General features: G+C 36.5%; 44 protein-coding genes, 1 tRNA gene and 4 pseudogenes (2 of these 49 cut by a window edge). 27 read left to right on the forward strand and 22 right to left on the reverse strand.

The annotated features are described in order from the left end of the window. The 5 genes from AA637_RS09540 to AA637_RS09560 all read left to right on the forward strand — a co-directional run. Window positions 1-2,141, forward strand: the 3' portion of a protein-coding gene (locus AA637_RS09540) for a glycosyltransferase (RefSeq protein WP_446682570.1). Its footprint begins 175 nt before the window's first position; only the last 2,141 of its 2,316 coding nucleotides appear in the window; the start codon falls outside the window, past its left edge; the stop codon is at window positions 2,139-2,141. A 349-nt stretch (window positions 2,142-2,490) separates the two neighbouring features. Continuing rightward, on the forward strand, window positions 2,491-2,937 hold the full coding sequence (locus AA637_RS09545; RefSeq protein WP_446682571.1) for an ABA4-like family protein: 447 nt from the start codon (window positions 2,491-2,493) through the stop codon (window positions 2,935-2,937). A gap of 187 nt (window positions 2,938-3,124) precedes the next feature. Beyond that, window positions 3,125-4,495, forward strand: coding sequence for a diguanylate cyclase domain-containing protein (locus tag AA637_RS09550; RefSeq protein ID WP_446682572.1), 1,371 nt, complete (start codon window positions 3,125-3,127; stop codon window positions 4,493-4,495). 99 nt (window positions 4,496-4,594) lie between these two features. Beyond that, window positions 4,595-5,863, forward strand: coding sequence for a glucosylglycerol 3-phosphatase (gene stpA / locus AA637_RS09555; protein WP_446682573.1), 1,269 nt, complete (start codon window positions 4,595-4,597; stop codon window positions 5,861-5,863). Window positions 5,864-5,983: 120 nt separating this feature from the next. Further along, complete coding sequence (locus tag AA637_RS09560; RefSeq protein ID WP_446682574.1) at window positions 5,984-7,840, forward strand: phosphodiester glycosidase family protein; 1,857 nt, start codon at window positions 5,984-5,986, stop codon at window positions 7,838-7,840. 53 nt (window positions 7,841-7,893) lie between these two features. Here the strand turns inward: AA637_RS09560 and hemL are convergent, their stop codons facing one another. From hemL to AA637_RS09575, 3 genes are all read right to left on the reverse strand, one after another. Then, a complete protein-coding gene (hemL, locus tag AA637_RS09565; RefSeq protein ID WP_446682575.1) occupies window positions 7,894-9,195 on the reverse strand; it encodes a glutamate-1-semialdehyde 2,1-aminomutase in 1,302 nt (433 codons plus the stop codon). An 85-nt stretch (window positions 9,196-9,280) separates the two neighbouring features. Further along, window positions 9,281-11,128, reverse strand: coding sequence for an ABC transporter ATP-binding protein (locus tag AA637_RS09570; protein ID WP_446682576.1), 1,848 nt, complete (start codon window positions 11,126-11,128; stop codon window positions 9,281-9,283). Between the two features lie 41 nt (window positions 11,129-11,169). Further along, window positions 11,170-12,366, reverse strand: coding sequence for a glycosyltransferase family 4 protein (locus AA637_RS09575; RefSeq protein ID WP_446682577.1), 1,197 nt, complete (start codon window positions 12,364-12,366; stop codon window positions 11,170-11,172). 101 nt (window positions 12,367-12,467) lie between these two features. Between AA637_RS09575 and gloB the strand changes: the two genes are divergently transcribed. The 3 genes from gloB to rsmD all read left to right on the forward strand — a co-directional run bounded on the left by gloB (window position 12,468) and on the right by rsmD (window position 15,453). Beyond that, complete coding sequence (gloB, locus tag AA637_RS09580; protein ID WP_446682578.1) at window positions 12,468-13,241, forward strand: hydroxyacylglutathione hydrolase; 774 nt, start codon at window positions 12,468-12,470, stop codon at window positions 13,239-13,241. Between the two features lie 159 nt (window positions 13,242-13,400). Continuing rightward, window positions 13,401-14,849 carry an LCP family protein gene (locus AA637_RS09585; RefSeq protein ID WP_446682579.1) on the forward strand — a complete coding sequence of 483 codons (1,449 nt, stop codon included), beginning with the start codon at window positions 13,401-13,403 and terminating at the stop codon, window positions 14,847-14,849. Between the two features lie 64 nt (window positions 14,850-14,913). Beyond that, a complete protein-coding gene (rsmD, locus tag AA637_RS09590) occupies window positions 14,914-15,453 on the forward strand; it encodes a 16S rRNA (guanine(966)-N(2))-methyltransferase RsmD (protein ID WP_446682580.1) in 540 nt (179 codons plus the stop codon). Here rsmD and AA637_RS09595 read toward each other — a convergent pair. The 3 genes from AA637_RS09595 to glgA all read right to left on the reverse strand — a co-directional run bounded on the left by AA637_RS09595 (window position 15,450) and on the right by glgA (window position 18,477). Then, window positions 15,450-16,154, reverse strand: coding sequence for a pirin family protein (locus tag AA637_RS09595; protein WP_446682581.1), 705 nt, complete (start codon window positions 16,152-16,154; stop codon window positions 15,450-15,452). The genes rsmD and AA637_RS09595 overlap by 4 nt on opposite strands. Before the next feature lie 319 nt (window positions 16,155-16,473). Further along, the gene (locus AA637_RS09600; protein ID WP_069789600.1) at window positions 16,474-16,734 is read right to left on the reverse strand and encodes a hypothetical protein; all 261 of its coding nucleotides are present in this window, start codon (window positions 16,732-16,734) and stop codon (window positions 16,474-16,476) included. 267 nt (window positions 16,735-17,001) lie between these two features. Beyond that, entirely contained in the window at window positions 17,002-18,477 is a 1,476-nt protein-coding gene (gene glgA, locus AA637_RS09605; RefSeq protein ID WP_446682582.1) for a glycogen synthase GlgA, read from the reverse strand. Window positions 18,478-18,747: 270 nt separating this feature from the next. Here glgA and AA637_RS09610 point away from each other — a divergent pair, with 270 nt between their 5' ends. Beyond that, window positions 18,748-19,086: a P-II family nitrogen regulator gene (locus tag AA637_RS09610; protein ID WP_069789602.1), complete on the forward strand. Its 339-nt coding sequence runs from the start codon at window positions 18,748-18,750 to the stop codon at window positions 19,084-19,086. Between the two features lie 48 nt (window positions 19,087-19,134). Here AA637_RS09610 and AA637_RS09615 read toward each other — a convergent pair whose 3' ends face one another. Together AA637_RS09615 and AA637_RS09620 are read right to left on the reverse strand one after the other, a co-directional pair. Beyond that, a complete protein-coding gene (locus tag AA637_RS09615) occupies window positions 19,135-19,608 on the reverse strand; it encodes a Mini-ribonuclease 3 (RefSeq protein ID WP_446682583.1) in 474 nt (157 codons plus the stop codon). A gap of 22 nt (window positions 19,609-19,630) precedes the next feature. Beyond that, window positions 19,631-19,969 carry an STAS domain-containing protein gene (locus AA637_RS09620; protein WP_069789603.1) on the reverse strand — a complete coding sequence of 113 codons (339 nt, stop codon included), beginning with the start codon at window positions 19,967-19,969 and terminating at the stop codon, window positions 19,631-19,633. A gap of 273 nt (window positions 19,970-20,242) precedes the next feature. Here AA637_RS09620 and AA637_RS09625 point away from each other — a divergent pair, with 273 nt between their 5' ends. From AA637_RS09625 to AA637_RS09635, 3 genes are all read left to right on the forward strand, one after another. Continuing rightward, entirely contained in the window at window positions 20,243-20,566 is a 324-nt protein-coding gene (locus AA637_RS09625) for a hypothetical protein (protein ID WP_446682584.1), read from the forward strand. A 320-nt stretch (window positions 20,567-20,886) separates the two neighbouring features. Continuing rightward, on the forward strand, window positions 20,887-22,227 hold the full coding sequence (locus AA637_RS09630; protein WP_446682585.1) for a hypothetical protein: 1,341 nt from the start codon (window positions 20,887-20,889) through the stop codon (window positions 22,225-22,227). A gap of 147 nt (window positions 22,228-22,374) precedes the next feature. Continuing rightward, on the forward strand, window positions 22,375-23,805 hold the full coding sequence (locus tag AA637_RS09635) for an ammonium transporter (protein WP_446684565.1): 1,431 nt from the start codon (window positions 22,375-22,377) through the stop codon (window positions 23,803-23,805). Window positions 23,806-24,095: 290 nt separating this feature from the next. Here the strand turns inward: AA637_RS09635 and AA637_RS09640 are convergent, their stop codons facing one another. The 4 genes from AA637_RS09640 to AA637_RS09655 form a co-directional block, all read right to left on the reverse strand. Next, window positions 24,096-24,545, reverse strand: a complete 450-nt coding sequence (locus AA637_RS09640) for a response regulator (RefSeq protein ID WP_446682586.1) — start codon at window positions 24,543-24,545, stop codon at window positions 24,096-24,098. A gap of 16 nt (window positions 24,546-24,561) precedes the next feature. Next, window positions 24,562-25,707 carry a sensor histidine kinase gene (locus AA637_RS09645; protein ID WP_446682587.1) on the reverse strand — a complete coding sequence of 382 codons (1,146 nt, stop codon included), beginning with the start codon at window positions 25,705-25,707 and terminating at the stop codon, window positions 24,562-24,564. 484 nt (window positions 25,708-26,191) lie between these two features. Continuing rightward, window positions 26,192-27,877: a dihydroxy-acid dehydratase gene (gene ilvD, locus AA637_RS09650; protein ID WP_446682588.1), complete on the reverse strand. Its 1,686-nt coding sequence runs from the start codon at window positions 27,875-27,877 to the stop codon at window positions 26,192-26,194. A 79-nt stretch (window positions 27,878-27,956) separates the two neighbouring features. Then, entirely contained in the window at window positions 27,957-28,625 is a 669-nt protein-coding gene (locus tag AA637_RS09655; RefSeq protein WP_446682589.1) for a tetratricopeptide repeat protein, read from the reverse strand. A 273-nt stretch (window positions 28,626-28,898) separates the two neighbouring features. Here AA637_RS09655 and murC point away from each other — a divergent pair, with 273 nt between their 5' ends. Continuing rightward, window positions 28,899-30,320, forward strand: a complete 1,422-nt coding sequence (gene murC, locus AA637_RS09660; protein WP_446682590.1) for a UDP-N-acetylmuramate--L-alanine ligase — start codon at window positions 28,899-28,901, stop codon at window positions 30,318-30,320. A 71-nt stretch (window positions 30,321-30,391) separates the two neighbouring features. After that, on the forward strand, window positions 30,392-31,333 hold the full coding sequence (gene murB, locus AA637_RS09665) for a UDP-N-acetylmuramate dehydrogenase (RefSeq protein WP_446682591.1): 942 nt from the start codon (window positions 30,392-30,394) through the stop codon (window positions 31,331-31,333). An 18-nt stretch (window positions 31,334-31,351) separates the two neighbouring features. Here the strand turns inward: murB and recN are convergent, their stop codons facing one another. Beyond that, on the reverse strand, window positions 31,352-33,085 hold the full coding sequence (gene recN / locus AA637_RS09670; RefSeq protein WP_446682592.1) for a DNA repair protein RecN: 1,734 nt from the start codon (window positions 33,083-33,085) through the stop codon (window positions 31,352-31,354). A gap of 145 nt (window positions 33,086-33,230) precedes the next feature. Here recN and AA637_RS09675 point away from each other — a divergent pair, with 145 nt between their 5' ends. Further along, entirely contained in the window at window positions 33,231-34,229 is a 999-nt protein-coding gene (locus AA637_RS09675; protein ID WP_446682593.1) for an adenosine kinase, read from the forward strand. A 62-nt stretch (window positions 34,230-34,291) separates the two neighbouring features. Here the strand turns inward: AA637_RS09675 and AA637_RS09680 are convergent, their stop codons facing one another. After that, entirely contained in the window at window positions 34,292-34,846 is a 555-nt protein-coding gene (locus AA637_RS09680) for a pentapeptide repeat-containing protein (RefSeq protein ID WP_446682594.1), read from the reverse strand. 208 nt (window positions 34,847-35,054) lie between these two features. After that, window positions 35,055-35,693, reverse strand: a complete 639-nt coding sequence (locus AA637_RS09685) for a hypothetical protein (protein WP_446682595.1) — start codon at window positions 35,691-35,693, stop codon at window positions 35,055-35,057. Between the two features lie 270 nt (window positions 35,694-35,963). On the opposite strand from AA637_RS09685, the gene AA637_RS09690 reads away from it, so the two are divergent. Further along, window positions 35,964-37,643 carry a transglutaminase domain-containing protein gene (locus AA637_RS09690; RefSeq protein WP_446682596.1) on the forward strand — a complete coding sequence of 560 codons (1,680 nt, stop codon included), beginning with the start codon at window positions 35,964-35,966 and terminating at the stop codon, window positions 37,641-37,643. Here AA637_RS09690 and AA637_RS09695 read toward each other — a convergent pair. Continuing rightward, window positions 37,640-38,923, reverse strand: a complete 1,284-nt coding sequence (locus AA637_RS09695) for a lipid-A-disaccharide synthase-related protein (protein ID WP_446682597.1) — start codon at window positions 38,921-38,923, stop codon at window positions 37,640-37,642. The genes AA637_RS09690 and AA637_RS09695 overlap by 4 nt on opposite strands. 49 nt (window positions 38,924-38,972) lie before the next feature. After that, window positions 38,973-40,082 carry a glutamate 5-kinase gene (proB, locus tag AA637_RS09700; RefSeq protein ID WP_446682598.1) on the reverse strand — a complete coding sequence of 370 codons (1,110 nt, stop codon included), beginning with the start codon at window positions 40,080-40,082 and terminating at the stop codon, window positions 38,973-38,975. A gap of 201 nt (window positions 40,083-40,283) precedes the next feature. On the opposite strand from proB, the pseudogene AA637_RS09705 reads away from it, so the two are divergent. Continuing rightward, window positions 40,284-40,616: pseudogene (locus tag AA637_RS09705) on the forward strand (transposase); the annotation flags it as partial. Window positions 40,617-40,830: 214 nt separating this feature from the next. Here AA637_RS09705 and AA637_RS09710 read toward each other — a convergent pair. Further along, window positions 40,831-42,882 (reverse strand): ATP-binding protein, encoded by a 2,052-nt coding sequence (locus AA637_RS09710; protein WP_446682599.1) that lies wholly within the window; start codon window positions 42,880-42,882, stop codon window positions 40,831-40,833. A 287-nt stretch (window positions 42,883-43,169) separates the two neighbouring features. Between AA637_RS09710 and AA637_RS09715 the strand changes: the two genes are divergently transcribed. The 5 genes and pseudogenes from AA637_RS09715 (at window position 43,170) to AA637_RS09735 (ending at window position 50,127) form a co-directional block, all read left to right on the forward strand. Beyond that, window positions 43,170-46,196: an AAA family ATPase gene (locus tag AA637_RS09715; RefSeq protein ID WP_446682600.1), complete on the forward strand. Its 3,027-nt coding sequence runs from the start codon at window positions 43,170-43,172 to the stop codon at window positions 46,194-46,196. A gap of 81 nt (window positions 46,197-46,277) precedes the next feature. After that, window positions 46,278-47,222, forward strand: coding sequence for an NAD-dependent epimerase/dehydratase family protein (locus AA637_RS09720; RefSeq protein ID WP_446682601.1), 945 nt, complete (start codon window positions 46,278-46,280; stop codon window positions 47,220-47,222). Between the two features lie 463 nt (window positions 47,223-47,685). Beyond that, window positions 47,686-48,540 (forward strand): annotated as a pseudogene (locus AA637_RS09725) (transposase); the annotation flags it as partial. Window positions 48,541-48,615: 75 nt separating this feature from the next. Continuing rightward, a pseudogene (locus tag AA637_RS09730) lies at window positions 48,616-49,463 on the forward strand (IS630 family transposase). A gap of 445 nt (window positions 49,464-49,908) precedes the next feature. Next, window positions 49,909-50,127 (forward strand): DUF4327 family protein, encoded by a 219-nt coding sequence (locus AA637_RS09735; protein ID WP_446682602.1) that lies wholly within the window; start codon window positions 49,909-49,911, stop codon window positions 50,125-50,127. Between the two features lie 7 nt (window positions 50,128-50,134). Here AA637_RS09735 and AA637_RS09740 read toward each other — a convergent pair whose 3' ends face one another. Together AA637_RS09740 and AA637_RS09745 are read right to left on the reverse strand one after the other, a co-directional pair. Next, window positions 50,135-51,277, reverse strand: a complete 1,143-nt coding sequence (locus tag AA637_RS09740) for an anhydro-N-acetylmuramic acid kinase (protein ID WP_446684566.1) — start codon at window positions 51,275-51,277, stop codon at window positions 50,135-50,137. Window positions 51,278-51,515: 238 nt separating this feature from the next. Continuing rightward, a tRNA-Asn gene (locus AA637_RS09745) sits at window positions 51,516-51,587 on the reverse strand. A 137-nt stretch (window positions 51,588-51,724) separates the two neighbouring features. On the opposite strand from AA637_RS09745, the gene AA637_RS09750 reads away from it, so the two are divergent. From AA637_RS09750 to AA637_RS09770, 5 genes and pseudogenes are all read left to right on the forward strand, one after another. Then, complete coding sequence (locus AA637_RS09750) at window positions 51,725-52,213, forward strand: hypothetical protein (RefSeq protein WP_069791142.1); 489 nt, start codon at window positions 51,725-51,727, stop codon at window positions 52,211-52,213. Window positions 52,214-52,572: 359 nt separating this feature from the next. Next, window positions 52,573-53,343 (forward strand): type I methionyl aminopeptidase, encoded by a 771-nt coding sequence (gene map, locus AA637_RS09755; protein ID WP_446682603.1) that lies wholly within the window; start codon window positions 52,573-52,575, stop codon window positions 53,341-53,343. Between the two features lie 147 nt (window positions 53,344-53,490). After that, window positions 53,491-54,702, forward strand: a complete 1,212-nt coding sequence (gene ctpA, locus AA637_RS09760; RefSeq protein WP_446682604.1) for a carboxyl-terminal processing protease CtpA — start codon at window positions 53,491-53,493, stop codon at window positions 54,700-54,702. A gap of 106 nt (window positions 54,703-54,808) precedes the next feature. After that, window positions 54,809-54,913: a photosystem II reaction center protein PsbM gene (psbM, locus tag AA637_RS09765; RefSeq protein WP_015221999.1), complete on the forward strand. Its 105-nt coding sequence runs from the start codon at window positions 54,809-54,811 to the stop codon at window positions 54,911-54,913. A 209-nt stretch (window positions 54,914-55,122) separates the two neighbouring features. Then, a pseudogene (locus tag AA637_RS09770) lies at window positions 55,123-55,970 on the forward strand (IS630 family transposase). 52 nt (window positions 55,971-56,022) lie between these two features. Here AA637_RS09770 and AA637_RS09775 read toward each other — a convergent pair. Continuing rightward, window positions 56,023-56,661 (reverse strand): LON peptidase substrate-binding domain-containing protein, encoded by a 639-nt coding sequence (locus AA637_RS09775; protein WP_446682605.1) that lies wholly within the window; start codon window positions 56,659-56,661, stop codon window positions 56,023-56,025. Window positions 56,662-56,836: 175 nt separating this feature from the next. Further along, a protein-coding gene (gene glnA, locus AA637_RS09780; RefSeq protein WP_446682606.1) for a type I glutamate--ammonia ligase crosses the window boundary here: on the reverse strand, window positions 56,837-57,671 show its 3' portion. The gene runs 587 nt beyond the window's last position; only the last 835 of its 1,422 coding nucleotides appear in the window; its start codon lies beyond the right edge, outside the window; the stop codon is at window positions 56,837-56,839.

The raw sequence follows: 57,671 nt of genomic DNA on the forward strand, positions 1-57,671 counted from the left end.
AGTCCTATTATTACTTATATATTCCTGCAATTTTATCTATTATCTTTTGTGTTTTAGTTAATAAACTATTTTCTAAGCAAAATAAATTGACTCGTTTGATAACTATTACTATTTTTAGTTTTTTAATGGTGCGTTATATTTTGTGGCGTAGTTTAGCTAGTTTAAATTTTAGTGATAAGACTACAGGACTATTTAGTATTGTTTTATTAGGTATTGAATTATTTTTTATTTTTAGTCCCCTCTTACAAAATTTGCTCATGTTAGGGCTAAAGTTCAGAAATAAAGAGGCAGATAGATTAAGTCAAACGGTTATTGATGGTAGTTATCAACCTACAGTAGATGTTTTAATTCCTACTTATAATGAACCCTACGATATTATCAAAAAAACCATTGTTGCTTGTCAAGGAATAGATTATCAAAGAAAAAAAGTATATTTATTAGATGATGGAGATAGAAAAGAAATTGCTCAATTAGCTTATGAATTAGGATGTAATTATATTACTCGTCCTGATAATTGTCATGCTAAGGCTGGTAATTTAAATAATGCTTTAAAACATACCGATGGAGAATTGATTACGGTGTTTGATGCTGATTTTATTCCTCAGCAAAATTTTTTAACTCGCACGGTGGGCTTTTTTCAAAAACAAAAACTAGCCCTACTACAAACTTATCAGAGTTTTTATTCTCCTGATCCTGTTACTCGTAATTTAGGTTTAGAAAAGAATTTCCCTCCTGATGTAGAAATTTTTTCCCGTCATTATCAAGTAATCAGGGATAGTTGGCAGAGTGCTTTATGTTATGGTAGTTCTTTTTTAGTGAGACGATCGCACTTATTAGACATTGGGGGTTTTTGTCAAAATTCTCTCAGTGAAGACTATCACACGGGAGTGAAGTTATCGGCGCAGGGGTATGAGGTGGCATATCTAAATGAGAGTTTGAGCGCAGGATTATCGGCGGAAAACATTTTTGGGCATATTAGACAAAGGCAGAGATGGGCTAGAGGCACAATTCAATCTTTGTTTATTGCTGAAAATCCTTTAACTATCAAGGGGTTAAATTTTTGGCAGAGATTAGCCCATTTTGAGGGTATTATTCAATGGTTTACTAGCCCTTTACGCATTGCAATTTTCTTTTTGCCTTTGGCTTATACCGCTGGTATTTTGCCCATTGAGGCTAGTTTGCAAGAAATTATTTATTTTGTGGTGCCTTATTATTGTGTGCAGGTTGGTACTTTTGCATGGCTCAATTTTCGTAGTCGTTCGGCGATGATTTCGGAGGTTTATAATATTGTTACTACTTTTCCTGTGACGTGGGAGGTAATTCAAACTTTGATTACTCCTCTTGGTTCTATATTTAAGGTTACACCAAAGGGAACTAAGTGCGATCGCTATTATTTCAATTGGAGTCTAGCCTCTCCTTTATGTTTCGTTTTGGCGGTTAATGTGGCTAATTTAATTAGTATTATCGGCTTGATTCAAACAGATTCTTTGGGAGAATTAAATTCTGTGGGGGGAATTAGTTTAATTCTTTTTTGGAATATTTATAATTTGATGATTATTTCCCTTTCTCTTTGGGCAATGTTGGATATACCAAAGCCCAATAATTATGAATGGTTTAACATTTTTGAAGAAATTAGGGTTGTAATTGATGAGCATATTTATCAAGGTATAATTACTCAAATTTCCGATGTAGGGGCGCTCGTGGAGTTAGATTATTCTTCTCTCAAAAGTATTAATCAAGAATTTAAGATATTAATTAGTCAAAATCAGTTACCTGTCAAGTCTGAAAACGTAGAAATAATTGGTCAAAATTTATATCTTAAGGGTGAAGTATTAGAAGTTATTGAAGGAATAAATAATAATAAGTTAAATATAGTTTTTGATACCACAAATATTGAGCGTTATCGTCAATTAATTACTAAAATATATTGTCTTGATAATAACCCATGGACAAGTTTAAATACTGCTTCTGAATGGAAGACTATTTATCTATTATTTCGCTCTTTAATTACCACTCCTTGGCGTTGGATAAATTATAATATTTATCAAAGAAAAATGTTGTTGGGTAATATATCCTATGAGTTAGAAGGGAGTGAAGAAAAGAAAACTAAAACAGTATTAACTTCAACCTGGGATGATTAATTTATGTTGTTGTTACATATTATATTTTAAATTAATTCAAAAAATATTGTTGTTAATAACTGTAGTTTAAACTAAGAAAACATTCAAAGAGAATAAGTAAGCTAACAAAGATTAGCTCAAAAACGTTATAACCTTACCTTTGACTAACATTTCATGGGTATCATGACGAAAATTTTCTGGTCTGCTATATTAGTTCATACACAGGAAATTTTATTTTTGCTTATTTATATTTTCTCTCTATTTTCCTTTTATGTGTTTCCCTTTCTTATTCCTCTCTACATTTAGTCTAAACTACAGTTAGTTATTCGGACATATAATAGAAAGAAAAATGTCGTCTGTAAAACTAACAATGGATTTAAATCTACTATTTAACCTCTCGAATCTTTTTGTCTTACCCTTTTGGATACTAATGATTGCTCTGCCAAAATGGTCAATCACCCAAAAAATAATGAAATCTTACTTAATATTTATTCCCCTGATTTTGCTCTATATCTACCTATTTGTGACTAGCCTAGACGCAGAATCAGCCCAAACCTTATCTAATCCTCAATTACCAGAATTAGCCCAAGTATTTAGTAATCCTATCGTAACCTTTGCTGCGTGGACTCATTTCCTCGTCCTCGACTTATTCCTCGGCAGACATATCTATTGGCAAGGGCAAGAGAAAAATATTTGGACTATTCACTCTCTAATATTATGCTTATTTGCAGGACCTATGCGCTTTTTATCTCATATAATTACTGATGCCATTCAATCTAATTTCAAAAAAACAGAAATTATTATTGATAACTCCTAAGTCCAACAATCCCCATCATTTTTATTTAGGTGGGGCTTCATTATAAGAAAACAATAATTGTGGGCTATGACTGTAATCATCCACAAAATATTTTGATGGACTCAGTCTGTAACATCAAAACTATAATTGTTTATTATCAAAACTTATGTTATCTTTGAATCAAAATCTTAAAAACTGCAAATGTTAAATGGTTAATAATACCTCCTTAAAACATATACTGTCCCTTGAATTAAGCACAGGGAAAAAGACATTTTTATTAGAAAAAAATATCCATTCCTTGGGTAGAAGTTCTAGTAATTCTCTTATTATTAACCACCGAGTAACCTCTCGTCATCATGGCAGTATTATTAAAGTTATTTATCAACATAAAAAAGAAGACAAATTTGATATAGCTTTTTGGATTTTAGATGGTGATTTTAAGGGTAATAAAAGTAGAAATGGACTATTTGTTAATACAAAAAAGGTTGACATATACAAATTATCTCCCGGAGATATTATCATTTTAGGGGGCATAGAGATAAAAGGGAAATATGATATTCTAAACATCGATTCTAAGGAATTTTTAAGTGTCATTCATAAAGAAAATCCCCAAAATGTAACCTCTTTCATCACCACTGAAAAAGAGATTTTCCATAGTGACATATTAACTGAAAACTCGGAAGATAGTGATTATCAAGAACTAAAGCATATCGAAACAGAAAATAACTATTGTACCGATAGCATTGCTGAATTAATTGAAGGAATTATATTTATTGATATTCATACCTCCAAAATAATAGACTGTAATCAATCTTTTATTAAAATGCTTGATTACGAAAAAAAAGAAGATATTATCAAACTTAGTCTTGAAAATATTTTTACCATTGACAAAGAGATTTTAGAAGATGATATTAAACTATTAATCAGTGATAAATATGAAAGTGTTTTAAGACACTCTGCGATTAAGCAAAAAGAGAATGAGTTTTTACCTGTTCAAGTAAAAGTAAGGGCTGTTTCTCAAGGAGAAAGAAATTTGATTTGTATATCTATTTTAGACATAGCAGAAGAAAGAAAACTAGAAGAGTTATTACGTTATCGAAGCTATCATGATTTAATTACTAATCTTCCTAATTATAAACTGTTTAAAGAACATTTATTTTCTGTCTTAGCGAACTATTATAGTAACGAAGAAGGTAATATTGCCTTAGTATTAGTAAAAATCAACGAATGGAAAGAAATTGGTTATAACTATAACTATGAAGTTGCAGAACTAATTTTAAAAAAAGTCTCTAAAAAATTCAAAAAATTAATTTCCGCTCAAGACATATTGTATCATTGGCGCGATGACGAATTTGCTTTTTTGTTGGCTCAAAATACTGTGGAATATTTGGACAAAATTAAATATGAAATATTACTAATTGCCCAACAACCATTTTTAGTACAAGAGGAAGAAATACAAATAAGTTTTAGTATGGGTAGCGCATCTTATCCTACGGATGGTAACTATGAAGAAATTTTACTACAAAAAGCTGATCGCACTTTAGTTGAAAACTATTACGAATATATAAAAAACAAATAAATTATTAATAAATAATAGTAGTTTGAAATACTTATAAATTTTGCTAAAATCTTATATGCTGTTAATATGTTAGGGTAATTAATCTTTATAAAGAGAATAATGACTAACATTAAAAATTTACATTTATCTTTAGAGCATAACTTATTAAAAGAAAAACTAATTAACACTCCTAATAGCTTGATTATTCAAGACTTAGATGGGGTGTGTATGGGCTTAGTAAAAGATCCATTAAATAGAATTATAAAATGGGATTATGTGCAGTCAGCAAAGAAAATGAAGGATCATTTTTTTGTACTTACTAACGGCGAACATATTGGGAAAAGGGGAGTAAATAACATTATCGAAAAATCAGCTTCTTCTGCTCAAGAAGTCAAAGAAACAGGCTATTATTTACCTGGTTTGGCAGGGGGAGGAGTGCAGTGGCAAGACTGTTTTGGTAATGTAGAACACCCTGGTATAAGTGATAAAGAACTAAACTTTTTAGCTAGTGTTCCTCACATTGTTAGGGAAAAATTAACTGATTTTTGTATAAAAGAATGTAACTTTTTAAGCCCAAAAGGAATCAATAATATCATTGATGCAGTAATTCTTGATAACTTTGTTTCTCCCACAGTTAATATTAATACCTTTTATGAAAAATTAACTGATCACAATTCTATTTATATCAACTTACAAAACGAAGTTAAATTGTTGATGGATGAGTTATTAAGCCAAGCCGAAAAAGAAGGTTTAAAAGACTCATTTTTTGTCCATTATGCCCCTAATTTGGGTAGAGATGATAACGGTTTGGAAATATTACGTCCTGCCACAGAAACCGATTCAGGTACTACGGATTTTCAATTTATGGTAACAGGGGGAATAAAGGAAGCAGGGGTTTTATTTTTACTTAATTATTACTATTATTTACACACAGGAGAATATCCTTTGGGAGAAGATTTTAATGTGAGAAAAGCCCCCCATACTCAGGAAGAATTATTAAGTTTAGTAGTGAATAATTTTGATCCCGAAAAGATGCCTTTTATCGTAGGTGTAGGTGATACTGTTAATAGTACGGTGATGGAACAAAATGGCAAAACAATCGTCCGTAGGGGAGGAAGCGATCGCAACTTCTTACAATTAATTCAAAATATTGGTGATAAATTTAATATAGATAATGCTGTAGTTTATATTGATAGTTCGGGAGGAGAAATCAAAAATAGAAAACCTATAAAACTAGGTAAAGATGGTGAAAAAACTATTGTTTTAGAAGGACCAGGGGATACTTTAGATAAAGAAGAACCTTTAAAATTAAATATGGTTTTTCCCCAAGGACATCAACAATACTGTAAGTTTTTTTGTGAAGTTGCGAACAGTCGTAAAACTGATTAATTCTTTATTGATCCACAAGTTTGGATAAGGATGCACAAGTTTGGGCAAGAATCCACAATTCTGGACAAGGGGCTTAAGCCCCTTGTTATGGTTTTATTTGAATATCTTTATTGAAAATATATGAAAAAAAAGAAGTTTTTTTGGCTCAACTTAATTATTATTTCCTTCATTTGCTCACTTTTATTAAACGGTTTTAATTTTAGTATTAATAAAGGAATAGGACAACCAGTTTTTGCTCAAAATAATTCCCAAGGAGTTGTACAACAAGGAACTAAAACTATAATTAATCAGCGAGAAATTAGTCTCCCTTGGATAGAATGGCGAGAAGGAAATCAAACCTATATTGGTATAAGTGATATTGCCTTACAAAATACCCTAGGAGTAGAATTATTAAATAGTAACAATCCCAATGAACAACCTATTCAATGGTTTAATTCCTATCATAATTTACCCGCTCGTTTTGTAAATCCTTATCGTTATTTAGATACAAGAAACCTATTAGAAAATACTGATATTATAATAGAAAGACAGGAAGATACTTTAACTATTAACACCCCCAATAGTCGAGTAAATCGAGTATATGATATTAATCAAAGTCAACAAAAAAGGGTGGTAATTGAGTTAGAAAGACCTACTTTTTTCCGTGTTAGTCAAGCAAGGGATGAAGGGGTAATTATTATTGAGGGGCAACCAACTTTTGGGGTTTCGGGAGAAAGTGATGATAGCTCTATTAATCCTTATAATAACACTGGTGCGTTAGAGGATGAGGGGGATAGAGTCAGGGGCGTGCAAAATCCTGTTTCTGGTGCTTTATTTCGGGTGGAAACGAATAATAATGCCACCCTTGTTCATATCAATATTCCTGCGGGGCATAATTTGAGGGTTAATTCCTCTGCCCCTAATTTACTTTTTGCGGAATTAAGCCCTATTGCGAAGGTACAAAAAAACATTTCTTGGTCTAATGATCTTAGTTGGCAGGATAGATATATCAGACTCAGCAATGGAGAGACTTTCTTTGTATCTATGTTAAAAGCTAATTTACAAAGGTCAGAGCTTAGTTTACGCCCCATCGTCACCAATGATAATACCATGATTGGTACAGCACCCCTAAGAACCATAGCACAAGGTCAAGGGGCGATCGCCGCTATTAACGGAGGCTTTTTTAACCGTAATAATCAATTACCCTTGGGTGCCATCAGAAACAATCAAAATTGGCAAAGTGCCCCCATTCTCAATCGGGGAGTATTGGCATGGAATGACGCAGGAAGTTTCCAAATTAGTCGTCTTCGTCTCCAAGAAACCATTACCAATGGTACGGGCGATCGCCTTTTATCCGATTACATCAACAGTGGTTATGTACAAACAGGGGTATCCCGTTACACTCGCAGTTGGGGCAACAGTTACACTAGCCTGAGTAACAATGAGACTATTATAGTAGTAGAGGGCGATCGCATCAGGGAAAAAATAAATGTTGCCCAAGCAGGAAGTAACCCCATCACCATCCCCGCCAACGGCTATTTAATCGTCGTGCGTAACTCCCCCCAACTTGCCTCCAACTTTAACCAAGGGCAACCACTGCAAATTACCAGCACCACAACTCCCCCCACCATGGCGAATTTTCCCCATATGCTTGGGGCAGGGCCTATGCTATTGAACAACCGTCAAATCGTCCTCAACGGCGAAGCAGAAGGCTTTAGCAATGCCTTTAATCAACAAAGGGCATCCCGTAGCGCCGTAGCCCTTGATAACCAAGGTAACATCATGTTTGTAGCTGTTCATCAAAGAATAGGAGGCTCGGGCCCTGGCTTACAAGAATTTGCCCAAATTCTCCTACAACTAGGGGCAAAAGACGCCCTCAACCTTGATGGCGGTAGTTCCACCCAAATTTATCTGGGAGGAGAAATAATTGATCGTTCTCCCGTTACCGCCGCTCGAGTACATAATGGATTAGGTTTGTTTTACCGTCCTCGAAATTAGAAGAGCAAAAAAAAGCCCCTCTCCCATAGGAGAGGGGTTGAGGTGAGGGTAAATTAAATTTCTTTTAATACTTCTGCCGCCGCTTTGATAGTGGCTTCAATGTCTTCTTCCGTGTGAGCCAAAGAAGTAAAACCAGCTTCAAATTGAGAAGGAGCTAAATAAACACCTTTTTCGAGCATTCCTCGGTGGAAACGTCCAAATTTAGCTGTATCTGCCTTTTTAGCATCATTATAATTGTGAACAGGGGTATCAGAAAAGAACATCCCAAACATACCGCTAATATTACCACCATTTACCTGATGTCCTGCTTTACGGGCGACATCTAACAAACCAGTAATTAACTGATTGGTGATTTTTTCTAAATACTCATAGGTACCAGGTTTTTGTAACAATTCGAGGGTTTTAATCCCTGCCATCATAGCCAAAGGATTACCAGATAAAGTTCCAGCCTGATACATAGGGCCTGCGGGGGCTACCATGGACATGATTTCTTTTTTACCACCATAGGCACCCACAGGTAAACCACCACCGATTACCTTCCCAAGGGTAGTTAAATCAGGGGTAACGCCAAATTTTTCTTGTACTCCACCATAGGCAATACGGAAACCTGTCATGACTTCATCGAATACCAATAGAGCATCATTTTCTTCGGTGATTACTCTCAACCCTTCGAGGAATCCAGCATCAGGGGGTACAAATCCAGCATTACCTACCACCGCCTCAAGGATTACCCCAGCAATTTCTCCTTTGTTGTCTTCAAATAGTTTTTTAACGGCTTCTAGGTCATTATAGGGGGCTGTGAGGGTGTCGGAAGTAACACTTTTGGGAACTCCCGGAGAATCAGGCAAACCAAGGGTAGCAACCCCTGAACCTGCTTGAACTAGGAACATATCTCCATGACCATGATAACAGCCTTCAAATTTAATAATTTTGTTTCTCTTGGTATAAGCGCGCATCAAGCGTAATACGGATAAACAAGCTTCGGTACCAGAGTTTACAAACCTCACCATTTCAATGCTGGGTACGGCTTCGATAACCATTTCAGCGAGGACGTTTTCGAGCAAACAAGGGGCACCAAAACTGGTGCCTTTTTCTAATACTTCTTTGAGGGCGCTCAATACTTCGGGATGGGCATGACCACAAATGGCAGGGCCCCAACTGCCGACATAATCAATATATTTATTATTATCTACGTCCCAAATATAAGCTCCGTTTACTCTATCGAATACAATGGGTTGTCCACCCACGGATTTAAATGCTCTTACTGGGGAGTTTACACCCCCTGGCATCAGTTTTTGAGCTTGAGCAAAGATTTCTTCTGATTTTGTGGTTATAAATGATGTTGTGGTAACCAATGTTATCTCCTGGGCTTTTCTGTTTTAATTTTTTATAATCAATCTATTTTACCGAACTATTGGCTTCTAAGTTGTGGATCTGTCTTTACCATGGGTTATGAGTTATATTTTCATCTTTTAATTTTTCGTTGAGTTTATCGTAAATACCAGTAAATTGTAAGGAGTGTAGTTTGGCATAATATCCTTTTTTGGCTATTAACTCTTGATGGTTGCCAACTTCTTTAATGGTACCTTTTTCCAAGGCGACGATTTGATCAGCATCATGGATGGTGGACAGTCTATGGGCAATAACAAGGGTAGTTCTATTTTTTGATAATCTATTCAGGGCATCTTGTACTATTTTTTCGGAAACAGTGTCGAGCGCACTGGTGGCCTCGTCTAGGAGTAGGATTTGAGGATCTCTTAATAAGGCTCGGGCGATCGCAATTCGTTGTTTTTGTCCCCCTGAAAGTAGTACGCCGCGATCGCCTATTTCCGTTTCCAATTGCTCGGATAAATCCATCACAAAATCATAGGCATTAGCCTGTTTTAAGGCATTGATCAAATCTTTCTCACTCACATTATCCATACCATAACAGACGTTGTAACGGACCGTGTTATTGAACAAGAAAGTATCCTGACTTACAATAGCCATTTTATCCCGCACACTCTTAAGATTATATTCCCGATAATCTATGCCATCAATCAAAATTTCACCCTCAGAAGGATCATAAAATCTCACAAATAGATCCCCTAAAGTTGATTTTCCAGAACCAGAAGAACCCACCAAAGCCGTCACCTTACCTTGAGGAATCATTAAATTAATATCTTTCAAAACGAGGGTATCATGACCTGGATAATGGAAACTGAGATTCTTAAGTTCAAAACCCTTTTGCAAAGAAGAAAATTCTATATCTCCTTCGGGTAAAAATGGCTTATCAGACTTATCCAAAAAAGCATGGATAACTTCCACACTACTCGATTGATTGGCAAAAGCATTTCTTTTATTGTCGATTTGGGCAACCAAAGGCACAGCCCTAAATAGTAATATTAAATAAGTTAAAAGAAGAGGAACTAAAGTGCTAGCATCTTCCTGAAAAATTAATTTTCCGATGATAACAATCCCCAAAATAATACATATACCTCCAATTTCATTAAGAGGTTGAATAAAAACGCTGTTATATTGAACCTTTAAAGCAGCTTCTTCTCGCTCATGGATTAAATCAACTAAATTTTGATATTCATTATCTTCCTGACTAACCGATTTGACTAATCTAATGCCTCCCAAAGTTTCTACTAATTTTTGGGTATATGTCCTCGAAATTCTTCTTTGTTCACGACCTAATGCCTTCGACCTCTTCACAAAAACTTGATTACTACGACTCAAAAGAAATAGCAAAAAGCCAGTAATTAAAGTCAATTGCCAAGAAAGAGTCATTAGTATGGCACTAAAAGTTAATAAATTAAAAGAAATACTTAACATTCCAATGGCCGTATTAATAGACGATGCCGTTCTACTGCATTCTGTCTCTAAATAACTCATTAAAGTACCTGTTTTTGTCCTTTGAAAAAAATCTAAATCCACAGACATGACAATTTTGAATAAATCATCTCGAATACTATTTGCCAATCTTTTAGTTAGCCACGAACTAGACAAACTATTTAACATATTATTAACATTTTTCAATATAATAATAAAGACAATAGTTCCTAACATTAATGCTATTTTCAAGTTACCTGAAAAACTGTCAAAAATAGAAAACGGTTTACTAAGAATAGGGGGAAAACTACTAATATCTAATAAGCTAGGATCAAGAATAGCAAGAACTATGGGTATAATTAAGGTTATGCCAATACTATTAAACAAAGCCCCTGAAAAACCGAAAAAAAGACTTAGTAGAATCCACCATCGAAAACGGAGGGCATATTCCAGTAATAATTTATTCTGATTCATTTTTATAATTAATATACTGTGGATTTACAAAGAAAATATTATTATTTTATCGGTAAAGAAGTAATGATTTTATCGAGCATGAACATCATTTGTTCTAGGCTATAGTACCGAAAATAACGCTCCCTTGCTCTCAATCCTATTTCTATAGCTGTATCATAATCATTAAAAATGGTTTTGAGTCCTTGGGCTAAATCTTCAGGAGATTGAGGCTCAACTAGATAACCTGTCTCTTGAAGTACTTCGGGAATATCACCTACCCTTGTCGCTAAAATGGGTTTTGCCATGGCCATAGCATCGGTGAGCTTTAGGGGAAATTGGGCTATGGTTTCGGGGGTTTGTCTTTGGGGAATTACCATTACGTCCGCACAGGATATAATTTCGGGCATTTGCTCAAAGGGTTGGGGTTCCATGGAAATAATCCATTTTGACCATTTTTGCTGTAAATACTGATCGTAATCGTCATAGGGGCTACCTCCAACTATTACTAATCTAAGATCTTCCCACTGTAATAAATCCATGGCTTCGAGTAGGTCTTCTAATCCTTTATAGGGGCGAGGAGCACCAGGAAACATCAAGACTCGATATTTTTCTAGTCCATATTTTGTTTTACAGGTCAGGGGGTCAAATTTAGCAGGATTAAAAAGTTCTAGGTCTTTTCCTTGGGGTATATATGTCCCACCGAATTTTTTTTGTAAAAATGTATTGTGGGTGGTGACGGCATCGGCATAGGAGATGAATTTTTCGAGCCAACGAAGATATAGGGGATGATCTGGATACCTTAAGGCTCCATCTTCTTTGATTATTTCTTTGATAAATTTGATCGGTTTAAAGCCAAATTTCCAATTATCTCCCCCATGCCAACTCATTTCCCAGTCATCTATGTCTAAGATAAGAGGACGACCAGAAGTTAGTTTTTTGATAATAGCTAAACCATAGCTGGTGGTTTTGGGTTTAATGGCATAAAGAATATCTCCATCAATTTGATTTAGTAATTCTTTACTGGCACTAATTATTCCTGAATGATATTCACAGGGTACATAGACTATGGGAATGTCGGTGGAAAATTTAGGGGTTTGTGATCCAAATCCTAAGCCAAATATTTTTACCTGGTGTCCTATTCTTTGTAGGGCTTTACCCAAAAGAAAGGGGCGTACGGCACCACCCCAGCGGCCTGAGCCACTGGTGGACAAATCACTAACTATTATGGATATTTTTAGGGGATGTTTGTTGGTATTCAAAACAATCTTAGTAGTGGGTTAATGAGTTCACGAGTATAATGGCAAGTTAAGTTTTATTTCGTAATGTTATTTTATCTATAGATTTTAGTCAATTTTTTATTATGAATATTATTAGAATTCCCGTTTTATCGGACAATTATATCTTTGTTTTACACGATCGCACTTTAAACCAAGCAGCAGTGGTAGACCCAGCGGAGGCTCACCCCGTTTTAGACTGTTTGGAGAGCTTAGGAGCCAAGTTAGTGGCTATTTTTAACACTCACCATCACCTAGACCATGTGGGGGGTAACAAAGAGTTATTAGAGGCATTTCCCGATGCTGTTGTTTATGGTGGAGAAGAAGATCGGGGGAGGATTCCTCGTCAACAGTTTTTCCTTAAGGAAGGAGATAAGGTGGAATTTGCTGGTAAAAAAGGAGATGTCTTTTTTGTACCCGGTCACACCAAAGCCCACATTGCCTACTATTTTGCCCCTACCGATAAAAATGAGGTGGGAGAGCTATTTTGTGGAGATACCCTCTTTGCTGGGGGCTGTGGACGTTTGTTTGAGGGTACTCCTGCCCAGATGGTTAATTCCTTAAGTAAGCTTCGCTCCTTGCCCGATAACACCAGGGTATGGTGCGCCCATGAATACACCTTGAGTAACTTAAAATTTGCTATTACAGTGGATGGTAACAATTTAGACCTTATGAATCGTTACCAAGAGGTTACAATGGCACGGGAAAATGATCAGCCCACTATTCCTACCCTTATTGGATTAGAAAAAAAGACTAATCCTTTTATGCGTTGGGATAGTGATCAGATTAAATCTGCCATGGGTTTTGAGGAACCAAGTCGGGTATTCGGTCGTTTACGGGGTATGAAAGATAATTTTTAGGAAATTACTACTCATTTTGTGGTCTAATTGCCTATTATTTAAGAGGTTATCTTTTACTATGTGATTAATTTTTATTGATCATATTCGTTAACCAAAATAAAAATACATCGTTGGGTCCTTTGGCTAAGTTATTTTTTAAATTTTTTGTGGGGAGTTTTAATGTCTGTAAGTAAAGTAAATTATCGTCCCAAGAAAGGGGGACCTAAAAAAGTACAACCCCCCAAGAAGGGGGCTAGGGTGAATTGGCTTTTAATGGGATTTGGTTTAAGTGCGATCGCCTCTTTGTCCACCGCCATAGGTGCTTTACTCGCCCTTTCTTTTACTCAAACTCCCCTCAATCAAGTTCGCCTAAGTCCGGACGAAGAAGCAGTTTTTAATCAAGAAGAAACTTTAAGTTACAGTAGCTTGAATGTTCCTGAACTGCGCAGACCCATTAATATCCTTGTATTAGGCATTAAATCTTTAAGTACCGACATCCCCGACTATCCAGAAACCAATTTAGGTTATCATCCCCTTGTCAACTCCTTCCAAGGGCGATCGGATAGCATGATGTTACTAAGACTAGATCCCCGAAAAAATGAGGTGGTTGTGTTGTCCATCCCCCGTGACACCAGAACCCGTGTGGAGGGCGTTGGCATAACCAAAATCAACGATGCCAACGCCTATGGAGGAGCATCCCTCGCCGCTGAATCCGTTAGTAATCTTCTTAACGGTGTGGAAATTGACCGTTATGTGCGCATCAATGTCCAAGGAGTTGAAAAACTCATCGATGCCCTTGGGGGGGTAGATTTCTATGTTCCCAAAGACATGAAATATACGGATCATAGTCAACGCCTTTATATTGACTTAGAAGAAGGACAACAACAGTTAGATGGTCAAAAAGCATTACAACTTTTACGATTCCGTTACGATGCCCTTGGGGATGTGGGTAGGGTACAACGACAACAAGCTCTGATCAGAGCCTTAACAGAACAGGCTTTAAGTCCTAAAACAGTCTTACGTATTCCTGAAATTTTAGGTATTGTTCGCTCCCATATCGACACTAACCTAGGTACAAATGAATTAATTGCCATGGCAGCTTTCATGGGGCAGAAAAGCAGATCCGATTTTCAGATGGTGATGTTGCCAGGAGATTTTAACCAGCCAGAAGAAGGACAGCCCAGTTATTGGTTACCTAGTCAAAGGGGTATTACAAGGGTTGCTCAGGACATTTTTGGAGTTCAACCTGATTATTTTTATGCCAATGACAATAGTGATAGTATAGAAGCGCGCCGCGAAGCGGATCCCTACGGGATCGCCCCTAGCAGTGTGAGAGTTGCCATACAAACCCGTGATGGTGACAGAGAAATTGCCCAAAGTGTTGCCAATCAGCTAATAGAATCAGGTTACAACCGAGTTTTCATCAGCACTATTCCCTACAATGAGCCTACTACCAAAACCAGGATTGTCGCCCAAGGGGGAGATCCTTCCATGGCGGCAAGAGTAAGAGTAGCATTGGGTTTAGGGGAAGTATTAGTAGAAAGCACAGGGATTTTAGGTACCGATGTCACCATTCAGGTAGGTAGAGACTGGACTATGGACAATGAGCCATCGACCATTGATAATTAATAAAAAAACTTTCTTCTTTTAACCTAGAAAATGAAGAAGGTTACATATAAATCATCAATTATTCATGCGTATTTACGGTAACAGAGAAATTAAGACTCTTTCGGGGCAAGATACCCGCCCCACTACCTCCAAGGTGAGGGAAGCCATTTTTAATATTTGGCAACATAAAATTTATGGCTCTCGATGGCTCGATTTATGTGCAGGAAATGGCACTATGGGAGCCGAAGCCCTTTGTCGTGGAGCAAGTAAAGCTGTTGCGATCGAAAAATCTCCCCGTGCCTGTCAAATTATCAGAGACAACTGGCAAAAAATAGCCCAAGAAAATCAAGAAATTATAGTTTTAAAAGGAGATCTTTTAAAAAGATTAAAAAGTTTACAAGGACATCAGTTTGACCTTATTTACCTCGATCCTCCCTATCATTTAAACCTTTATAATCCTACCTTAAAAGCTATTTTTGATTATAATTTATTATCTTCTCAAGGAGAAATAGCCACAGAATTTGACAAGAAAAAATCCCCCGTAATAATGACCGATACATGGCAACTATTACAGGAGAAATCCTATGGTAACACGGATGTTAATTTCTATGGAAAATTGTCTTAATTTACAAAGTGAAATAACAAAAATTCGCTATCTTCTTGGTTACTCTTAATAGTTAGTAAATCTTCTTCTTTAATGGCAACTCCATCACCAGCATTAATGGTCTGATTATTTAGTTCTAATTCCCCTTTTACCAGTTGAATCCAAGCATAATCATTATTAGCCAAAGAATGACCTATTTTTTCATTTTCTCCTAAAATAGCAGACCAAACATTGACATTTTGATGAATTTTTAAAGAATTATTTTCCCCCTCTGGAGAAACTAATAAACATAATTTTCCTTTCTTTTCCTCCTCAGAAAAGATTTTTTGTTCATAACTAGGCTCTAAATTTTTTTGAGCAGGTACAATCCAAATTTGTAATAAATGGACTTCTTTTTGACTAGAGTGATTAAATTCACTATGACGAATACCCGTCCCCGCACTCATCCTTTGTACTTCTCCCCTCGAAATAGTTTCACCGTTACCGATACTGTCTTTATGCTCTAATTCTCCCTCAATGACATAGGTAACAATTTCCATGTCTTGATGTCCATGGGTGCCAAAACCTTTTCCAGGGGCAATTTTATCCTCATTAATAACCAAAAGATCACCAAATCCCGTATATTTAGGATCATAATAACTTCCGAAAGAAAAAGTATGTTTTGTGTTTAACCAGTCAAACTTAACGTGTCCTCTTTCAGCGGATGGGCGTATTGTAATCATTATTTTTTGTCCTAAAGTTAATCTGATTTATTTTGAATAAATATCTCCGTTAGCAATTGTTAATAATTGATAAAAGAGTAATCCTGAGTTATGTTAATAATAAAAAATATGGCATGACTCCATACTTTTAAAGATTCCACAAATGGAATGGGAATAGAAGTATGAATACTACTCAGGATAAAATCAAGTATAGCACTAGCAAAGTTACAAGTATTGTTCGTTAATTCCCACTCAAATACTGTAGATAACCACAATAATTATTGTTTAATATTACGCTAACTTTAGACAAAATAACAGATAAATATAAGTTAATAACAATTTATTGGTGCTCTGAAATTATTTGATAAATAGGAATGAAATTTTCCCACGGTAATAAAATTGGTTGCTTATTAAAAATTAACTGCCCATGATAGGTTTTTTTGTCAATGGCAACCCCAATAGGCTGAGAATCAAGAGTTACATGAAATTTGCAATATGTTTCGTAAATTTCTTTGGCGGCTCTTAACATAGTAGGGTCTAATATTTGAGGAATACTATTTAAAACTTTCTGGGAGAGATGATTTTTATTGATTACTGGCATAGTTTTTTTAAAAATATATAAATAGTTGGGATGCTAACACTAAAATATATTCTACTTATATCTGAGGTAAAGAGATCTTTTTATATTATCAGTATTAAATTTTTATTAGTGATATTAAACTTATGGTGAAATAGCTTATAAAAATGCTCGAAAACATTACTTGAGAAACATTGTAAGTGTTCTGTCTAAAAATCTTTGCGATCTATATTTATCTGACTTTTTAGCTTTTATTTGGAAGAAGTCTATTATCCCTTTGTCCATGGCATTCTACTTATGACGTAGATAATCATAAAGTCTTACATATTGTTTTCCAGGATTATTCCATGAGTAGTCATATTCCATACCTTGTTTTTGGAGTATTTCAAAGTCTTTGGGGTAATGATGCCACAGGGAAATGGCTCTTTCTAATCCCGACTCTAGGGCGTTATGGTCATTTTCATAAAATACAAATCCATTGCGTTTATCTGGGCTATGGTGCTGGTCATAATCTTTATCAAAGACTGTATCCATTAAACCCCCAACTCCTCTAACTACGGGGATTGTACCATATTTTAGACCAATCATCTGGGTTAGTCCACAGGGTTCGTAAACACTAGGGACAACGATAATATCAGCCCCCGCATAGATAAGATGGGCTAATTCTTCGTTAAATCCTAGTTCTAAATGACAGTCTGGGTTGTCGTTGAGAAAACCTTTTTCGTGGGTAAACCAATTATTAATACTCGGTTCGGTGGCTGATCCTAGCAAAACAAATTGGGCGTTATTATGGATAGAGTGGTAAATACTATGGTGAACTAGGTCAACCCCTTTTTGACCGTCTAAACGACCCACAAAAGCAACGATGGGCTTATGTTCATTCCTCAGTAGTAGTCTTTCTCGAAGGGCTTTCCTATTTTTAGCTTTTCCTTCAAATATATCGATGGTGTATTTGTGGGGAATGAGGGTATCTATTTCAGGATTCCAGATATTGTAGTCAATGCCGTTGAGGATGCCATCAAATTTGTAGTGGTGTAGTTCTAGGGTATGCCCTAAGCCATAGCTGACATCGCTGTATCTGGCTTCCCAAGCGTGGTGAGGGGATACGGTGTTGATGTGGTTAGAATAGACTATGCCCCCTTTCATCAGGTTGAGGGCAAAGGGGTTAAAGTTGTCCCTGAGGCGATCGTAATCATAATAATATTTTTCGTTATTTAAACCTGTGGCTTCGAGAATTTCTGTTCCTGTGATACCTTGGTGTTTAAAGTTATGGACGGTAAAACATACTCTCTGATTTGCCATACCATGCCATTTATACATTTCGTACAACATGACTGGTACTAATGCTGTTTGCCAATCATGGCAGTGAATAATGTCGGGGCGTTTGTTGCTGATAAATAAAAATTCTAAAGCTGCTTTACTAAAAAAGGCAAAGCGCATGGTGTCGTCGTTACAACCATAATAACAACCTCGATCAAAGAATTGATCTTGGGAATAGGGTTTGATGAAAAAACAAAGGCGCCCATGAACCCATCCACAATATACGGAACAATGAACGGTGCCATCGTACCAAGGGACATATAAATCTTTGTAGGCATCATGGAGTCCCCAGATATGATCATAACGCATACAATCATACATAGGCAGGATAATTTCTACGGTGTTACCTCTGTTTTCTACTTCTCGGCTTAAACCATAGATAACGTCTCCTAACCCTCCTGCTTTGATGACAGGTGCGCACTCTGAAGCAATATGAACAATATACATAGAGAGCTTTTTCCCCTTAGTTTTTGCTATTTTCCGTTTAAATTTCTTAAGTTATATCAAATCTTCGGGTTTTTGTAAATCTGGTTAAAGGGCGATCGCATTTTAGGTTCAGCGAATAAGGTCATAATATGCTTTGGTTTTTAATAATCAGAGAAATGTAGTGTATTTGACAAAAAACCATAGGATAAGAGTGTTAGAAAATAACAGGAAAATTGTATAAGCTATAGATTAAGCTATATAAGTAAATAATTTTGAAGAGGAGTTATTAAGTTGAAAAAAATTGAAGCTATTATTCGCCCATTTAAGCTAGATGAGGTCAAAATTGCCCTTGTTAATGCTGGTATTGTTGGCATGACGGTTTCGGAGGTTCGTGGTTTTGGTCGTCAAAAGGGACAAACTGAACGTTATCGTGGTTCTGAGTACACTGTAGAGTTTTTACAGAAGCTCAAAATTGAGATTGTTGTGGATGATGATCAAGTTGATATGGTGGTGGAGAAGGTTGTTCAGGCATCTCGTACTGGAGAAATCGGAGATGGTAAAATCTTTATCTCTCCTGTGGATCAAACCATTCGTATTAGAACTGGGGAGAAAAATTTAGAGGCTATCTAAGTTTACAGTTATTTCTCATGGTGGGCAATGCCCACCTCTTTTTTTTGTTTAACGGAATTTTATCTGACTCAATATGTAGCCAAGACGAGATGGTTTATTTATGTATAAATATCCTAGGAGAGTTTCAAACCCTGTGGCTTGTTGATATATTCCGGGGGCAAGTTTGCGGGGAGATTTTTTGACGGAGTTTCTTCCTCTTTTTACCCATATTCTTTCTTCTTCATCTAATAATGGGTAAATACTTTGTAGGTGTTTTGCTTGACTTTCGGCTCTTACTTGGTGGACTACTTTGTGGTGATGGTCTGCTATTTTTAGGCAGGGTACTAGGTAATGAGTCCTAACGTGGAGTTCATAGATAGCGTCACCGATGTAGGCAAGGGATATGGGGGAAATTTGTTTGAGAGATGATGGAGGTATTGTTGCAAGAGGGTTTTCTTCTCTCACATTGACTACCTCATGGTCATCATTTTCTCTCGAGGGGGACTTAGGTGGCGGTCGTAAATCAATGTCGTTCTGGGTCACAATAACACCGTTATTTTTTTGATTATGATATGTCCGCTAAGGCTTCATCGAGAGAATTTCTTAGATTAAGGAATTTTTCTAATCGCACCATCTTAACGGTTTGAGTAACCCTCGGATTAGTAACAATTTGCATTTTTCCTTTGATGGGTTCGATCGCCTTTACGATGCGAACTAATGCTCCTAAACCAGAACTATCAATAAAGTCGATTTGAGATAAATCGAGAATAATTTGACTAGCTCCTTCTTTTACATAACTCAGGATAACTTTCTGAAATGTGGGCTCAGAAAAAGCATCTAACTGACCTAGTAGGTGAAAAATTTGGCAATTTTTTTTGACTTCACGAGTCCCTCTAAGACTCACTGTCAAGTTTAGTTGTTCGGAAATAGCTACCTCCTTGCTTTTTATGTAGCTCAAGATATTGATAGTTATAGATTATATAACTAAATATCTAGTTAATCACATTTTTACTCCTTAACTCTCATCTTTTTGGTCATTTTCTCAGTTTTCTCTGGGGAATTTTTTTTAAATCTGGCTAAGATGCAAGTATGTTCTGGAGTTTTGTTTGTAAAGTCAAGGTAAAATGAATGGGTTAATTATTTTTTTGTTTTTGTGGGGGGTGTTACATTAGTATTTATGATAATTAATTTTTCCTTGGTTGCTTTTCGTCACAGACTGACTTTTTTTTCTAGTTTGCTAATGTTATGGTTAGGGTTTTCATGGCAAGGGGTGAAGGCTTTACCGCCCCCAGAGGAGATTCCAGAGGAGGTATTGCGCACGGAAATTATTGTGGAAGGGCGATCGCCTTTAGATAATCAACCCCTTTCGGCTCAGGAATACGCCCAATTACAACAATCTTTAAGGGAATCAAAATATTCTCCTGCTCTGAGTGAAGATGTAAGGCACACTGTTTTTTTATTACAATTACTAAAAATATTTAGAACTTTTAATCCTTTATAAAAGAAGTATTTTTTTGCAAAATTATTAAACAGCAATGTCACAATATAATATAATCTATAAAAATATAAGTCTTCCATAATACTTCAATAAAGGGAAAGTTTAACCGAAGAAATTAGACACAATATTTTTGAAAATTATACATGATAATTATATAAAAATTGAGAGAATTATTTTCTTAAAAAAGATAGAAAAAGAAATATATTTGATGTTTTTCTAATAATTTGTTTTTCAAACAATGATTTAGGTCTGCCATATCTAGTTATAGTCAGTAAAATATTAATACAATTAACTGTTCATTATTAATTATTCATTAGTTTGTTATGGATAACCTATCAGATAAAGATATATCCCTTGAATCAGAAGCTACCGCAGGAGAATATAAATCTAATAATTTTTCCGTGGGTATTATCTCTTTAATCATTGGGATAATTTTCACGATAGGGGGAGGATTAGCTTTTTATTTTACCCGTCCTTGTGCCGTGGGGGAATGTTCTTTAATTCCTGAAGCTCAAGAAAGTGTTGATAATTCCTTGCTCAGTATCAATGAGGATATGAGTAAGATTGAGTTGGAAGAATTACAGCTAAATTTGATTGCTGTCAATTTAAGATTAGGTAATATTCCATCATGGTCAAAAAGTTATGATCAAGCCCAAACTTTAATTATTGAAAATCAACTTATAATTGATGATTTAGAGACAATTTTACAGTCTTTACAGTTAAGAGAAAATGCTCAAAATATGAGTGCAGAATTACCTTTATCTATGGATGAATGGACAAGGGTGGAAAATTTTTGGATAGAGGCGATCGCCCTTATTGAATCTATTAATAATCCATTTTTAACACCATGGATAGAGAATAAATTAGAAGAATATAATGATAATTTAGTCGTAGCGAAAGATAGTTTTGAGCAGGAACAAATGGGAGATCAATTACTATCAGAAGTAAAACAAATTGCTCAACAAAATGAGGAATTAAATAATAATATATCCTCCTTAGAAGAACTAAAAATCGTTGAAAGTAATTGGCAAAAGGCGATCGAAAAAGTAAGAGAAATTCCCCTACTCACCACCGCCGAAACAGAAAAAGAAAACCTCCTCGAAGAATATAACCAATATTTAACCCAAATAAGAGCCACCATTAGACAAGAAGAAATCGCCAATAATCTTTATGGGCAAATACAAAATAAAATTATCCAAGCCCAAAACGCCCAAACCAACAACCAATGGACAAACGCTGTTAACTATTGGCAAGAAATTAATAACCTGATTTCCCAATTTCCAGAGGACACATTAAAACAACCACAACTCGAAAGCCTAAAACAAAGCGCCCCTGAAAATTTATCCCAAGCCCAAGAAGAATTGAAACAGGCCATAAATAGAAATAATGCCAGAGAAGAATTGGCAAAAATATGTGAGGGTAGTGGCAAAATTTGTGACTACTCAGTAGAAACCAACCGCATCAAAGTTACTTTAACCAGTGATTATCTCAGAAACATCGCCAGAATTGCGGAACAATCAACCAATGGAGTAAACAACGAAACGGATGTTTTAATTAATCATATTAATCAAGTAGAAAAAAACTATCGTTATCTTAGTTCTAAATATGAAATGCCCTTGGAGGTTTATAACCCACAACAAAAGCTCATAGTTAGATATGATTAAAGAATAAGAAAACTGAACAAAATAACATTATTACAATTCATGTTTTGTAGTGGATGATGCTATAATTACTTGCCTTAAAGCATAGAATATTTAAGTTATTTGAGAAATAAAAATAGAATGTTCAGACTTCAGACAACAAAAAAGAAAATAAAAAGAATTGCGCAAAAAATAAATTTCTCTCCCAGTTGGCAAGGATGTATAGTATTAAGTGTATTTTTGTTGCTTTCCTGTGTTACCTCCGTTTCCGCCCAAGAAACCCTTGCAGAATTAACGGATGCAAGTAAAGAGTTAAAAGTAGGTTTAGATACCTTTTGGGTTGTATTCGCTTCAATTTTAGTAATTTTTATGAATGCCGGTTTTGCCATGTTAGAAACTGGTTTATGTCGGCGAAAAAATGCCGTAAATATGCTCTCTAAAAACTTGATCGTATTTGCTATTTCTACCATTGCTTATTGGGCTGTGGGCTTTGCTCTCATGTTTGGGGATGGTACAGACTTTTTTGGTTTTAGTGGATTTTTTCTGTCTGGGGCGGACAATAGCCCTACCATTAGTGGGGATTACATAGGGGTTTATAGCTCTTTGGGTTCGGTAAATATACCTTTAGCAGCCAAGTTTTTGTTTCAAGTGGCCTTTGCTGGAACCGCTGCCACCATTGTTTCTGGGGCGGTAGCCGAAAGAATTAAGTTTATTGATTTTATTTTATTCAGTGTGTTTTTAGTGGCGATCGCCTATCCCCTTGTGGGAAACTGGATTTGGGGAGGTGGATGGTTATCCAAACTAGGATTCCAAGACTTTGCTGGCTCTACCGTAGTCCACTCTGTGGGGGGATGGGGAGCCTTAACAGGTTCAATTTTATTGGGAGCAAGAAAAGGAAAATACAAACCATCGGGCGGAATTATGCCACTACCAGGTCATAATTTAAGTTTGGCAACCCTAGGTTGTTTCATCCTCTGGATTGGTTGGTTTGGTTTTAATGCCGGTTCAACCCTAGAACTATCCCAAGATATTAGTTATATCGCCCTTACCACCAATCTTGCGGCAGCCTCTGGAGCTATTTCGGCCACCATTATCAGTTGGGTATTAGCAGGAAAACCAGACTTATCTCTCATCATTAATGGAGTTTTATCTGGACTAGTAGCCATCACTGCAGGTTGTGCTTTTGTCAGTTATGGTGACGCTATCATTATCGGTATCATTGGCGGAGCGTTGGTTGTCGTATTTGTTTATTACTTAGATAGCATTAAAATTGACGACCCCGTGGGGGCAGTTTCTGTTCACCTAGTTAATGGTATTTGGGGTACTATTGCGGTGGGTTTGTTTGCCAGTCCTATTGTTTCAGGAGACCCTAATATCAAAGGTTTATTTACCACTGGTAGCATATCTCTATTAGGGGTTCAACTGTTGGGAGTCCTTGCGGTGGGAGCGTTTATGGTGATATATAGTTTTATTATTTGGTCTATCCTCAAGGCTTTATTAGGGTTGAGAGTGTCTGAAGAAGAAGAATACTTTGGTTTGGATATTGGAGAGCATGGTATGGAAGCCTACAATGGTTTTTCGGAAGATGTTAATGAGATTTAAATGATTTTTTTACCTTTCTTTTGATGAAGGGTTCTTTTCGTGGGGGCAAATCAATTTTGCCCTTCCTGACAATTCTTACTTGGGGTAGAAATAGAAAAGTATATCTAGGGGATGGTGAAAAATTCTTTAGGTTTGGGTTAGGCTTCGGGTGTTTAGTGGCGATTCACAATTTTTATATTTTTAAGGCTAATACGAAAGTATTTATTTTGAGTCAATCACTCTTTACCTGAGTTACCGTTATTGGTAACAGTTCTGTTTTGCAGGGTTATGATTTATTCAGCTCACCTTATCTAGTCTTCATTGCCTTGGGGATATTGAACTAAATTAAACCAAAAATTTTCAATTAATTCTACTTGTTGTTTAAAATCTTTCATACTAATAGGCTTAGTTAAATAACAATTTGCCTGTCCTTGATAGCAATCTAAAATATCCCTTTCATCATCAGATGTGCTAAGAATAATTATAGGAATAGTTTTCAAATTATCATCAGCTTTCACTTCTGCTAAAACTTCTTTTCCGTTTTTCCTCGGTAAATTGAGATCTAACAAAATTAAGTTTGATCGTGGTACATCTTCGTAACCCTCTTCTTTCCGTAAAAATGCGATCGCCTCTATGCCATCCTTAACCACATAAAGATTATTGGGCGTCTTAGCCATGGATAACATCTTTCTCATCAAAATAACATCCGTGTGAGAATCTTCCACCAATAAAATATTAATTGCTTCGTCAAATAATTTCATGGATTATATAATTGTCCTAACTTGAGATAAGATTTTTGGGCATAGTAAAATAAAAAGTAGATCCTTTATCCAATTCAGATTTTACCCATATTTTACCACCATGACGAGAAATTATTTTTTGACATAAAGCTAAACCAATTCCAGTACCTTCATATTCATCCTGACAATGTAATCTTTGGAAGATGGTAAAAATCTTTTCTTGATACTCTAAACTAATACCAATACCATTGTCTTTTATGTAAAATAACCAATTACTCTCTTGATTTTCAACTCCTATTTTAATTTCTATTTGTTCATTATTATTAAACTTAAGAGCGTTACTAATTAAATTTAACCATAGGTGGATTAATTGAACTCGATCGCCCTTAATTTCTGGCAATATTTGCACATCTAATTGTATGTTAATATCTTGATAGGATGGAATTACTAAATCGATACTTTCTTGAACTATTTCGTTAAGATCTACTATAGTAAATTGTCTGCGTTGTTGACTAACTTTTGATAACCTTAAAAGGTCTTTAATTAAAATCTTCATTTTCTGAGATGATGAGGCAATGTAGGTCAAATATTCCCTTGCCGTCTCCTCAAATTGAGCAGAATATTCCTCTATTAAAATTTCTGCAAAACTGGTAATAGTTCTTAAAGGCTCTTGCAAATCATGGGATGCCACATAGGCAAATTGTTCTAATTCTTCATTAGAGCGTTTTAAATCTCGATTGGAGGTAATGAGTTTCGCTTCTATTTTTTTACGCTCTTTAATCTCATTTTCTAGTTGGATATTGATTTTATTTAATTTCTCTGGACTAGGAAGGGCAAGGGCAAGGGGGATGACAGAAGATAGTTCAAAGGCAGTAAGTAAAGATATTATGGCGCAGAAAATTTTGATAATTCCCGATAACCAGTACAAAGGATACCAAAGAGTAACAATAGCCACTAGATGGGTAATACCGCAACTAACAATAAACAAACTAAATAAGATAAATATTCTTGAAAAGGGTACATCTTCTCTTTTTTGAACAAAATAAAGTAGTGTAATAGGTATAGAAAAATAGGCGATCGCAATGAGAAGATCTGCCATAACATGAAAAGAGACTAATTCTGGTTGCCACAAATAACAGTGTCCATGGGGGACATAACCATTACCAGAAAATATTTTTTCCATAAGACTTTGCATAGTAATAAATAGTTAAGGAGTGGTCATAGTCTATTTTCGTTAGATGATCTAGGGAGAGGAATATAATATCGTCATTTAATAGTACAAGAATCGAAATAAATAAAATAGCTCTAAAGATACAAAATATAAATCAGTATTTGTAACTATAAAAAAAGAGTTTTTTAAAATTTTATTAAAGTTTTGTTAACAGGTTTTGGTCACTAAACCTTAGTTTTACTAAACTATAGCGAAAATAATTATTAATTTGCTTGAGCAAAAATACGTAATAACCTTATCAGTATATTTATGGGGTAATATCGCAAATTTTTGTAAAAAAAAACCTCACCACTAAGTGAGGTAAAAAATCAAAATATAAAAATAATGGTTAGGGAGCGCTGAATTCGTAAAGAGAGAAAAGGCAGAAAGAAGTGAATTATTATTAAATTTTGATCATCCCATTGTGCCAAAACTCTACTTTTTCAGCATCTCCTCCTTATTTGCTCTCTAAATCAGTAACAGCGCCAAGACTACTAGAAGATACTAATTTGGCGTATTTCCCAAGGATACCTCTACGGTAACGAGGTTCGGGGGGTTGCCAATGCTGACGGCGACTATTTAATTCTTCTTCGGGGACGTTTATTTGTAATAGTTTTTGTTTGGCATCGATGGTGATGCTGTCTCCTTCCTTCACGAGGGCAATATTTCCACCCACGGCAGCTTCAGGGGCAACGTGTCCTACGACTAAACCATAAGTACCACCAGAAAAACGTCCATCGGTGATTAAGCCGACTTTGTCGCCTAATCCAGCACCGATAATGGCGGAAGTGGGAGCTAACATTTCTCGCATACCAGGGCCGCCCACAGGGCCTTCATTACGAACAATTATTACATCTCCAGCAACAATTTTTCCTGCGAGGATGGCATCAAGACATTCTTCTTCGGATTCAAATACCCTAGCAGGACCAGTAATAACGGGGTTTTTAACACCGCTAATTTTGGCCACAGAGCCTTCATAGGCAAGGTTTCCTTTAAGGATAGCAAGGTGTCCTTCTTTGTAGAGGGGGTTATCCCATTGGCGGATAACCTCTTGATTGGTGGGGGGGGTGTCGGGAATGTCTGCCAAAACTTCAGCGATGGTTTGTCCGCTGATGGTGAGAGCATCCCCATGGAGTAGGCCATTAGCTAGTAACATTTTCATTACTTGAGGGATTCCCCCTGCTTTGTGTAAATCCACAGTGACATAGCGTCCTGATGGTTTTAAATCACAAATGACGGGTACTTTTTGACGGATGGTTTCAAAGTCATCGAGGGTTAATTCTACGCCGATGGTATTGGCGATCGCCAATAAATGTAGTACAGAATTAGTAGATCCCCCCACCGCCATAATAACGGCGATCGCATTTTCAAAAGCCTTACGGGTGAGTAAATCCTTCGGTAAAATTTGCTTACGGATAGCATTAACCAAAGCCTCCCCAGATTTCTGGGTACTTTCCACCTTCTCATAATCTTCCGCCGCCATGGTAGAAGAATAAGGCAAACTCATGCCCATGGCCTCAAAAGCAGAAGACATGGTATTAGCCGTAAACATACCACCACAAGAGCCAGCACCCGGACAAGCATTTTTTTCCACCGCTGTCAACTGGGCTTCATCTATTTTTCCAGCGCTATACTGCCCTACCGCCTCAAAAGCACTAACTACCGTTAAATCTTCCCCATTGAGACGACCAGGTTTAATAGTACCACCATAGACAAAGATAGCAGGAATATTCATTCTTGCCATGGCAATCATCGCCCCAGGCATATTTTTATCACAACCACCGATGGCAATTACCCCATCCAGACTTTGTCCTTTGCATACCGTCTCGATAGAATCCGCAATCACATCCCTAGACACAAGAGAATATTTCATCCCCTCAGTACCCATAGAAATACCATCACTAATGGTAATGGTACCAAACATCTGAGGCATTCCTCCCGCCTCCTTGATACTCTTTTGAGCCTCTATGGCAAGATCATTTAAACCCATATTACAAGGGGTAATAGTGCTATAACCATTAGCAACCCCCACAATAGGCTTAGTAAAATCATTATCACCAAATCCTACCGCCCTGAGCATCGCTCTATTAGGCGCCCTTTGTACTCCCTTCGTAATCGATTGACTTTTAAGATTCTCTGTCATTATCTCTAAAAATGTTAGATTGAATACTATTATTTTCTCATGTTCTGAAATACAGTCGCTATTTTAGCGGCAATATCTTTCAAGACTCTACTCTTGTCTGTCTTAACCGTTGATGAATTTTAGCCAAATACCACATATAATCATCAATTTCACATTTTATCGCTTCGTTGATATGAAAACGAGATTTTTCTATGTTACTAGCAATAGTTTTCCCTACTTCGAGGATAGGAATTTCCCCCCGATGGGCTTCATAAAACAACCCTAGATATAGATGAGTATAAAGATTATCCCGCAAGGTATTTGTTTTTTCCGAGAGTAACAAATTTTCGGGGGAATAATGACCAGCAAACACCTGATATATTTTTCTCATCACGGGGCGAGGATCATATTTTACTGGTAAAAGACATTGTTGAGCTTCTTTTATTCCTTCTAATTGGGCAATACAAAGAAAGTGCCAAATAGTTTCTTCTACATCCTGAGAGTTAACGCTTAAGTCTATTTCAAACTGTCTTGCCCCTTGGGCATATTTACCTAAATAATAATAAGATAAACCCCTTTGCCAGAGATAGGGGGTTAGTTGAGGGTTTAATTCTTCGGCCTTGTTGTAGTCTCTAAGAGATTCCACCATCCTACCTAGTTTAAAATAGGTCATACCACGGTGAATATAATTACGAGCATCGAAGGGGTGAATACGTAATTTTTTATTCTGGCGAATTAATTCCTTTTCTAATTCATAGTTGTTATTCATTCAAGTACCTATTTTATAAGGCTTTAGCTTTATCTTTTTTTACTTTTTAAGGGGTAAATATTTACTATAAAAAACACTTTTGACGATCGCACTCTACTTTTTTGAAAAGAGTTAAAAATAAGGTAAAAAATACAATCTAACCGTTAAAGAGTCTTTTTTAACAATTTAATTAATGATACCGATAAAAATATTGAGAAGATTTACATAAATCAGTATATCATTATAAGCAAAATTATTAATATCAACTAGTGTAGTGTTGAGGAGAGCGAAAAAGTGAATACCATAGATCTAAACGGCAAACCATTTCATTTTATCGGCGTTGGTGGTATCGGTATGTCTGCCCTCGCCCATGTGTTGGCAAAAAGAGGTATTCCGATTTCAGGCTCAGATCTCAAATCTACTCATATTACTGAGCGTTTACAGTCCATGGGAGCAAAGGTTTTCTTCACCCAAGAAGCCAGTAACCTAGATCAATTGTACCATCTTCATGGAGCAAAAGCACACAAAAATCTTCAGGTAGTATGTTCTACTGCCATAAATGAGAATAATTCAGAATATCAAGGGGTAATAGAAAAAGGCTACCCTGTGTTTCATCGCTCTGATTTATTAGCCGCCCTCATCAAAGATTATCACAGCATTGCAGTGGCTGGAACCCACGGAAAAACTACCACCAGTAGTATGATTGGTTATATGTTACTTAAGTGTAAATTAGATCCTACGGTCATTGTGGGCGGTGAAGTGAGCGCTTGGGGAGGTAATGCGAGGTTAGGGGATAGTGATTTATTGGTGGCGGAAGCTGATGAGTCTGATGGCTCTTTGGTCAAACATTCTCCCGCTATGGGTATCATTACTAATATTGAATTGGATCATCCTGATCATTACAAAGATTTAAGTCAGTTAGTAGATATTTTTAATCAATTTAGTTCTCAGTCAGATATAACCATCGCTTGTATTGATTGTCCTGTGGTGAAGGAGAATATTAAAGCTGACATTACCTATAGCATTAATCCAGACTCTGGCGCAAATTATATCGCCACTAATATTGTTCATAAGCCCGAAGGTTCTCAGGCTCAAGTATGGGAAAATGGGGAATTATTAGGGGATGTATCTTTGCTATTATCGGGAAATCACAATATTAGTAATGCCCTAAGTGCGATCGCCATTGGACGTAAACTAGGAGTTGATTTTGCTACCATTGCCGAAGCCCTATCCAGTTTTGACGGGGCAAAAAGACGCTTTGAGTATAGGGGAAAATTTCAGGGGGCTACCCTCATCGATGACTATGCCCACCACCCTAGCGAAATCCGTTGTACCCTTGAGGCGGCCCGTACCAGACTACCTCAATATGATGCCAGTCGTGTGGTGGCTATTTTTCAGCCCCATCGTTATAGTCGCACCGAGACATTTTTAGATGACTTTGCCCAATGTTTTAAGTCTGCAGATGTAGTCATCTTGACAGATGTTTACAGTGCGGGGGAGAAAAATGAAACAGGCATTACTGGACAGACACTGGCACAAACCATGGAAAAATACCATAATAAAGTGTTGTATCATCCCGAATTGTCTTCTTTGAAAGATTTTCTGACAGATTTTCTTCAACCCCAAGATTTAACCTTATTCCTAGGGGCAGGAAACCTTAACCAAGTAATACCTCAACTCTTACCCGTTGAGGAAGAATCATTATTGGTGGCCTAACTCTTTCCTTGCCCTTATGGGGCTTTTATCTTCTCCTTTTTTGTAATTTAGCTTAATAATTGTTGTGTAAAATGGCGATCGCACCTAATCAACCCATCTCCGACTCCCTTACCAATCCCGTCACCCTCCCTCATACAGACTGCGTAATTCATCAAAAAGTTCACCTTGCCCCCTACACATCCTATCGAGTGGGGGGAAAAGCTCAATGGTATGCCGAACCTAAGGCATGGCAAGACATTCAAGAAGTGTTTCATTGGGTTGACAAACAGCAAATTCCTTTTACCTGCCTTGGTAAAGGTTCAAATTTACTCATTTGTGATGGTGGTATCGAAGGATTAGTCCTCAACACCCGTCACCTCAATCAATACACCGTGGATGAAACTAACCAAACCATTACCGTCGGGGCTGGTTATTCTTTGCCCAAACTAGCTTGGCAAGTAGCCAAAAAAGGCTGGGAAGGACTGGAGTGGGCAGTGGGCATCCCCGGCACTCTTGGGGGCGCTGTGGTTATGAATGCAGGGGCGCATAAGGGCTGTATGGCTGATGTTTTAGTAAAGGCGATCGTTGCTTACCCCGATGGTACTATCAAAGAATTATCAGGCAAAGAATTACAATATTCCTATCGCACCTCCAGACTACAAAAAGAATCGGCCCTTGTTTTGAGTGCTACCCTTAAATTAAGTGCCACTTCCACCAGAGAAAGTGTCATGGAAATCACAGGTAACAATTTTAAACACCGTAAACAAACTCAACCCTACGACAAGCCCAGTTGTGGTAGTGTTTTTCGTAATCCTCAACCCCAAGCTGCGGGATGGTTAATCGAACAAATTGGCTTAAAAGGCTACCAAATTGGAGGGGCGCAAGTAGCCCATCGCCATGCTAATTTTATTCTTAATGGAGGAAATGCCACGGCAGGGGATATTTATAACTTAATTAGCCATGTCCAAGAGCAAGTTCAAAATAGTTGGTCAATTTTGCTTCATCCTGAAGTTAGAATGTTAGGGGAATTTTAGTTAATTTTTCAGCGCACCCTAAATATTAATAGTCTTTTTTTCCTTACTTGCTTTTTCTAATAAAGAATCAGCGAAGGCGAGGGCTTCGGTGGCAGAATGTCCTCCCGTAAGTTCGGCTAATTCGTCACGACGGGCATTTTGTTCGTGAAGGGGGGTAATTTTAACGATGGTACGAATATCTTTGACATCTTTATCCCCTTTGGTGAGGTGTTTTGATACCCTAAAATGATTATCTGCCATGGCAGCGACGAGGGGTTGATGGGTGACACAGATTACTTGATGTTGTAGGCTTAATTTATGTAGTTTATGGGCGATCGCCTGTGCTACTTTTCCTGATACCCCTGCATCAATTTCATCGAAAATAAGGGTTTTGGGATCAACTTGAGTACCCGAAAAACAAGACTTGAGAGCCAAAAGAAAACGACTCATTTCCCCCCCTGAAGCTGTCATGGCTAGGGGTTGTAAATCTTCTCCTGGGTTCGGGCTAAAATAATATTCTATTTGATCACAGCCTGTTATGGTGGGTTTGGTGGGGGTTAAACGACACTCGAATTGTACCTTTTCCATGCCCAAGGGTTTTAACTCTGAGGTGAGTTGTTTTTCCAGTTTAGAAGCGGCTGCGGTGCGCAGTGCGGTTAATTTTTGGCACAAATCGAGAGTTTTGGTGTTGATTTGCTCATACTCTGCCTCTAACTCCTCAATGGAGCGCTCATTGCTTTCTAGTTGTACTAATTCTTCTTTTAATCCTTGGTGATATTTAATCACTTCTGCTAAACTAGGACCATATTTGCGACAAATACGCTTAAGAGTCCTAATTCTTTCTTCTACCTCCTCCAATCTATCGGGATCTCCTTCTAACGAAGAACCATAGCTATGGATTTGATGTCCAGCTTCGACGATTTGATTGAGCGCCCCTTGTACCATTTCCAAAATACTGGTTAACTCTTTATCGTAGTTAGCCATATCAATTAATACGGCTTCAGCTTTGCCCAGAATATCAGCGGTGGCATTTTCTTCGGTTTCACTCTGATATAAAAGGTTATAGGCTTGGTAGCTTAACTGTTGTAATTCTACCACGTGGGTAAGGCGATCGCTCTCTATTTCCAATTGTTCCAACTCATCGGCATCCCTTAGGTGAATACTATTCAACTCCTTAATCTGATGCTTTAGTAAGTCTAACCTTTGCAGTCGTTGTTGTTCCGATTGACGACGGGCGATGAGGGCTTGATGGGCGTTATCCATTTCCACAAAGGCTTCTGTTACCAGTTTTCTTTGGCTTAACAGTTTTTTACCCCCATAAGCATCTAACAAATCCCTTTGGGTAGCCGTGGCGAATAATTCCCCTGTTTCCCCTTGTACCGTAATTTCTAAGAGGCGATCGCGCAGAGCTGTGATAACCTGTTTATTAACTATTACCCCATTGACTCGGCTACGGGAGCGAAAATTACCTTTTTTAAACGTCAAATCCCGACTACATATCACCGTGCCATCGTGGAAAGAATCTAATTCTTGCTCATCCAACCATGCTTCCAAATTAGAATTGCTGTGGAAAGTCGCTTCTACTATGGCCTTTGTTTCCCCATTACGAATCATACGATTACTTGCCTTGCCCCCCAACACCACATCAATGGCATCTAAAATAATCGATTTTCCAGCGCCCGTTTCCCCCGTCAAAACGCTTAATCCTTGTCCTAACTCTAAATCTAAATGATCAACTAAGGCAAAATTATCAATACGAATGGAAATTAACATTAAATTAGATCTACTATTCTATATACATCATAAGGGCGATCGGCAATTTCATGATTTTACTCTCATCACCAAGAAAATTCCATATTCAGTTGACGAAACATCGCCCGTATAAGATGATCAAGGAATATTGCAACAAAAATTAACAATGACCAAAAAGTATAACGTATATGGCATGGGTAATGCTCTGGTGGACATGGAGTTTGAAGTCACCCCAGAATTACTCAGCCAACTAAAAATCGATAAAGGTGTTATGACCTTAATGGACGAAACCCAACAAAAACACATAATAGAACAACTACCACCCCCTTGTAAACAAGCCTGTGGAGGTTCGGCCGCTAACACCTTAGTCGCCATCAGTCAACTAGGGGCAAAAGGTTTTTACTCTTGCAAAGTAGCCCATGATGATAGCGGTGCATTCTATCTCCAAGACTTACTCGATTGTGGTTTAGATACCAACCTTAGTCAAGATAACCGCCCAGAAGGCATTACAGGAAAATGTCTCGTATTAGTAACCCCCGATGCCGATCGCACCATGAACACATTTTTGGGCATTACAGGGGATTTAAGCCAGAATGAATTAAACAAAGAAGCCATCAAAGATTCCCAATATCTCTACATCGAAGGATATTTAGTATCATCCCCTACCGCATTACAAAGCGCCATAGAAGCCAAAAAAATAGCCCAAGAAGCGGGGGTAAAAGTAGCCTTTTCTATCTCCGATGCCAACATGGTTAATTTTTTCCGTGAAGGGGTTGACAAAGTTATCGGAGAAGAAGGAGTCGATTTACTTTTTGCCAACCAAGACGAAGCCTTTAAAATGGCTAATACAGAGGATTTAAATGTTGCCGTTGATTACTTCAAAACCATCGCCAAAACCTTCGCCATTACCCTCGGCAAAAAAGGCTCATTAATATTTGATGGAGAAAAACTGATAGAAATTCCTGCCAATCCTGTTACAGCAGTCGATACCGTAGGGGCAGGGGATATGTATGCAGGATGTATTCTCTATGGCATCACCAATGGCTTAGACTGGCAAACGGCGGGAAAACTTGCCTCCCTCGCCTCCGCCAAATTAGTCACCAGTTTTGGCCCTAGATTAGCTAATGAGGAATTACAAGCAATTTTAGATGAAGTTAGAAAATAATTACAATTTTATCTTAAATATCTTTTAACAAGGGGTTTAAACCCCTTGCCTCTATTTTGACGTTAAACCATCACAGTTTTTGACAAATCCACCTGAGATAAATTTGCCCACCTTAAATCAGCATTATTTAGGGTTGCATTGTCTAAATTAGCACCAACTAAATATGCTTTGGCTAAATGGGTATTAACCAATTGAGCATGACTAAGATTTGTTTTATAAAGATAAGCCCCCATCAGTTCGGTTTCATAAAGATTTGCATAGCTTAGATTCGATTCATTGAGAGTACAACCAATCATATTTGCCTCACTTAAATTGGCTCTATTTAAATTTGCTTGGATGATATAAGATTCTCTTAAATTAGCTAGTCTTAAATTAACTCCAATGAGATTACATTGACTTAAAATTGTTCCTCTTAAATCTGCAAAACGAAGACTACTGCCGATAAGATTGGCATTACTTAAATTACAATGACTTAAGTTTACTTTCTCCAGATTCATGTTGCTCAGGTTTACTCCTGAAAGATCAATTTTTTGATTATTTTCTGGGTTTAATTGTCTTAATTGATTCCATTTATCTATGTCTCTTTTTAAAAGTTTCCAGTTAACTTCTTTACTCATACTAAAAAGTAATAATTGATGGTGGATAATTAATAGTTAAAAATTACTTGACAGTTTATTTAGGGTCAATATTTTTGTACTCTTTAAGTAAGTGGGCATAATGAAATCGATTTAGGCAAGGGGTTTGAACCCCTTGTTCATAAGAGTCTTAATAAAATAAGAGCTATAATTAATTTCGCCAACCTACTTAAACACAATAACCTATCTATTATTCTTCGATGCCCTTCAAACTTCCTCTACCCCCCATGGACTCAATGGCAGTAAGGGCAGCCGCAGCACCTGCTTTTATATCTCTTTCTGCACCCCCTAGATAGAGTCTGCCAAAACTACCCACTGCTTGTACATTTAAAATATTAATTAAGGCCGCTTTTTCTGCTTCGTTGGCCGCAAGGGCTGCATAAGCCGCTGGTTGCACTTCTAATACATATAGGGTTTCTCCTGCCAAAAGCATTTGCCCCCTACGGTTACGGTTAATAATTTGTGCCTGATAAGGATCAATATTACGAATAATTTGACTAGAGACAACTTTAGGTTTGAGAGAGTCTTCCCTTTTTACCCCCAAAGCATCTAAAATTGCTCTACCAGCGGCTTTGGTTTCCCCTTGATTGGTGGCATGGATTTCTAATAAACCATATAATCTTTCTACAAATTGAACTCCAGGGCGCACGACAGCTGACTTGAGGGCAACATCGGTAATGCGGTTAATTTCGATGCCGGGGGATATTTCAATCCACAAAGAAGCGTCTCCTGGTAGGGGTAAAAATCCGAGGGCTACTGTGCCAATATACGCAGCGTGTTGGGGTTGTAATCGATCTAAATATACATAACTACGTAATTCGACGCCCATTTTTTCCTTCTACTTCTGTGCAAGTCAACAGTGATAAATTATACAGGAGTTTGAGACTCTCTGGGTAAATGGTTGGGGTTGCCTGTGGAGATGGGTAAGTTTGATTTTTTTTGATTAATTGTTCATGATAAGCAAATTGGGGATGAACTATTTTGTTACTCTCATGGGGTAGTTGATATATGATGTACTAACTTGTGTAGATAGTTTGAAAGGCTACATAAAAAAGGCAGTTAATCTGTAAAACAAACCCTAAGGTATTTATCGGCAAACATGATCTCTAATTCTAACTCTGGTCAAAAATTTTACCCCACCATCAGACCTCTCGTTGCTACTTCTCTTGATGGTATGGCTTTTAAAAATGATAGTCTATATGCGATCGATTCTCGCAATGGTTATCTATTACATATCAATCCAGAAACCAGTGTTTCTAAAATTATCAATAGTAATTACTGGCGAGATTTTATTGGGGCAAGAGGCTTATGTATTACCGATACGGAAATATGGTTTGTGACTCAAAGTAGTGTTTATTATACACTCATTGAATGGGAGGAGGGGGAGTTAAAGATTATTTCTGCCCCTAAATATTTTTTCAGTCTTTCTTATCCTTGCAATGGTATCGCTATTTGGGAAAAAACTATTTATATCACCTGCCAAAAAACTGGCACTATCGGGGTTTATAGTAAAGATGATGGCACGGAGATTACTAGGTTTTATGCTCCTGGCATCGGTGATGAAAATATTACTATCTATGATGAGGAAATATGGTTGTGTGATAACCTTGAGCAGACGGTTTATTGTCTCGATAGGGCGACGGGAAAGACTAAATACACGATTCTGACTCCGTTTGAGTACCCTAGTGGGCTGAGTTTTTATGAGGATAAGGAAACGGGGGAAAAGGTTTTATATATCGCTTATACTGATCAAGAACCTTATATCAGAGATAATCCGAACGCTGAACCTAATCACGAACTATTATATCGCGATCGCACTTTTATCCATCCTTTATACTTTAAATATGATCCAGAAAATAAGTGTACCCTTTCTAATGGGTTTCTCATTGAAATGAGTTATCTGGAGGAAGTTTCTCCTTTGGATGAAATCAAGTTAAAGGATTTGGAATGGCGCATTGCTTTACCCACAGAAAGCCCCCGCCAAAAAATACAAAGCATCGAAGCGGTAGGATTACCCTACACAGAGGAAGATTATGATGGGCAAAGGGTAGCTTTATTTAAATTTCCTGAGTTTAATTCTAATGAGCGTTATGTTTTTGGTTGGCGCGCGGTGTTAGAGGTTTGGAGTATAAAACATCAAATTACCCCCAAAGATTGCGAAAGTTTACCCCCCCTCACCCCTGAATTTGAAACAAAGTATTTGATTGATGATGATGATTTGTCCATGAATACGGAGATTATTTTGAGGGCATCGGAGGAGGCTAGGGGTAGCGAAACTAATCCTCTGAGGAAAATGTATAGTATCCGTAATTACGTTTATGATCGCCTTTCCTATGGTATAAAACCCCATATTGATACCCCTGATATAGTCTTGAAAAGGGGGGTAGGTTCTTGCGGTGAGTATTTAGGCTTACTCCTTGCCCTTGCCCGTCTCAATGGTATCGCTTCTCGTACGGTAGGGCGTTATAAATGTCCTATGAAAGTGCTACATTTTAATATTCCCCTAGTACCTGATTTTAACCATGTGTGGATGGAGTTTTATTTGCCCAATATCGGTTGGTTGCCCATGGAATCAAACCCCGATGACTTGGATGATGGGGGCCCTTATCCTACCAGATTTTTTATGGGTTTATCATGGTATCACGTGGAAATGGCGAAGGATATGCCCTTTGAAACCCTCATCAGTGAAGGTTTACCCGTAAGCAAGGAAAAAACTTCTATCGGGCAGTTGGCTATTAATCATGTTTCCTTTACTATTCTCCACGAGTTACAGCCCTAACACTTATTATAGTTGATGATGGTGTGGGCGATCGCCCTCGAAGCCCCCGCCGAGCCAATTCTTTCCAAACCATTCTCCCGACAATCAGCCAAATACTGCTCATCCTCAACAATTTCCATTATTTCCCGTGCCCCCTGACTAAACATCAAATCCAAATCTTGAAACTCAGTCACCGTGCGCACATTGGGGCCTAAATAACGCATTTGAGCCTCCGCAAAACGATAGGTAAATTGAGGCCCTGCCCCAACAATTTGTACCACAGGCTTACCCAAGCCAACCCCTTGCTCTACAGCCGTTCCAGCCATTCCCAATATTACATCACTTTTAACTAAAATCTCTGCAAAAGTATTATAAAACAGTTCAATTACTATATTTTTATCCTTAATCTTCTTTGTTAAAATCAACTTTTCTGGCTTTTCACGTAGAGAAATATAATCAATTTTTTCTCCTTTTCTTAACTCATTAGGAAAATAAAAACTCCACCCCAAATTCTTAGCAATCACTGCCACATCATTGTGAAGAATATCATTAACTAAAGCCCCACAAAAACGCCATGATTCGGAAGATAAATAAATCAACCTTTCACAAACTTGAATTTGTAACTCCAGATTATTAACCGCTTCAGGAACTCTACTACCTGGTAAAAGAGCTACCATAAAAGCATTGTAACTATCATCAAAAGGATTACCTAGATAATCAAAACTTAACCTATCAGAGTCATATTTTAGAGCATCCATGATGGGGTATCCATGGCAACTAACTCTTTTAATACCTTGTTTTTTAAAATCCTTCGCCGTGAAATTATCCTTAGTAAATACCCCTAAACATAAAGAAGAATTTGACAAAAAGCGACTAAATAAAGGTAAACCCAACTTACCTTTGTCACTATAATAACTCGTATATGCCACTAAAAAAATATAAAATTGTTTTCTCAATAAAAAACAAAATAATAAAGGTAAAATATCACCTATACCAACAAAAATATCATACTGATTCTTAATCTTAAATAACGTTATTATTTGACGAAAAGTAAGACCTAATAACCCTGCCCATAAATCTTTAATAAAATTTAAAATATTAAGATAGAACATTCCTCCCGAAGGCATAGTTAAGGTAGGTGCTACCACTTTAAAACCCTTATTAATATAGCTTTTTCCCTGACCCACCACAGGAAAAGCATCCACCGTCAAACTAGGCTCAATTTTTTTTATTGCTTCCGCAATTAAACTACCATTTAAATCTTCTCCATGACCATTACTAATCAATAAAATCTTTTTCATAAATCACAATTTAGGGCAACTTGTTCTCAAAACCAACTATCAAAAATAACTAACTAATAATCACTAAATTATCTCTATGAATGACCGTTTCTACCCCCTCATAACCAAGAATTTTGTTAATATTCTGAGATTTTTTCCCCTTGATTAACTGCAACTCTTGGCTACTATAATTCACAATACCCCGTGCTATTTTTAAATCATTCAAAGAATATAAATCTACCGCATCAGCACTATTAAAATCTCCCTCCACCCTGACAATTCCCGCCGACAACAATGATTTTCCTTGCTCACAAATAGCCTTAAGGGCCCCATCATCAAGATATATTTTACCTGTGGAGAGTAAACCATTGGCAATCCAACGCTTACGGGCATTTTCTGGCCTTGGTTGCGGTTCAAAACGAGTACCGATCGCCCTTCCTGCTAAAATATCAATGATATTAGTAGGATGTTTACCATTGGTAATTATGGTGGTTACCCCTGCCCCCGTAGCAATGCGCGCAGCGGTGATTTTTGTCATCATCCCCCCTGTACCCCAACTTGTACCACTACCCCCCACACTAATATCTAAATTAGATAACTCATCACTAGCAACCAAATCAATGGGAGTAGCAGAAGGTACTAAACGAGGGTCAGCAGAATATAGTTTATCAACATCGGTCAACAAAAACAACCAATCAGCCCCCACCAAACTAGCCACCAAAGCCGAGAGGGTGTCATTATCCCCAAACTTTAACTCATCGGTTGCCACGGTATCATTTTCATTTACCACGGGAATAACTCCTAAATCTAACAAAGCCTGAAAGGTGTTATTTGCATTTACATAACTGCTTCTTTCCTTCAAGTCGTGGCGAGTAAGAAGAATTTGGGCGATGGGTTGTCCTAAATTGTTAAATAAATCATCATAGATACGAATTAGGCGCCCTTGCCCTACCGCTGCAATAGCTTGTTTTTGGTTCAAATTTTGAGGACGTTTGCTAATGCCTAACCTAGCACAACCAACTCCCACCGCCCCAGATGACACCAAAATTACTTGATATCCTTGTTGTCTTAAATTTGTCAGAGTTTCTACGAGGGTGGCAATGGTAGATAGGGCAAGGCTTCCTGTGTCGGGAGCGGTTAAGCTAGAAGTACCTATTTTAATAACTATAATTTGACTCATTAATAACCGAAGTGGGGTGCTATGATGAAGATTAAGTAACTACATCATAATCCTACACGAATTATTGACCATCTTCTTATTTATTAGCCCTGTGGTCTGAAAAGTAGCTAAAAAGAATATTAAACTCTTGATTTACCTTAGAACCTGTTTGAAAAGTCTTGATGTAGAATATGTCAGTGAAAAACTGACAAAAAAAAATAAATGACAAGACTATCATACGATACTGACCTCACTGATTACCAGTGGGAAATTTTAAAATTATTAATTCCTCCGGCTAAAACTGGGGGCAGAAATCGCTCTGTGAATATTAGAGAGGTACTTAATGCCATCTTTTATCTTCTTGCCAATGGAATTAAATGGAGGGCAATGCCTCAGGACTTTCCCAAATGGCAAACGGTTTACACTTATTTTCGAGGTTGGGAATCTGATGGTACATGGCGTGGAATTAATCAGCAACTACGGGAACAAGTACGAATAGAAGTGGGAAGAAACCCAAAACCTAGTGCCGGTAGTATTGATAGTCAGTCGGTAAAATTTGAGCGTCAATCTCAAAATATCTAACCCACTTCTGAACTTTTCAAACAGCTTCTTAGGATGAAATAAATACTTGCATATAGCTATTTAACTTTTGAGTATTGCTTCATCTGGAGACAAAATACTATGGAATTATTATCATAAGTATGGGATATTCAAAATATGATTACTATTCCCCATTCCCAACCTCAACCAAAGCACTTTAACCCAAAACTTAAGAAATATCCTCAGCCATTGCCATAGCCAAAAGATTTAATTTTTCCGTTAATACTTGAAAGTCAAAGGGTTTACTGATATAGTCATCCATACCCGCATCAAAACAAAGTTTTTCATCCGCTTTAGTAGCATTAGCTGTCATAGCAATGATATAAGGTTGCACAGCATGATTTACATTATTCCTAATCCATTGAGTAGCAGTTAAACCATCCATTTCAGGCATCTGCATATCCATCAACACCACATCGTAACATTCTTCTTTTTCAAAGGCTTCTACCACCTTCAAACCATTGACAGCTAAATGGGGAGTATAGCCAAGTTTTTTGAGTAGTAAAAGGGCTACTTTTTGATTCACAGGGTTATCTTCTGCCACCAACACACGCAGGGTATTATCTCGATTTTTTGGTGATTCTACTGGATTATTATTATCGGTGGTTATTGTTTTTGGTAATGACGAATGGGAGACTATTTCTTTTTTATTAGAATTCTTTGGTAGTATTTTTTCATCCCCTATGGAGTTAGTAACTAATGGAAGAATAGCATTGGATTTTGCCATAGGAGAAGTTACCCTTAGCACTTTAATAGTAAAATAAAAACTCGAGCCAACTCCCAACTCACTGGTAAAAGAAATATCACCCCCCATCAACCTAGCCAGACGACGACTAATCACCAAACCTAAACCAGTGCCACCATAACGGCGATTTATAGCCCCATCCGCCTGTACAAAAGGATTAAATAATTTGTCTTGATTTTCCTTCGCAATGCCGATGCCCGTATCCTTTACCAAAAATTGAATTAAACAATCATCCTGCCCATCCTTACTTTCATCATCCATAGACACCATTACTGTAACGCTACCTTGTTGAGTAAACTTTAAACCATTGCCTATTAAATTAATCAATACTTGTCTTACCCTACCCACATCTCCCCGCACATATACAGGAGTATTAGATGCCCACAATAACTTCAAATCCAAACCTTGATTTTTAGCTTGAAAACTAAGTAAATCAATAACATTCTTGACACACTGTTGTAAATTAAAATCTTCCAAAACTAAATCTAAATGCCCTGATTCAATTTTAGAAAAATCCAAAATATCATTAATAATCAACAATAAACTTTTACCACTATCTTCGATGGTTTGGATAAAATCATATTGCTCATCATCCAAAGAAGTATCTTTTAATAGATTAAGAATGCCGAATATTCCATTAAGAGGAGTACGAATTTCGTGACTCATCATCGCCAAAAACTGACTTTTCGCATTATTAGCATTTTCAGCTTCCGCCCTTGCCCTTTCTAGTAAAACATTACGATTACTAGCTTGCCACAAAGAATTTAAACCCCAAACCAATAACCAAGAAATTACCACCCCGGCAATTAATACCACCAGAGGAAGAGGAGATTTATTTTCCCGAATTAAAGTATTATTAGGAATTAAAACTATCTCCCATTGAATGCCTCGATAACTAAAACTACTATTTTTACGCCATAATAAGTTATCTTTTTCCTCACTATGAGTGGTACTATAAATTAAAGAATTATTATCATAAATAAAAACTTGATAACCTTTAATACTTTCTTCCCTTAGTAAGGAATAAAATAAAGAATTGATATTAAATACCCCGATGATAAATCCATCAAATTCATCATTAATAAAGATAGGATTATAGATGATAAAACCTTTAACTCCTTGTACTAAATCTACTTTTGGAGTAATATAACTATCTCTTATTTCTTTGGCAGTATTAAGAGAATTTAGTCTTTTTTGCTCAAAAGAAAGATCTAAATTTAAGACCATTTCGTTCCCTTTTTCTGGAACTATCCAGCGGACAAAATAATCTCTATCAGCCCAATGTATGGCTTGATAACCTGAACGATTAAGTAAATAATTAGAAACATCATTTTGCCATTCTAAACGATTATAACCACCCCTAAACTCCCAACCCCTAACAAATCTTTGTAGGGCATTTATTTCTGACTGTAACTTATTTTGAATTTTTGTTTCCGTTGTAATTAACTGGGCAGAAATTTGTTGCTCTATTTGCATTCTTTCTCTAACACTTAGCAAGTGAAAAAGAAAAAAAGAAATCCCCGTCATAGATACACCAAGGGATAAAGTTAACAAATTTTTGTACTTAATAAATGTCATGGATATTAATAAAGCCCTGATATTCTAATCATAAATTAAATAGTGAAGATATAACGGAAGGAAAAAGAAATTAGTCTTTCATGCTATAAATCGAATAGAGAGATTATTCTAAAGTATTTTATTCAACATTTAGATAACTTACTCTGAAAAATCATCATGTATGTTTTATTCTTCCTCCTGTTGTTATGATTCCCAAAAAACTTACACTACAAAACTTTCTTAGTTACCGTCAGGCTAGTTTAGATTTTGATGGCTTACATACTGCCTGTATATGTGGCGCTAATGGCGCTGGAAAATCATCTTTGCTGGAAGCTATCACTTGGGCGATTTGGGGCAAAACAAGGACAAAAGCTAGTGAGGATGTGATTCATTTGGGAGAAAAAAATACGAGGGTTGATTTTGATTTTAGTTATGGTGGACAGATTTATCGCATTATCCGCACTAAACAACGTAAGGGAGGTTCTACTTTAGATTTTCAAATCTTTAATCATGATAATTTTAATTCTATTTCAGCGAAAGGGGTAACGGAAACTCAGGATAGAATTAATGATTGTTTAAAAGTAGATTATGAGACTTTTGTTAATTCGGCTTATCTACAACAGGGGCAAGCGGATAAGTTTATGACTTATGGGGCGGCTCAAAGAAAGGATGTGTTGGTAAAGTTACTTAAGTTGGATGATTATGACAAAATTGTGGACAAAGCGAAGGAGTTAGCGAAACAATATACGGAGGAAAAAAATCGCTTACAAGGGCAGTGGGAGTTGTTGGAGAGTAAGTTGGAGGAGAAGGAAAATTATCTTGTTAAACTTACAAATATTGGTCAGGATTTGGATTATCATCAAAATGAGTATAGCCAAGTAGAGAAAAATTTAAAACAAGTTCAACTTCTTAGTAGTCAGCGGGATACCCTTGAGAAGGAGTTGGTATGGCAAAGTAATCAGTTGTCGGAGGTTAAGAATAAACTCAGTCAATTGATTGATGAAAAGAAAATATTACGTCAAGATATGGACGAATTAAGCCTTATTTTAACTAAAGAAGAAGAGATTATTAATAGTTATCAATTATGGCAAGGATATTTGAATGAGGATAAAGTTTTAACGACAAAATATGATGAGTATAAGTTATTAATAAGTGAGAAAAATAATTTAGAGGAAAGTTTACGGCAAGGGGTTTATGGTTTAGAGCAAAATATTCGAGAGGTTAATTTTAAGTTAGGGGAGTTGGCTGATAATAAGTTAGATTTTGAAAAGGTTCTTGCTGATAAGGATAAAATCGTTGATGATGTCGAAAAGTTTAGATATTATCGTGATAAGTTGGCTCAATTAGATTTAGTTAGAAATGATTTTAATCTGTTACAACAGGAGCAGTCTGTTTTAGTTAAGGAGTTAGAAAAGGAGGAAGCTAGGTTATCTTCTAGGATAGAACAATTAGCTAAACAAGAGTTACCTTTAGAGGAAAAGTTAGAGCAAATTCCTGATATTAGAAAAAAATATTTTCATGTTTCTCAAGAGTTAAAGGTTATTCATAATGAGAAGGTTTATTTAACGAGAATAGAGGAAAAAAGGGCTAGTCAATTGTTAGCTAAACAACGGTTGTTGGATTATAAAAATAATGTTGCTCAACAGGTTGAGGAAATTAACCAAAAGTTGAATACTTTGCGGGTGGATAATAATGCTAGTTGCCCTGTATGTGAATCTCCTTTGGATGAAAATCATCTTAATCATGTTATCGAAAGCGGCTTAAAGGAGTTGAAAAATCTGGAGAATTCTTCTTGGCAGTATGATTCTGATATTATACAGTGCGATCGCACTTTAGCCACCTTAGAGAAGGAATATCAAGATTTAAGAGATAAATTAACTAGAGAAGAAGGTTTACAAAAAAACTATGCTAGTTTAGAAAATTCTCTTAATAGTATGGATGATATTCTTGAACAATTAGAGCAAATTACCACGGAAAAAGATGAGTTAATAGAGTTAGTAAATTCTCAAAAATATCTCCCAGAAATTAAGATAAAGTTAACGGAGGTAAAAACAAAGATAAAAGGGTTAGGATATAGCCCCGAAACCTACAGTTTAGTTAGGGAAAATGATCATAAATATCGCTGGGCAGAAACCAATTATCAACGATTGCAAGAGGCGGAGCAAAAACTGGCTAAGTTAGAACTAAGTCGCCTAAATTTAGGGCAAAAATTAATCACTTTTACTCAACAATTAGAGGACTTAAAAAATGATTCAGAAATTCAACAAAGTATTGAAAAGATAAATAAAACCATAGAAGAAATTAACTATAGTGACGAACACCATGGGGAGGTTAGAAAAAAAATTCAGCAATTACAACATTATCAATTCCAATATGCAAAATTAGAAGATGCGAAAAAACAATTACCTTTACTAGAAAATAAAGTTAGTCAATATGAACAAAAAACTATCGATTATCAGAAAGAAATAGAGGAAAAAGAAGTTAAAATCAATAAACTAAAGGAACAACTATCAACACTTTTTGACCATAGAGAGGAACTAAATAAATTAGAACAAGAAGTAGTTTTTAAAAGAAATAAAATTAATCAATTATTAAGTCAAAAAGGAGGAATAGAAAAATCTTTAGATGATATAAATAAAGATGAAAAACAATTACAATCTATCAGTAAAGAAGTAGAGCAAATAGAGAAAAACTATCGCATTTATACAGAATTACAAAAAGCATTCGGGAAAAACGGTATTCAAGCCTTAATGATAGAAAACCTTTTACCTCAATTAGAAGCCGAAGCAAATCAAACTCTGAGCCGTCTTAGTAATAATCAATTACATATCCAATTTGTTACCCAAAAAGAAAAGGTTAGTAAATCAAAAAAATCTGACTCAAATTTTAAAGATACCCTTGATATTATCATCTCTGATGCCCAAGGAACAAGGTCTTATGAAACCTACTCAGGGGGCGAAAGTTTTCGGATTAATTTTTCCATCCGTCTTGCCCTCTCTCGTATCTTGACCCAAAGGTCTGGCACTGCGCTACAATTACTTATTATCGATGAGGGTTTTGGTACTCAGGATGATGCAGGGTGCGATCGCCTCATAGGTGCTTTAAATGCTATTGCTGATGATTTTGCCTGTATCCTCACCGTTACCCATATGCCCCAATTTAAAGAGGCTTTCCAATCTCGCATTGAGGTATATAAAACCAACGAAGGCTCTCAAATTCGTCTCTCTGTATAACTTTTGTGTCTGCTGATACCGAAAATCAATGGTTTCAAACCCAAGGGGGTAGAATGGGCATTGTAGAGTTTAAATTTATATATGCGTATTTTAATCATGGGAGGGACAAGATTTATTGGCGTTTCCCTCACCAAAATGTTAGTAAACCAAGGACATGAAGTCGTTTTATTTAACCGAGGTAATAACCCCGCCCCCGTAGATGGTATTCAACAAATTCATGGCGATCGCACTTCAGCGGTACAATTAAAAGAGAAGTTAAAAGGGGAAAAATTTGACGCAATTTTTGACAACAACGGGCGCACCCTATCAGATACAAAACCCCTTGTAGATTTATTTTATGACAAAGTATCCCATTTTGTCTATGTAAGCTCCGCGGGGGTTTACTTACCATCCCATCAGATGCCCCACCGAGAAGATGACCCTCTCAACCCCGAAAGTCGTCACCGAGGTAAATTTGAAACCGAAGCCTACCTCAAACAGTCGGGCATCCCCTTCACCTCCATTCGCCCTGTATATATCTACGGCTCAGGAAATTATAATGATCTGGAAAACTGGTTTTTTGATCGTTTAGTGCGGGATTTACCCATCCCCATTCCTCACCATGGTTTATATATTACCCAATTTGGTCATGTGGAAGATTTAGCATCAGCTATGATGGCCTTATTGGGAAATACCGAAGCCATAGGACAAATATACAATATATCGGGCGATCGTTTTACCACATTTACAGGATTAGCCCTTGCCTGTGCCTCGGCTATGGGCAAAAATCCCCACGACATCGATATTAGATATTATGACCCCAATCAAATTGATGTGGGTAATAGAAAAGCATTTCCCATTCGTATGCAACACTTTTTTACCGATATTTCTAAAGCCCAAAAAGAGCTATCATGGCAACCTAAATATGATTTAATTTCAGGGTTAAAAGAGTCTTTTGAAAATGATTATTTAGCAATCCAAAGAGATAAAAAAGACATTGATTTTAGTGTAGATGAACAAATTATTGCTCACCTGGAAAGTAACTAAGATTTAAGACACTGAGTAGGGTGGGCAATGCCCACCATCTCTGATTGTGTTACTGAAAGTAATGTGGTTACTTGCACCAGAAATGAAAGTACAAAATGAGTTTGTATGGGTGTTAGAAAATGCAGTCTTGATTTGCGAACATTTGACATCATCTGATTATCAGAGAATCCAATAATTTAATATAACTTATTAGGATTTGCTTGGATATTTTGCAGATTTATCTCTCATTGCTATTTCCGAAAGATTAACAATAAGTGCGATCGCCTTTTTGGATAAGGAGTTTAATATTTACAGGCGTTATCGCAAAGACTACTTTAATCGTGTTTTTATCCTATTAATTGAAAACCCCTTTTATATAACCAAGAATACTTTTTATGTCATAGCATTTATCCCTTTTTTGTCACTTTCCGAAAAGAGGAATAAAAATGTAGAATAATAATAAAAATTAAAGGTACTCACAGCAATGGATGTAGCTCAGCAAATTAGAAAACATTTACCTAGAAATCCCATGGACACGGTGCCGGTCATTGATGATTATTGTTCTGCCTACTCTACCTTGTTTTTTGATGTGCGTAACTACGAATATTTTAAATATTTACACTTAGGATTAATTTCTGATATTAAAAGAAAATCTCTTCCTGAAATTTCTCGCATCGTTAATGTTTCTTCTCAAAGTTTACATCATTTTCTCACTTGTGCTGATTGGAATTTATGGGAATTAGAAAAAACTCGTTTGCACTCAATCTTAAATGTTTTTATTAATATTCCTATTACAATTATTATTGATGAAACAGGAGACCGTAAAAAGCGGTGCGACCCCGCGTCGGCGAAAGACGCAAGGGAACGCGCACCAAGATAAGGAAATACTACGGATTATATATCTCGACAATATCTAGGAAATGTAGGAAAAATAGATCAAGATATTGTCTCAGTTAATGTTTATGGTCTTTATGAAAATATTACCTTCCCTTTAATGACCAGAATTTTCAAGGCAAAAAAGACTCTAAAAGAGGGTGATATTTACAAAACAAAGATTGAATTAGCAGAGGAAATGATACTTTACTTATTAGAATTTGATTTCTCAATTAAATTAGTATTAGCTGATAGTTTATATGGGGAAGCATCGTCTTTAATTAAGACATTAACAGAAAATAATCTTGATTTTATTGTTAGCATTAGAGAGAATCATGGGGTTTGGATGCCTAGCTCACAGACAGTAAGAGCAAATAAATGGTGCAAATTTAAAAGAGTATTTAGTAATGGTAAAAATGAAGATAGATATATAAGAGAAATTATTTATGGTCAAAGAAAAGAAATATAGTCACTTTACTTAAGTATGAACCAATCAAGGGTAAAATAATGGATGAAGTAATTATTTTTATATTTAAGTATAATGCCCCATGATATAGAATTAAAACAAAAAGTAATTGACTATGTAGAAAATAGAGGTAACGTAACAAAAGCATCGAGAATATTTGGAATATCAAGAGCATCAATATATAGATGGTTGAATAGAAAAGATTTAAGACCAACAGTGGTCAAAACTCGTCAAAGAAAATTAGATAAATCAGCACTATATGAAGATGTAGTGAAAAATCCAGATGATAAATTAATAGATAGAGCGAAAAAATTTGGAGTAACAATGTCAGCAATATCTCATGCATTCAAAAAAATGAACATAACAAGAAAAAAAAACAGTTACGTTATAGAGAAAGAAATAGAAAACAAAGAATAGAATACTTACAAAAATTAAGAGAATTAGTCAAAAAATACGGAAGTAAGAGTATGGTATTTATTGATGAGTCAGGATTTGAGGAAATAAGTACTTGCATTTATGGGTGGTCAAAAAAAGGAAAAAAAATTTATGATGAGAAACAAGGAAAACGAGGAAAAAGAGAAAATTTAGTAGCAGGAAGAAGAAAGAAAGAAAAAGATTTTATTGCTCCAATGATCTTTACAGGAAGTTTAAATGCAGAAAGTGTTGAATCATGGCTAAAAATGTATTTATTACCATCACTAAAACAATTTTCAATACTAATAATGGATAATGCACCAATCCACCGAAAAAATATGATAAAAGAATTAGTAGAAGAAGCAGGTCATCTAGTAATGTTTTTACCAACTTATTCACCAGATTTAAATGATATTGAACACGATTTTAGTGCTTTAAAAAGAGCAAAAATGTATAGCGATAGTACAATAACTTTAGATGAAATAATTTATAATTATTGTACTAGCTAAATGTCTCAGTCTTATTTCGATTGACTATAGGTTAGTTTCTGTGGAAAACAACACCAGTTTAAATGAATTATTTGCTAAATTGTTGGATGGTAAAGGTAGTAATAAATCTATTCCTAGAATAACTATCGATTAGAAGTTGTGTTGAAAAAAACTATGATGATTGAAAATTTTTAGCCAAAGACAAAACTAATTTAAGTATTTAATGACTAAGTCAATTATTATCTTCTTTTGACAACCTTAGAAAATATTGTAATAATCGATACTATTGCAATACTTATTAGTTTCAGAAAATTCTCTAGGGTTGCCAACTGTAATAAAATATGCTAATAATGGAGTAGGAAGACTAAAAATTACTCTCTAAGCAAAATATATAGTTTTCCTTGGTTCGATAGATTACTCAACAATCAAATCACTTTTATCGTATTAGTAAAGTATTAGGAATTTTATGTCCCAGAAGCAAGTAATTCATCCCATGGTGAAGTTGCAACAAAAAGTCGTATCATTGGTAAATTCCCAGATTATTAAGCCTGATGATAGTATCGGCAAGATTGCACTTTTATTTGGTGATCAATGGTCATTTTTTAGGTCGGAATTAGTTTCTTACGGCTTTTCGATGCAAGACCCTGTGAGTGATATTCTGGTAGTAGAAACCTGGGATGACTAATTTTTTTTCATGGGCAGGGGTGATGAATCTCTCCGAGAAGGGTTTCTTTTTTCGCCCCTGTTACTACTGGTAAGTTTCCTGCAAAGGAGTTAACTCGCCAATAGGCTAAGATGGCAAAGGCGATCGCCTCTTTAAACTCTGTGCTAACGTTAAAGTCATCAGTGGTTAAAAGGTTAACCGTGGGTAAATTTGCCTGTAGTCTTTCTTTTAAATAACCGTTGCTACTACCTCCCCCCCCTAAAATCAAATCATGGGGTAACTGAGGTAAAAATTTGTCATAGTTGTAAGCAATGGAGGCGGCGGTTAACTCAGTGAGGGTGGCTAAAAAATCAGCCTCTGATAATTCAAAAGACTGGGCATCATGGCAACATTTTTCCAGATAAAGATGCCCAAATAATTCCCTGCCAGTGGATTTTGGTGGTTTTTGCCCAAAGAAATCCTGTTTTAACCATGTTTTAACTAGGGGCATACAAGGCTTACCCTGCCGACTCCATTCCCCATTAAAATCGTAGGTTTTTTGATTATTCGTAAACTTTTGTACGGCCAAATCAATTAAAGCATTTCCAGGCCCTGTATCCCAACCCATAATGAAATCTTGCCATTGGGGTTGATGGGTGGGCGGAAGATAGGTAACGTTGCCGATACCCCCAATATTTTGTAAACAGCGATGATGTTTGGGGTGAGAAAAAAGACACAAATCAATCTTAGATACTAAGGGCGCCCCATGGCCTCCCATGGCGATGTCTGCTTGACGAAAATTGTTGACGGTTTTTATGTTGGTGAGATGGGCAATCAAATCTCCTCTACCTAATTGAAGGCTATAACCGAGATGATGATTATGGGCGGGTTGATGAAATACTGTTTGCCCGTGAGAGCCAATAAGCTCAACTTTCACACTTTCTGGGATAACATTTATAGTAGCATCAGCAAAACAAGAGGCGATCGCCCCGTCTAACCGTGCTAACTCCTCCATGGAGATACTAGCACCCTCACACACCGACAAAATTTGAGAGCGTAAATCGTCAGGATAAGGAAAAGTTTGCCCTGCTAATAAACGGACATCCAAATCTAAACCCTCACCTTCTATATCCACTGCCACCGCATCGATGCCATCCACCGAAGTACCACTCATCAAACCAACAACTATCATAAAAAAACCTACAACAATCAATTTTCGATTATTATAAACTTCCATGGTGTTTTAATACCCAAGCCTTACTAAATCTAACTGTGATTTCTCTCTTAGATATACGATTTTGATAACACCACTATTTGAACTTTCCTACTAATAAATCCGTAGATTTTCGTCTATTCTTGATAAAATGGATGGTAGTAATAATAAAAACAAGAGATGGATTCTCTTATTTTATTTTAAATCCAATTATTAACTCCCCGAGTAGGATTCGAACCTACGACCAATCGGTTAACAGCCGACCGCTCTACCACTGAGCTATCGAGGATTGCTCTTCACATTTATTTATTATAGCTAGTGACTTAAAAAAAATCAAGGGTAAAAATAATCTTTTTTTTCAAAACAACCTCAAACTGCCAAAAATTAGCTTATGCTAAAAATTGAATCATTAACCAACAAACCCCCATGTTAACCCAGCATCGCCCCGTTTCCATCTCCTATTTATCCACCAATCTCAATCTATTGGCACAGCTTACCACCATTGCCACTATCTATCAACGCCAAGAAGATACCTGTCATTTAGTCCTCAAAAACGTTGACTTTCATGGTGTAGAAAAACATACAGGAGACAATCAACAATCAATTCCCTCCAAAACCAATCATAAAAACCTAATTTGGCTTGAAATTTCTCCCTACAGAGTAATCATGACTCAACAACATCAAAGCCAACTAAACTATAGACACTTTTGGGAAAAAGGCGTTTATGGAGTTAGTAGATATTGGTTAAATACCAAAGAAGAAAAACTCCATAATCAAAAAATATATTTGCGTAACTATACCCGCAACCTAACCACCATTGGCGGCAACATTCCAGAATCTCTCAGAATTGACTATGAATTATGGACGAATAACCTTAACTTAGGACACTATATATTACATATTGAAATAAACTGAGGTTAGCTGTCATTTTCGGTTGAGGTGGAGAATAGTAATCATATTTTGAAGATGGAATAGAGTGCCCTACATAAAACGAAAATTACAAATGAAAAGGGTTTACAGATATACAAAAAAATACTTAAAAATAACACTTTGTTTGGCAAAAACACCGTTAAAAGTATAAAGTTATAAATGCAACACGACCGTAGTAACACCTTATTATTCTTAGTTATTTAATTCTTAATTCTCAATTACCCCCATTAAACCGTTTTTAAATCACACCGTCATTAAATTATCCTCTTCCCTGAAAAATCAAACTCTTCGGTAAAATAAGAATATAGTTAAGTTTTATTTACAATTAGAAAGAGATAAATTAAATGGGTAACGAAAATATAGTGCTTTTATCCTCTAGGGAAATTGAAAAGATGCGTCAAGCGGGAAAATTAGCGGCGCAATTATTAGAACATTTAGGCACCATGGTTAAACCGGGGGTTAGCACCTATGACATTAACGAAGAGGCGGAAAGATGGACAAAAGCCAAAGGGGCTGTCAGCGCACCTTTAAACTATGGTAATCCTCCTTTTCCTGCATCTATTTGTACCAGTGTTAATGAGGTAATTTGTCATGGTATCCCTAGTAAAAGCCATATCTTGAAAGATGGAGATATTATCAATATTGATGTAACTCCCAAATTAGACGGTTATCATGGGGATACTTCCAAAACGTTTTTTGTAGGTACTCCCTCCTCTAGTACCAAAAAGTTGGTAGAAGTGACGGAAGAGTGTCTATATCGTGGTATTAATGCGGTTAAACCTAATGGCAGAATTGGTGACATTGGGGCGGCTATTCAAGAGTATGCGGAAAGTTGTGGTTTTTCTGTGGTGCGTAATTTTGTAGGGCATGGTATTGGCAGAGTTTTTCACACGGCGCCCCAAGTACCTCATTATGGTAAAAAAGGCACTGGGAAAAAGATTCGCCCCGGCATGGTATTTACTATTGAGCCTATGATTAATGAAGGTACATGGGAATCGGATATATTAGATGATAATTGGACAGCGGTAACAAAAGACCGTAAATTATCGGCCCAGTTTGAGCATACCATTGCGGTAACAAAGGAAGGGGTAGAAATTCTGACGGTAAATAAATAAATTGCAGGTATTGGTTATTAGACGTTGATACAAGTTTTCGGTTAAGTTTACTGTATCTATTTGTCATGACTCATTAGCCATTAATTGCCTTGGTTTTAAAAGATAAAATCACTCTATTTTTCTCCTTTTGTACTGTTAAGATTTACCATGAAAAAATTTGTTCTTTGTTGCTTAGTTATTTTTTATATTTTACTTTCGGGAATTGTGGGAGTGCCTAATGCCTATGCTTTTAGCGAGGAAGAAAAATTGGTACTTCAATGTTGGCGGTTGGTAAATGAAGCCTATGTGGATAATTCTTTCAATGGTCAAAATTGGTGGACTTTACGCCAAAAAATTTTAAGAAAACCTTTAGGCAGTCGTGAGGAAACTTATGGAGCAATTCAGGAAATGTTGGCAACTTTGGATGATCCTTATACTCGTTTGTTGCCCCCTGAGCGCTATCATGATTTACAAATCACTACTTCTGGGGAACTATCGGGGGTTGGTTTACAAATTAGTATAAATCCTGAAACTAAGCATATTGAAGTGGTTTCTCCTTTGCCTAATTCCCCTGCGGAAGATGCTGGTATTCACCCTAAGGATGAGGTGATTAGTATTGATGGGGTGAGGGCTGATACTCTTTCTTTGGATGAGGCGGCTAGTCGCATTCGGGGTAAGGTGGGTACGGAGGTTACTTTGGAGATTAAGCCCCAAGATAAGGATACTATTAATGTATATCATTTAAGGCGCGATCGCCTTTCGTTGAGTTCTGTAATGAGTCGTTTGGATGATTCTAACCCTGATTTTCCTGTGGGTTATTTACGGTTGAATCAGTTTAGTGGCAGTGCTACTAAGGATTTAGCCCATGCGATCTCACAGTTTGAGCAACAGAATGTTAAGGGTTATATTTTAGATTTGCGCAACAACCCAGGGGGTTTACTACAGGCAGGAGTCGAAATCGCTCGTCTATGGTTGGAGCCTAGCACCATTGTCTATACTGTAAACAGACAGGGTACTATGGGCAGTTATGATGCCCTCGGAGAGCCTATTACCAAAGCGCCTTTGGTGGTATTGGTTAACCAAGGTACCGCTAGTGCCAGTGAAATTTTGGCAGGGGCATTGCAGGATAATGGCAGGGCTGTTTTAGTGGGGAAAAAAACCTACGGTAAAGGGTTAATTCAATCTTTATTTGAGCTTCCCGATGGGGCTGGATTGGCGGTGACGGTAGCTAAATATGAAACCCCGAAACATAAGGACATCAACAAACTAGGTATTGCCCCTGATTTGGTGGTATCCCAAGAGCCTATTAACTATTTTGAAATAGGTACCGATGTTGACTTACAGTACCAAAGGGCGATCGCCTCTTTACTAAATTCGTAATATTTCTTAACAATTACAACCCATATATAGTAACGGTTGATTAAATCTAAAAAGCTAAATTATGATATTCTAGTTACCGTTAGTTTAATATCTGAGAAATAAAAAAATGCAAGTTAACGATTTAGGTTTTGTTGCCACTCTACTATTTGTGCTTGTGCCTACTGTTTTTCTCTTAATTTTATATATTCAAACAGGAAAAAACGAAGCATAATAAGCTATTTTATCTTTTGACTTTGCAGGAATTTAAAGCTATTAATGAAATAAAAGAAAATCAATTCTAGTAATTTTATCGTAGTTTTTCCCTTCGCAAAGTCAAATTTTTCTATGCACAAAGTTTTATAAATATAGTCACTTTACTTAAGTATGAACCAATCAAGGGTAAAATAATGGATGAAGTAATTATTTTTATATTTAAGTATAATGCCCCATGATATAGAATTAAGACAAAAAGTAATTGACTATGTAGAAAATAGAGGTAACGTAACAAAAGCATCGAGAATATTTGGAATATCAAGAGCATCAATATATAGATGGTTGAATAGAAAAGATTTAAGACCAACAGTGGTCAAAACTCGTCAAAGAAAATTAGATAAATCAGCACTATATGAAGATGTAGTGAAAAATCCAGATGATAAATTAATAGATAGAGCGAAAAAATTTGGAGTAACAATGTCAGCAATATCTCATGCATTCAAAAAAATGAACATAACAAGAAAAAAAAACAGTTACGTTATAGAGAAAGAAATAGAAAACAAAGAATAGAATACTTACAAAAATTAAGAGAATTAGTCAAAAAATACGGAAGTAAGAGTATGGTATTTATTGATGAGTCAGGATTTGAGGAAATAAGTACTTGCATTTATGGGTGGTCAAAAAAAGGAAAAAAAATTTATGATGAGAAACAAGGAAAATGAGGAAAAAGAGAAAATTTAGTAGCAGGAAGAAGAAAGAAAGAAAAAGATTTTATTGCTCCAATGATCTTTACAGGAAGTTTAAATGCAGAAAGTGTTGAATCATGGCTAAAAATGTATTTATTACCATCACTAAAACAATTTTCAATACTAATAATGGATAATGCACCAATCCACCGAAAAAATATGATAAAAGAATTAGTAGAAGAAGCAGGTCATCTAGTAATGTTTTTACCAACTTATTCACCAGATTTAAATGATATTGAACACGATTTTAGTGCTTTAAAAAGAGCAAAAATGTATAGCGATAGTACAATAACTTTAGATGAAATAATTTATAATTATTGTACTAGCTAAATGTCTCAGTCTTATTTTTATTGACTATAACATTTTTTATTGAGATATTTAATTAATTAAAAGCATCTTTTAAGGCAGTACGAGCCGCTAAATTTCCCCTAGTAGTTACCAAAATATCCGCCTCCCGTTGTAAACGCTCCGCAGTATCTTGCATTTCTAATAATACCTGTTGCTCTACTGCCACACCATATAAATTACTTGCCACCCAGTAAGATAACTCCATGGGGGTAGTGGGTAAATTTTCAGGCAACTCAATTTTTTGATCCGTTAATTTAGCAGAAAGAGTAACCACATCCGTTAGTAAAGTTTTCACCTCATCGGCTTTCCCCTGCAAACTTTCTTGGGTTGGTTTATCTTCTATCCATTCCACCAAACCCACTCGGTAGGGCTTTTCCCTCACATATTCCAATACCCTAAACCTTTGTTGTCCTAAAGTAAGAACTTTCATGCGATCATCTGGTAAACGCTCAAAATGGATAATCTCCGCACAACAACCAATATTAGCAATTTCTCCGCTAGTAGGATCAATCATTAGTACGCCAAAACGGCGATCGTACTCTAAGATGGTATTCATCATCATACGATAACGAAATTCAAAAATATGTAGAGGTAATGGGCGCCCTGGGAATAAAACCACTTCAGGTAGAGGAAACAATGGTAATTCTCTAACAGCGATAGAAGATGATGTCATAGTTTTAAGTTTTGTTATGCTCTTTTTTCTAATTTAACGGATTTTGAACACTATTAGAGAGTTTATTATCGTTATTCCCTAGGTTTTGATGAAAAAGTGAAACGATGAAGAGTCGCAAAAAAAAGGGACGCAACATTGCATTACGCCCCTTAAAACCTAAATTTCCAAAAGAATTTTATACATCATAATATAAAGCAAACTCATAGGGATGAGGACGCAGACGTAAGGGGTTAACCTCAGTATCTAACTTGTACTCAATCCAGTTTTCGATAAATTCCATGGTAAATACACCACTATCAATTAAGAAATCATGGTCATTTTCCAACGCTTCCAAAGCACCTTCTAAAGATGCAGGGGTAGAAGGAATTTTGCTCAACTCCTCAGGGGATAAATCATAAATATCCACATCCAAAGGCTCTCCCGGTTCAATTTTATTTTTGATACCATCAATACCAGCACAAAGCATGGCAGCAAAAGCAAGGTAAGGATTACAGGTAGCATCAGGACAACGGAATTCTAAACGCTTGGCTTTGGGATTCTCTCCACACAAAGGAATACGCACAGAAGCAGAGCGATTACCTTGAGAATAAGCTAAGTTTACAGGGGCTTCAAAACCGGGTACAAGACGCTTATAGGAGTTGGTGCTGGGGTTGGTAAAAGCAAGGAGGGCAGGGGCATGTTTGAGAATACCACCAATGTAGTATAAAGCCATATCACTCAAACCTGCATATTTATCTCCAGCAAATAAAGGCTTACCCTCATTCCAGATAGACTGGTGGGTGTGCATTCCAGAGCCATTATCGTTAAATAAGGGTTTGGGCATGAAAGTAGCAGTCATACCGTATTTTTTAGCTACGTTTTTAATGACATATTTGTAAGTCATCAAGTCATCTGCCGCTTCTACCAAAGTACCAAATTTGAAACCTAGTTCATTTTGTCCTCCAGTGGCTACCTCATGGTGATGTTTTTCGATGGGTACACCACATTCTGCCATGGTTAATAACATTTCC

Origin of the sequence: Cyanobacterium sp. HL-69 (genome assembly GCA_002813895.1) — a bacterium.
Lineage (GTDB): Bacteria > Cyanobacteriota > Cyanobacteriia > Cyanobacteriales > Cyanobacteriaceae > Cyanobacterium.

Coding starts and splice junctions, on each gene's coding strand:
- AA637_RS09740 (WP_446684566.1), bottom strand. CDS start 51,277: ATGATAGTTGTTGGTTTGATGAGTGGTACTTCGGTGGATGGCATCGAT.
- AA637_RS09595 (WP_446682581.1), bottom strand. CDS start 16,154: ATGATTACAATACGCCCATCCGCTGAAAGAGGACACGTTAAGTTTGAC.
- AA637_RS09720 (WP_446682601.1), top strand. CDS start 46,278: ATGCGTATTTTAATCATGGGAGGGACAAGATTTATTGGCGTTTCCCTC.
- AA637_RS09680 (WP_446682594.1), bottom strand. CDS start 34,846: ATGAGTAAAGAAGTTAACTGGAAACTTTTAAAAAGAGACATAGATAAA.
- AA637_RS09710 (WP_446682599.1), bottom strand. CDS start 42,882: ATGCAAATAGAGCAACAAATTTCTGCCCAGTTAATTACAACGGAAACA.
- gloB (WP_446682578.1), top strand. CDS start 12,468: ATGAATATTATTAGAATTCCCGTTTTATCGGACAATTATATCTTTGTT.
- AA637_RS09735 (WP_446682602.1), top strand. CDS start 49,909: ATGTCCCAGAAGCAAGTAATTCATCCCATGGTGAAGTTGCAACAAAAA.
- ctpA (WP_446682604.1), top strand. CDS start 53,491: ATGAAAAAATTTGTTCTTTGTTGCTTAGTTATTTTTTATATTTTACTT.
- map (WP_446682603.1), top strand. CDS start 52,573: ATGGGTAACGAAAATATAGTGCTTTTATCCTCTAGGGAAATTGAAAAG.
- recN (WP_446682592.1), bottom strand. CDS start 33,085: ATGTTAATTTCCATTCGTATTGATAATTTTGCCTTAGTTGATCATTTA.
- AA637_RS09695 (WP_446682597.1), bottom strand. CDS start 38,923: ATGAAAAAGATTTTATTGATTAGTAATGGTCATGGAGAAGATTTAAAT.
- glgA (WP_446682582.1), bottom strand. CDS start 18,477: ATGTATATTGTTCATATTGCTTCAGAGTGCGCACCTGTCATCAAAGCA.
- AA637_RS09655 (WP_446682589.1), bottom strand. CDS start 28,625: ATGAATAACAACTATGAATTAGAAAAGGAATTAATTCGCCAGAATAAA.
- AA637_RS09630 (WP_446682585.1), top strand. CDS start 20,887: ATGGATAACCTATCAGATAAAGATATATCCCTTGAATCAGAAGCTACC.
- AA637_RS09560 (WP_446682574.1), top strand. CDS start 5,984: ATGAAAAAAAAGAAGTTTTTTTGGCTCAACTTAATTATTATTTCCTTC.
- proB (WP_446682598.1), bottom strand. CDS start 40,082: ATGAGTCAAATTATAGTTATTAAAATAGGTACTTCTAGCTTAACCGCT.
- AA637_RS09645 (WP_446682587.1), bottom strand. CDS start 25,707: ATGGAAAAAATATTTTCTGGTAATGGTTATGTCCCCCATGGACACTGT.
- AA637_RS09675 (WP_446682593.1), top strand. CDS start 33,231: ATGACCAAAAAGTATAACGTATATGGCATGGGTAATGCTCTGGTGGAC.
- stpA (WP_446682573.1), top strand. CDS start 4,595: ATGACTAACATTAAAAATTTACATTTATCTTTAGAGCATAACTTATTA.
- rsmD (WP_446682580.1), top strand. CDS start 14,914: ATGCGTATTTACGGTAACAGAGAAATTAAGACTCTTTCGGGGCAAGAT.
- AA637_RS09550 (WP_446682572.1), top strand. CDS start 3,125: ATGGTTAATAATACCTCCTTAAAACATATACTGTCCCTTGAATTAAGC.
- psbM (WP_015221999.1), top strand. CDS start 54,809: ATGCAAGTTAACGATTTAGGTTTTGTTGCCACTCTACTATTTGTGCTT.
- AA637_RS09640 (WP_446682586.1), bottom strand. CDS start 24,545: ATGAAATTATTTGACGAAGCAATTAATATTTTATTGGTGGAAGATTCT.
- murB (WP_446682591.1), top strand. CDS start 30,392: ATGGCGATCGCACCTAATCAACCCATCTCCGACTCCCTTACCAATCCC.
- AA637_RS09625 (WP_446682584.1), top strand. CDS start 20,243: ATGATAATTAATTTTTCCTTGGTTGCTTTTCGTCACAGACTGACTTTT.
- AA637_RS09585 (WP_446682579.1), top strand. CDS start 13,401: ATGTCTGTAAGTAAAGTAAATTATCGTCCCAAGAAAGGGGGACCTAAA.
- AA637_RS09685 (WP_446682595.1), bottom strand. CDS start 35,693: ATGGGCGTCGAATTACGTAGTTATGTATATTTAGATCGATTACAACCC.
- AA637_RS09750 (WP_069791142.1), top strand. CDS start 51,725: ATGTTAACCCAGCATCGCCCCGTTTCCATCTCCTATTTATCCACCAAT.
- AA637_RS09570 (WP_446682576.1), bottom strand. CDS start 11,128: ATGAATCAGAATAAATTATTACTGGAATATGCCCTCCGTTTTCGATGG.
- AA637_RS09715 (WP_446682600.1), top strand. CDS start 43,170: ATGATTCCCAAAAAACTTACACTACAAAACTTTCTTAGTTACCGTCAG.
- AA637_RS09690 (WP_446682596.1), top strand. CDS start 35,964: ATGATCTCTAATTCTAACTCTGGTCAAAAATTTTACCCCACCATCAGA.
- AA637_RS09775 (WP_446682605.1), bottom strand. CDS start 56,661: ATGACATCATCTTCTATCGCTGTTAGAGAATTACCATTGTTTCCTCTA.
- ilvD (WP_446682588.1), bottom strand. CDS start 27,877: ATGACAGAGAATCTTAAAAGTCAATCGATTACGAAGGGAGTACAAAGG.
- AA637_RS09600 (WP_069789600.1), bottom strand. CDS start 16,734: ATGCCAGTAATCAATAAAAATCATCTCTCCCAGAAAGTTTTAAATAGT.
- AA637_RS09545 (WP_446682571.1), top strand. CDS start 2,491: ATGGATTTAAATCTACTATTTAACCTCTCGAATCTTTTTGTCTTACCC.